Raw genomic sequence first — 56240 nt, forward strand, 5'->3', positions numbered from 1 at the left:
AAATTCTCCCTCCCACAAGGAGGGATTTTTCTTTGCAATCCCACACCCTGAGCAAATCATGCCCCAAGCATGCGTCTCCACCCCAACAACGCGGGCAGGGTCGCAGGTTCGAGTCCTTCAGGGCCTGCCAATTTGTTTTCTCGCCTTTGAGCTCAACAAAAAAGGAGCCCCCATCAAAGGACTCCTCTTGAAAATTGATGCCGTTCAAACCACCAGAATCACATGAACTGGCAGTTGTCGTAAACACTGATTTGACTGGTTTTGGCGTGGCCTGTGCGGGCACCGTTGGGGGTCACCCCTTCAATCATGCCCACGAAGTTGCCCACAGCTTTGCTGGGATCAGGCAAGGTGACTTGCTTTTCCGTGAGGTTGGCAAATGGGGTTCTGACAATGCCCGCTTTGGTGACAGTGAACAGGGCCCGGTACCAGTTGTTTTCAAATTTGGCATTTTCATCTGCGTTGCTGACCGTGTATTTGCTGAAAGTGTTGTAGCGTTCAGATCCACTGATCCAGAAAACCGCTTCTTTCAAAGAACCTGTGGCATTGACGCCAAGCAGAACCTGGGTTCCATTGGGATCATTGTCACATGCCACATAGGTCTTCACGGCACCATTCATGAAATAGGTGTCGGTTGCAATGGTGGGATTGGACAGTGCAAGATTCAAGTCGCTGGAGAGGGTACATGCTGCCAATGTCATGGGTAAAACCACAATCAGGATCTTTTTCATGTTGTCTATTTTTCATGATTTGTTGTCATAGGGGGTGAAAATGCCATGACCTTCAAATTGATGGATGTTTGCAGTCAACTGAGAAAAATAAAAGACATTCTTGAATGATCCTTCAGGCTGAGTTCAGACCAAATCATCACCTTCAAACATTGTAAGAGGCATCACTGCTTCAGATGAACCTCTTCACCGGTTCATGTCTTCCATTTTTTTGAGGATCAAGGGAATGGTCACAATCTCAAAGACGCCTGCCAGAATCAGAAAGCCGCCAAAAACCACATCGCCAGAGAGCACGATCAGCAACCCAATCACCATGATGATGGCGGCGCCACCAATCAGGATGGTTTTCATGGTGTTTTTGTTGTTCATGCTTCCAGTGTAGGGCAAACGCAATCAAGCTGTCTGAGGACAAGCGAGCAGTCAGTCTTTGCGGTCAAATTGCCCGAGAAAAAACGCCCGATAAATGAATTCTTTGGAAGGCACTTGACGGAGTTCGTAGGCTGCAAACAAATCGCTCTGGTCGTAGGGAATCCGCTTGTGGGTCACATGGTATATACCGTTCTGGATGTCCAGCAAGGTGTAATTGGCCACAGGTTCGGTGTGGCAGCCCAGAGATCCCGGATTGAGGTAACGGGCTTTGCCCTGCATGTCTGAAAAAGGATGGTGATGCCCATACAGCAAGATGTCGGGGTGGTGATGGTCCAAGACCTCTTTGAAGAGGTCATCCAGCACCTCTGGGGTGGGATCTTTGATGAATTTTTTGAACATGGGGTTTCCCAAGCCGTCTTTTTCAAGACGCAAAGGATAGTGAATCAGGCTGATTCGAATGCCTTCTTGCACCTCATGCCTCTGGTATTCCCATCGGGACATGATGGCTTTGAAAGAAGACCCGAGCTGTTTGTGGGCCCATCTGGTGTGCAGGTATTCGCCCACACTCATCCACATGGGGCGTTTCTCCAGACCGAGGGCATACCACTGGTCGTGGTTGCCCATGATGAAACGCACATCAGGAACAGAAAGGAGAAGTTCCACGGTTTCTCTGGGGTAAGGTCCGATGCCGATCACATCTCCAAGGCAGTAAATGCGCTGGCAACCCTCTTTTTGAATGTCAGAAAAAACCGCCTGCAGTGCAGGAAGGTTGGCGTGAACATCCGTAACGAAAGCAAGTTTCATGTGTTGACCGATCTTCCCCAGCTTAACATTTGTGGTGGCACCGTCGTCTGCCTTCCTGTGGGCCGGGTCACCCGATGATATAACAGGCTCATGTGGATCACCTCTTTGAAATTTCAGCACCTGACCATCGAGTGGTTCGTGACCGGACCTTTGCAGGAAAATGCCTATCTGCTGCACGACGCATCCCAGAACGCTTATCTGATTGATCCCGGTGCAGATGCCCCCGAGATCTTGAAAGCCATTCAGGACCGAAATTTGAAGCTGCAGGGGATTTTGCTCACCCATGCCCACTTTGACCACATTGGCGCAGTGCAGCCCATCAGAGAAGCTTTGAAGGTGAAAGTGCACCTCCATGACGCAGACCTGACCCTTTATGAAAATGCTTCCCTGTCTGCTGCCCGCTGGAACCTGCAAATCGAGCAACCTTCTCCTCCAGATGCCCGATTGAATCATGGCGATGTCATTGAAGCAGGGGCCATTCAACTGCAGGTGCGTTTTGTGCCCGGCCATGCACCGGGGCATGTGGTGTTTGTCGGAGATGGTTTTGTGCTGGCCGGAGACACCCTGTTTAAGGGCAGCATTGGACGGACCGACTTGCCGGGTGGCAATCACCTCTTGCTGCTGGAAAAAATCCGTTCTGAACTGCTGACCTTGCCGGATGAAACGGTGGTGCTCTCTGGTCACGGAGACAAAACCACCATCGGCGTGGAACGCTTCAGGAATCCCTTTCTGTCCTGAGTTGCACCTCCTGTACAGGTGCTGACACAGCCTTGACGTTCAGAGGAAGAATACAAAGAGATGACAAACATTGTGCTGATTGAAGATGAACGGACCGTGCGGGATGTGGTGCAATTCCACCTGGAGCGTGCAGGGCTCAGCGTGACCAGCTTCAGTGAGCCCAACCCTGCCTGGAATTCCCTTGCCAGAGCAGACCTTTTGATTCTCGATTGGATGCTGCCTCAGGAGGCCGGGATCAGTGTGCTTCGCCGGATCCGCCAGAGCCCTGAACTCAAGCACCTCCCGGTCCTGATGCTGACTGCCCGCGCGTCTGAAGTGGACCGCGTGGAGGGTCTGGAGTCTGGAGCAGACGATTACCTGACCAAACCTTTCTCGGCAGCAGAACTGGTGGCACGGGTTCGGGCCATTCTGCGCCGACTGAGCCCACAACAAACCGGAGGAAAACTGCTCAATGCAGGCCTGACCATCGATCTGGATGCCGCAGAGGTGACTCTGGAAGGCCAACGTCTGGAACTCACCCGACGGGAGTTTGATTTGCTGGCGTTTCTGGCCCAGAATCCGGGTCGGGTGTACTCCCGCAGCGATTTGCTGGACAAGGTGTGGGGTCCTGACTTTCTGGGTGGTGAACGCACCGTGGACCAGCACATCACGCAGCTTCGGTCACACCTGAAAGAAGATTTGCATGAGCCAAGGTTCATTGAGACGGTGCGTGGCAAGGGATACCGCATGCGTCAACACAACGGCAATTGATGCCAGGCGGTTGTGATGCAAAATGGTTGTGATGCACAGCGTTCTGGATGAACTTCCGCAGGCCATCATCCTGCATGACCACGGGCGGGTCAGCTTTCTGAACCGCATGGCCCGTGAACTCTGGCATGTGGAAAACTTCACCGCCAGAGGCCGGCCCATCATTGAGGTGTTGCGCCGCCACACGCTGGATGAACTGGTGCGCAAAGGGGGCGAGCTTGAATTGATGATTGGCGGTCGGGAATTGCTGTGTAAAAGCGTTCCGGGGGCCCTGATCTGTGAAGACGTCACCGAAAAGAATCAGTCCCAGAGAGAGTTGCGGGAAGTGATGGCCGTTTTGTCGCACGAGTTTCGCACTCCGGTGGCAGGGATCATGGGTGTGCTGGAAGCTTTGCAGTACGACCTGCCTGCCGAGATGCGCGAGAATTTCGTCTCTCAGGGCCTCTTGGAGGTCCGGCGTCTGGCCCGTCTGGTGGAAGACATGACCGTGGGGTTTCGGGTGAGCACGCTCAGGGACATCCAGTTCAGGGATGTGACCTCCAGAGCAGAGCGCCTTTTGCAACCTGAGCTGGAAAAAACCGGCGTGACCCTCAAGGTGGAAGGCGAGGACGTGCACCTGCACGCCGATGCGGACAAGTTGCTGCAGGTGGTGCTGAACCTTGCAGAGAATGCCATCCGTTACGGTCCCAATCCAGGGGTGATTGTGCTCAAAGCCGCTCTGGAGCACGGTCAGGTGTGGATTGGGGTGCTGGATGAAGGCCGGAAACTGCCTGACTACGAAGTGATTTTCAAGCCACACCAGCGAGGCCCGAGCGCCAAAGGGTATGGCAGTGGAATGGGGCTTTACATCATCCGCTCGATTGCAGAATCTTGGGGTGGGGTGGCCGAAGGGCGGCATGTGCCGCAAAAGGGCAATGAGTTCAGGGTGTCTGTACCGCTTTGAGGTAACGGCACCTGTGTTTTGAACCCCGTATAATTGGGGCAGTGGAGGGTGTATGCGCGATTCGTTTGAAGCCCAATTGCAGCAGGTGGTCACCGGAACCTTAACCATGCTGGCCAAAGTGAGGGTGATGCTCACACAGGCCCAGGATGTGCTGGTGGACCGCCAGACCGACCTTCTCAGTGTGGTCACCGCCGCCGACCGTGAAATCGACCAGTTGGAAACCCAGATTGAGGAGCAGTGCCTGAAGCTGATTGCCCTGCAATCGCCTGTGGCCCGCGATTTGCGTCTGGTAGGCACGTTCATGAAAAACCTTTCGGACATCGAGCGCATGGGGGATTATGCCGTGCACGTTGCAGAAGATGGTGCTTTGCTGGCGCAAGAACCGCCCCTGAAAAAGTACGTGAACCTTGCCCAGATGATTTCCCGACTGGACCAGATGCTGGAACTCATCCAGAAAGCCATCCAGAACCGCGACATCAGCATTTCCCAGCAGGTGCTGGAAATGGACAACGAAGTCGATGAACTGTACGAGCAAACCCAGAGGGAACTGGTCACCTACATGATCGAGGACCCCAGAACCATCACCAAAGCCATGACCCTGATGCGGGTGGGGCGTTCTCTGGAGCGTTTCGGCGACCACATCGAAAACATTGCCGAACGCCTGGAGTTCTGGGTGACCGGTCAGAGGCACGAATCTTCCAACCATGCCTGATCGGGCATTCACTGGGTTGATCCATAAAATGAGAGGATTCAGACGAATCCTCTCATTTCACAAAAGCAGTTCCAGAGAGACCACTTCTGCTGCTTCTGTCAAATGCTTTCAAGTGTTTGCGCTGGTGTGTGGGCTGTCCACCAGCGCATTTGCTTTGCAGGTGACCGGTTTGCAACCTTGGGCCGGTGATGCCCAGCATGTCTCGCTGGATCCCATCCAAGCACAACAGGAGGTTTTCGCTGGACGGGCAGATGTGGCTCTGGTGCGCACCCCAATCCGGCCTCCCAGAGGGGTGGGCAAGGTGTTGTATTTCCCTGTGGGTGTTTTTCCTGTGGTGGTGGCGTACAACCTGCCCGTGGACCTGAGTCTTTCTTTGCAGCAGGTGTGTGACATTTATGCAGGGCGCATCCTGTTGTGGTCCGAATTGAACAGGGATTTCCCCAAAATCCCCATCCTGAGCATCGTGCGCCTTGAACCCAATTCAGCCAGTTGGGTGCTGGCCCAGAGTTGCATGCACATCCATCCCCGTTTTCAGAAAATCGGTTTAAAGGCCAACTGGCAAGCCGAAAGCACCCTGAGGGTCAAGACCGTGCTTGAGCAGCAAAAAGCCATGCTGCAAACCGGCACCTTCAGCGTTTTTGTGCCTGAAAATGTCCCAGAGGGGATGCGTGTGGCCCGCCTGAAAAACTGGGATCTGGACCTGACCCCACAGGCTCTGGCTTATGGGTATCAGGCCAACCCAGATGAGGAGCCTTTTCCAGGTCCTTTTGTTTCCCTCCCTCCGGTCAATGACATCCAGAGTTACCCTCTGAGAGGCGTCGTCTGGGCAGTGGTGATGCAGGATCAGGCGTACCGTGGGCGCAGCAAAGAACAGGCCCGCGAGGTCAAGGGCCTGTTGCAAGCCCTGAGCACCACCCCAGCACCCAATCAGGCCCCTTTGCCCCAGGGGTGGGTGTCTTTTCCGCGTCTGTATTACCGTGGAACCCCATTTTGGTGAAAGTCAGGGCACCTGCAAGACCACTTTTCCCATGGCTTGCCGGTTTTCCAGCAGCAGGTGGGCTTCTCTGGCCTGTAAAAGCCCCACCACATGACCCACCACAGGTTTGAGCCTGCCCTGTTTCACAAATTGCAAAACCTGAAAGAGGTCTGCTTTGGAGCCCATGGTGGACCCCAGAATGCTGAGTTGCTTGAAGAAAACCCAGTTGAGGGGGGTGATGGCTTCATGCCCACTGGTGGCCCCACAGGTGACCAACCGACCACCCCATTTGAGGCTTCTCAGGCTCTGTTGCCAGTTGTCTGCTCCAGTGTGATCGAAGACCACATCGGCCATCTCGCCCCCTGTGAGGGTTTTGACCGCCTGCACCTGATCGGTGCTGGAGTCGATCACCTCATCTGCCCCGAGTTGCAGCGCCAGCACTTTTTTTTCAGGTGTGCTCGCCACGGCAATCACTCTGGCACCCACAATTTTGCACATTTGGATCAAATTGACGCTGACTCCACTGGTGGCTGCCAGCACCAGAGCGGTTTCAAACGGTTTGAGTTGAGCCCGGTCAAACACCATCTGGTACGCAGTCAAAGCAGACAGGGGCAGTGCAGCAGCTTCAATGGGATTCAGGCCCTCTGGCATGGGCAGGATGTTGGCTCTGGGGACCGCGATGTACTGGGCATATCCTCCGGTGCGGTGCTCTCCAAGGATCTGGTATTTGCGGCAGAGGTTGTCGTGACCGGACAGACACCGCTCGCAGTGCCCACAGGACACCCCCGGATTGAGCAGCACCGGTTGACCCTCCTGCAGGTCTGAAACCCCTTCTCCCAGAGCAGCAATTTCTCCGGCAATGTCAGAGCCCAGCAGGTGTGGGAGGGGCAGTTTGGGACTGGCCACCCCTTTGCGCACCCACACATCCAGATGGTTGAGGGCCACCGCCTGAATCCGCACCAGCACTTCATGGGACGCGGGTTTGGGAACAGGCAACCAAAGGGGTTGCAGGGCTTCTGGTCCTCCTCTGGCGGTCAGGGCCACGGCTTGCATTGAGGTGGGCATTTGAGGCATGCAAAAGTTCTCCTTGGGTGGTGTGCTTCTGACACCAGAGGGTTTCTCAGGGCATGGATTTGTTTTTGTAATCCAGCACACCTGAATTCAGGTTTAAAGCATTCGAAAAACCCGGTTTCTCTGGTGTTTTTGAGGTTCAGTGTGTCTCAATTCTGTCATAATCTGGATACAGGTTTCCTTCAATTCACTCCCGTCTTCTCCTGAGACGTTCAAAGTTTTCCGTTCCAGAGCACCTGTGGTGGTCTGATGCTGGGGAGAACTGTACAGTCCACACCAAAGTCGCTATACTTGGTTCAATCGTATACTTGGTACAAAAAGTTCAGCGCGAGGTTTCTCATGACCCAAAAACCCTGGTTTGCCCACTACGAAAAGGGCGTGCCACCAGAGGTGGACATTCCGCCCATCCTGTTGCACGACCTCCTCATCCAGTCTGCCCAGAAATACCCCAAACGGGTGGCCGTTCACTTCATTGGCTTCACCCTCACCTACGAGCAACTGCTCGATCAGGCCAAACGCTTTGCCCACACCCTGCAACAATGGGGGGTGAAAAAAGGCGATCGGGTGGCCATCATGCTGCCCAACAGCCCACAGCAAATCGTGGCTTTCTTCGGGGCCAGTCTGGCCGGGGCCATTGTGGTCAACACCAGTCCCCTGTATGTGGCCCGGGAGTTGCAGCACCAACTGGAAGACAGTGGCGCAGAAACCTTGGTGATCCTGAACACCTTCTTCCCGAGGTATCAGGAAATTGAAAACCACGTGAAGGTCAAACGGGTCATCGTGACCAGCATTGCCGATGCCCTCCCCTTCCCGAAAAACATGATCTACCCGATGCTGGAAAAGAAAAAGAAAGCCTGGGTGGAGGTCAAACCCACAGAGAAAGTCCGCAAGTACCCTGATGTGGTCAAACACCACGCCCAGGGCTTGCAGACCACCGATGTCAAATCCGAGGACATTGCCCTTCTGCAATACACCGGAGGCACCACCGGAACCCCCAAAGGGGCCATGCTGACCCACCGCAATCTGGTGGCCAACTGCATGCAGGCCAAAGCCTGGCTGCCGGACCTGCAAGAAGGCAAAGAAGTGTCTCTGGGGGCCATTCCTTACTTCCATGTTTACGGAATGACCGCCAGCATGAACCTTTCGATTGCCATTGGGGCCACCATCACCCTGATCCCCAACCCCAGAGACATCCCGATGATCCTCAAGACCATCGACAAGATGAAGCCCAGCCTGTTCCCCGGTGTGCCCACCCTGTACAACGCCATCAACAACCACCCGGACACGCCCAAGCACGACCTGACCAGCATCAAAGCCTGCATCTCGGGCAGTGCAGCCCTGCCTGTGGAAACTGCACGCACCTTCCAGCGCATCACCAACGGGGCCAATCTGGTGGAAGGGTACGGCCTGACCGAAACCAGTCCGGTCACCCACGTGAACCCGGTTTATGGAGAACACCGTGAAGGCTCCATCGGGGTGCCCCTCCCGAGCATCGATGCCCGTGTGGCCGATGAAAACGGCAAAGAATTGCCTCCAGGCGAGATTGGCGAACTGATCGTCTCGGGTCCCAACATCATGCTGGGGTACTGGGAACGGCCTGTCGAAAGCAAACACGTACTGAAAGAGGTGGACGGCAAAACCTGGCTGTTCACCGGCGACATGGCCACCATGGATCCAGACGGCTATTTCCGCATTGTGGACCGCAAAAAAGACGTGATCATCACCGGCGGATTCAATGTGTACCCCAGAGAAGTGGAAGAGGTGCTCTACAGCCACCCGGACATTCAGGAAGCCGCAGTGGTCGGTGTCCCGGATGCTTACCGTGGAGAAGCCGTCAAAGCCGTTGTGGTGCTCAAACCCGGCAAGACCGTCAGTGCAGAAGAACTCAAGCAATACTGCCGCAAAGACCTCAGCCCCTACAAAGTGCCCAGAGAGATTGAGTTCCGAACCGAACTGCCCAAAACAGCGGTTGGGAAAATCCTCAGAAGGGCTCTGGTGGAAAGCAAAGAAGCCAAACAAGGCGCATAAACATTCAAGTCAAGACTTCAGGTTTGCCCCTTCAAGACTGTGCTGGAAAGTCAATGGGGCAAACCCTGTTTTGGTGGGCAGAAACACAACTTGCATGCCTTACAAGAAAGGTCTACCATGATGCATAGCAGTCAGGAATTGATCAGAACTGTTGGCGCCACCCGATCAAGGCGTGTTAGGCTGTAGGTGTTAGACTCCCATCTCGAGGCAGCGACGCATGAAAAGCTACAAGATCCTAGTTGCAGACGACGAAACCAGCATTCGCACCATGCTTGAGATGATCTTGTCCGCTGACGGCCACGAAGTGGTCAGTGTCAGTGATGGTCGTGAGACCCTGGAATATCTCAAGAACAACACCCCCGACGCCATTCTTCTCGACGTGCGCATGCCAGACATCAGTGGTCTGGAAATTTGCAGCCGGGTGAAGCGCGTTGCGCGGCTCAAGACGGTTCCGGTGATCCTCCTCACCGCCATGGACGATCAACAAACCCAGAGGGAAGCCAAATTGGCCCGAGCAGATGGCATCATCTACAAACCCCTCAGTGGCAAAAACCTGCGAACCCGGGTCCGCAGCATCATCGAAGGCACCGGACAGGGCTTTGATCCCGAACCCTGAAACCTGTCTTTTGAACCACCAGAGCCCCCAGCAAGGGGCTTTTTTCTTGTGTGGTCCTCCTCCTCACATGCTTTCACACGGCACATGCTTTAATGGTGTCGTGAGTTTTGACCCCTCAAGGAGACCGGAATGAAATTTTTCCGCGCCCTGTTTACATTGATGTTCAGTCTGGTGCTGGTCGGTGCGGGTCTGGCCAGCCCTTTCGTGGTGCACTGGCTGCGCACCCTCCCCGATTACCGTGAACTGGATTCCCTGACCCTCGGGAGCACCACCAAGGTGTATGCCCGAGATGGCAGTCTGGTGGGCATCCTGAGCCCGACCATGAGCAACGGGGGGCACATCAACCGCACCCTTGTGGACCTCAATCAGGTGAGTCCATACATGCAAGCTGCCGTGATCACCGCCGAAGACATCCGTTTTTTCGAGCACTATGGGGTGGATGCACTGGGCATTCTGCGTGGCATCTACAAAACCGTTCGCGGAGAGCGTGTGGAGGGGGGATCCACCCTGACCAACCAGGTGGTCAAAAACACCCTGCTTTCTGACCTCAAAGACATCCGCACAGGACCCGGAGGCATCCAGCGCAAGATTCAGGAATGGATCCTCAGCATTCAGGTGGAACGCTCTTTCACCAAAGAAGAGGTGCTGAACCATTACCTGAACGTGATCTACTGGGGCCGCGGAGGTCCTGTGGACATTCTGGGTGTGCATGCCGCTGCCAAAGCTTACCTCGGGAAACTGCCCAGAGACCTCACGCTGGCGGAAAGCGTGTATCTGGCCCGCTTGATTCCTTCGCCGGGCCGTTACAACGACTATGCAGGCATGCGAGGCCTCATGAAAAGCCTGCTCGCCGACATGGCAGAAAAAGGCTGGATCACCCCGCAGGAAGCCGATGCTGCTTGGAGAGAAAAACTCCAACCCAACGGCTGGAAAGTCAAATACGACGACAAAGGCAAGGTGCTGGAAGCCCGATTGGTCAATGAAAAGGCCAAACACTTGCCTTCCGTGGTCACCGAACGTGCCCCCCACTTTTTGCAACAAGTGGAGCGTGAACTGATCGCCAAATTTGGACGGGAAAAAGTGTATGGCTCGGGTGGCCTGAACGTCTACACCACCCTCGACCCCCGAGCACAGGACAGTGCAGAGAAAGCCAGCATGAATGCGCAATTGCCACCGGGAGCCACGCTGGGCATGGTGATTCTGGACCCCTACAACGGAGAAGTGCTGGCCATGGTGGGACAGAAATTGCGTCCCGGTCAGGTGCCAGCCGAATGGAACAATGCTGCACAAGGGGCCAGACAGGTGGGCTCCAGCATCAAACCCCTGCTGTACACCACCGGAGTGGAGCAAGGGTTTGCCCAAGACCACACCGAATTTGACGAGCCCACCGACTTTGGCAACTACAAGCCACAAAACTTCGGGGCCAAATACGCTTACCGGGACCTGACCTTGCGCTGGTCTCTGGACAACAGTTTGAACATTCCCACCCTCAAACTGGCCAAAAAAGTGGGCCTCAACAATTTCATGAGCAAACTGCGCACCATGGACCTGAATGCCCCAGACGATGTGGGCCTCAGTCTGGCCATCGGCACACTGGAGACCAGCCCCCTGAAAATGGCGGCAGCATACGCTCCCTTTGTGAACGGAGGCACCTGGTACCGCCCGAGCTACATCCGCCGGGTGGAAGCCCAGAACGGCCAGACCCTGTTTGACAGTTGGCGCGACCGTCCTGAAAAACGTCGGGTGTTCAGCCCACAGGTGGCTTATGTGGGTCTGGACATGCTGCTCGGGGTGGTCAATGACCTGAAACCCGAGCAGGGCAATCTGGCTTTCAAAGCCAAAATTCCGGGCTGGCAGGTGGGTGGCAAAACCGGAACCACCAACGAGCAAAAAGACCTGTGGTTTGTGGGCGTGACCCCTGAAGCCGTGGGCGCCGTGTGGGTCGGCCGACAAGAGGGTGGGGGCATGCCCGCCAATTACTACTCTGGGACCGTCAATCCTCCCATCTGGCAGAGCATGATGGCTGGTTATCTGGCCGGAAAACCGCCCACCAGCTTTGCAGTCCCTGATGGCATCACTTACCAGAATGTGAACGGGTTCAAAGCAGCTTTTGTCACCGAAAGGACCACCCGTGCGGTCCGTCCGGACACCGAACCCCAAGCTCCCGTTTACACCGCCGTGGAAAGCCTCCCCGAGGATTTCAGCACCAGCATGGTGGCCATTGATGTGCGCACCGGCAAACTGGCCGATGAGTTCACCCCTCCCGAGTCTGTCAAAATGCGCCGGGTGTATGGGGATGTGACGGGGTTCTTGCAATGAACTGGAAACAGGCTCTGGCGGTGGGAGTGTGCATGCTGGGCATGGCTCTGGGAAGCCCCAAACTGGGCAATCCCATGCCTGAGCTTTCTTTGCCCAGCCCTTTGCCAGAGCGTTATCTGGTGGCCCTGTACAGCCATGATTGCGGAGACATCTCAGACCTCTGGAAAGAGGTGCTGTCTTTCAAACTGCCGGTGCTGGCCGTCAATGCAGAAGGCATTCTGACGCCAGCCCCCAAAGAAACCCTGTTTTTGCAGGGGAACACCGCCACAAACCTGTCCAGATCCCTGAAAGTCACGGTTTACCCCACCTTGCTGCTCATTGAAGAGGGTCAGATTGTGGGCCTCTGGGAGCCCAACGGGACAGGCATCTCTGAAGCCCTCGGCTTGAAATCCGTAGAATAGGGAACGCATGTCAGAACCCACCACCAGTCTTGGCGTGGCCCTGTTCGGAGGGCTGGTTTCCTTTTTGTCTCCCTGTGTGCTTCCCCTGCTCCCCTCTTATCTGGGGGTTCTGGGAGGCGGACAATCCCCTTTCAAACGTGCGCTCGGGTTTGTGCTGGGCTTCTCTCTGGTGTTCATCATGCTGGGGGCCGGAGCCAGCCTCATCGGGCAATTTTTGATTGCCAACAAGCTCTGGTTGAATTACCTGAGCGGTTCCCTGATCCTGTTTTTTGGTCTGGTGATGCTGGGCCTCATCAAAATTCCAGCCCTGATGGGCGACTACCGCATGGGCATGGGTCAGGCCAGTGAATACGGACCTGTGGTGCTTGGTGCGGCTTTTGCGCTGGGTTGGAGCCCTTGCATCGGTCCTGTGCTGGGAGGCATCCTGACCCTCGCTGCACAGGGCGGAAGCCTGCAAACCGGGGTGCTGCTGCTCAGCGTTTATGCTCTGGGACTGGCCATTCCTTTCCTGATTGCAGCTTTGTTCTGGCAAAAACTGAATTTGCGTCACCTCAACAAGTACACCCCGATCATCGAAAAAGTGGGTGGAGGGGTGCTCGTGGTGCTGGGAATCCTGATCCTGACTGGAAAATTCACCGAACTGAGTCGCTTTTTCCTGAACATCATGCCCGATTGGATGGTGAAGTTATTGTAGCGGTGCAGACCCTCAATCTGGCCCGCCGATTTGGCCGGTCATGGGTGCTCAGGGACATCACATTGACCGTTGAAGAAGGCCAGACGGTGGTGCTCTTCGGAGAAAACGGTGCTGGAAAGACCACCCTGCTTCGGGTCCTTTGTGGCATCCTCACCCCACACAAAGGAGAAGGGCGCATCTTTGGCTATGACCTGAAAGACCGCCAGAGCGTGCGTGAACATGCTTTTTTTCTGAGCAACGATCAGGGCCTGTACATGGACCTGTCGGTGCTGGAGAACCTCGATTTCACCCGTCAAATGTACAAAGTTCAGGCCAACCTTCCGGCCTTGTTGGAACGGGTGGGCTTGGAAAAGGCAGGCCAAAAAAGGGCCAGAGAACTCAGCTCTGGAATGCGAAAAAGGGCTTTGCTGGCCCGCATGTTGATTGCCCCCAGTCCCCTCCTGTTGATCGATGAACCCTTTGCCAATCTGGATGAGGCCGGAAAACAATTTGTGCTGGACATCCTCAAAGAAGCCCAGCAACAAGGCAAAACCCTGATTTTCACCAGCCATGAACCTGCACTGGCTTTGCAACTCACCGATGTACAACACACCCTGCAAGGAGGGGTTTTTCAATGAGAGAAGCCCTGTTGATTGCCCTGAAAGACTTGCGTCTGGAAGGCCGCAGCAAAGACATCCTGACCACCACCGCTTTTTTCTCGGCTCTGGTGGTGCTGATCATGGGCTTTGCTCTGGGTCCTGACACCGGCAAGCTCAAAGAGTCTGCGCCAGGCGTGCTGTGGGCAGCCATCGCTTTTGCCAGTGTGCTGGCTGCACAACGGGCTTTCGGAAGTGAGCAAGAATCTGGAGCACTGGAAAGCCTGCTGATGTACCCCACCACCCACGAATGGGTGTTTGTGGGGAAACTGCTGGCCAATTACGTTTTGATGCTGTTGCTGGCAGGCATCACCGTGCTGACCACCAGCATCATCTACAACCTGAGCTACACCAGCATCGGTTTGCTGGTCCTCACCTTGATACTCGGGGTGCTCGGGTTTTCGATCATCAGTGTGTTTTATGCGGCCATCACCGTCAATTTGCGGGCCAAAGAAGCCCTGTTGCCAGTTCTGATGTTTCCCATCACCATCCCTGTGGTGATCGGCGCGGTGGCTGCCACCAAGATCCTCACCCAGAACGGCAATCTGGAAGACCTCTCCAGTTGGCTGCAGTTGCTTGCTGCTTTCGATGTGGTCTCGCTGATTGTGGCTGCGGTGGCTTTCCCGCATGCTCTGGAAAACTGACCATTTGTTACAAAAACCTGAGTTTTTTCATGCTGAGCAGGTAGCATAGAAGCAGACTGTAAGACGCCACACGGCCCACGGGACATTCCGGAAAAGGCCGGGACAAATGACGCCAGCAATCCACTACCCTTGGAGATAGAGCCATGAAGGACAAAGTGACCCCCATCCTCGGAATTTTAACCCTGCTCAGCTTCGCTGCCGGGCTGTTCTATGCCTTTACTGCGCCGCCAGACATCCATCAAAAAGAACTGGTGCGCATCTTCTACCTCCACATGCCGGTGGCCCTGATGTCTTATGTGGCCTATTTTGTGGCCATGGGGTACAGCCTTGCTTACCTGATCACCAAGAACCGCAAGTTTGACCGCCTTGCCTATTCCAGTGCAGAAGTGGGTGTGTTGTTCACCGCCCTGACCCTGATTGGAGGAAGCCTCTGGGCCAAACCCACCTGGGGCACCTACTGGACCTGGGACCCGAGGCTCACCACCACTGCCATTGGTTTCCTGATCTACGTGGGCTACTTCATCATCCGGGGCCTGATCGAAGACCCGGACCGCCGGGCCAGAGTGGGCGCGGTGATTGGCATTGTGGGCACCCTGTACGTTCCCATCAACTACATGAGCGTGTACTGGTGGCGCAGCATCCACCAGACCCCCACCTTAAAGCTGCTGGGCGATCTTGAATTCTCCGCCGACCCCCGCATGGGGGTGGCCCTGATGTGCATGTTCGTGGCCTTTGTGATTGGCTTCGTGTACTTTGTGCGCTTCCGGGCTGTGGTGGCAGACCGCATCGAAGCGAAAGAAGATCGCCTGATGGAACAGAGCTTCCAGGAAGGACGGATCTGATGTACCAGACTTTTGTGACCATCGTTTACCTCTCCACGTTTCTTTCCCTGATCGGGTATGTGGTGTACTGGTACCTGCGCCTGAAACAAACGGAGCGTGACCAATGACCACCCTTCCCCAGGCCAGAAAGCGCAAAAAGAACCCTGCAGGTTACATCGTCGCTCTGGTGGTGCTGCTCGGGGTGGTGGCTTATGTGGTGTTTGGCAATGCGGGGAACAGTCTGGTTTATTTTGTGACGCCAGCCGAATACACCATGAAAGCCAGTGAATACACGGGCAAAACCCTACGCATGGGGGGTCTGGTGGTCGAGCCTGACTACAATCCCCAGACCCTTGAGTTGAAATTCACCATGCTCGACTCCGATGGGGTGACCAAAATTCCAGTGCAGTACAAAGGTGCCCTGCCTGATCTGTTCAAAGCCAATCAGGGTGTGGTGGTGGAAGGCCAGATGCACGATGGCACCTTTCATGGCACCACCTTGCTGGTCAAACACAGCGAAGAGTACCGTGCCCCCCACAGTGGGGACGGCACCGATTACAAAAAGCTGATTGAGGGCACCCAATGACCGAATTTCTGGGTCTGGGCTTCACCAACCTTGGCGCTTACGGCACCCTTGCGTTGCTGTTTGCTCTGGGTTTTGTGGTCTTCGGGATGGTCGCCAGCATTGTGGGTGGCCTCCGGCATGACCCGAGGTTCATCGAGAGTGGCAGACGCAGCGCGTGGGCCGTGTTCCTGTTCGTGACCATCGCCATTGGGGTGCTGGTGTATGCCATTTTCATCGATGACTTCACAGTGCGTTATGTGTACCGCCACTCCATGAGTGTGTCTCCCACCTGGGTGAAATTTGTGACCCTGTGGGCCGCTCTGGAAGGCAGCGTCTTGCTGTGGGCATGGGTGCTGGCCCTGTATGCCTTTCTGGTGTCTTTAAGTGTCAGAAACGATGCTTTGCGTCCATGGGTGATGGCCACCATGTTCTTTTCCTTGCTGTTCTTTGTGGGCATCAACCTGACAGTGGCCAGCCCATTCACCCCCAACGTGAACGGAGCCAATGAAGGTCTGGGACCCAATCCTCTGCTGCAAAACCACTGGATGATGGCGGTGCACCCGGTTCTGTTGTACCTCGGGTTTGTGGGCCTGAGTGTGCCTTTCGCGTATGCGATTGCTGCACTGGTCACCCGCAAACTGGGTGAATCATGGATCACCCAGACCCGCAGTTGGCTCCTCAGCGCATGGATGTTCCTGACCGCAGCCATCGTGGCCGGCGGATGGTGGTCCTATGAAATTCTGGGCTGGGGCGGTTACTGGGCATGGGATGCTGTGGAAAACGCCTCTCTGGTGCCGTGGTTGCTGTCCACGGCTTTCTTGCACAGCATCCAGATTCAGGAACGCCGCCGCATGCTGAAAACCTGGAACGTGTACCTGATCATCGGAGCGTATGCAACCACCGTGCTGGGCACCTTTCTGACCCGCTCTGGGGTGGTGGAAAGTGTGCACGCCTTCGGCAGTGGACCGGTCGGACCGGTGTTTTTTGGCTTCTTTGCTGCCCTGATGCTGATGGGCATTGTGCTGGCCACCGTGCGAGCACCCCTGATCCGGGATGACCACACCATCGAACGGCCCATTTCCAGAGAAGGTTCCTTTCTGGCAGGCAACATCGTGTTTCTGGCTTTCGCCGTGATGGTGTTGCTGGGCACCCTGTTTCCGGTGCTTGTGGAAGCCTTGCGCAATGTTCGCACCAGCGTAGGACCACCTTTTTTCAACCAATTTGCCATTCCAATGGGACTGCTCTTGCTGTTCCTGATGGGCATTGGCCCCATGTTGCCATGGCAGCGCCAGAAAAACGAGAACCTCTGGAAAGCCATGCAGGTGCCTTTTGGGGCAGGAATTGGGGCAGGCGTTCTGGCTTTCGTGTTCGGTATTCGGGACATCAACGTGATCCTGACCGTCGCCCTGGGCGCTTACAATCTGGCCGGACTCTGGAAACTGACTTACCGGGCAGCGCAGGACCGCGGTGGCCTCCACAAAACCTTTGAACTCTTCAAGGTCCACCCGAGGCGTTATGGGGCTTACGTGGCCCACGTTGGCATGGTGGTGATGGCCCTTGGCATCGCCTTCTCTGGGGCCTACAAACGCGAACTGGAACTCACCTTGCAAGTGAATCAGCCTCAACAGGTGATGGGCAAAACCGCTGTGCTGAAAGACATCACCATCCGGGAGTTTCCCTTCAAACGTTCCGTTGAGGCCCACGTGGTGCTGGGCAAAGAAGACACCTACGCCAAGCTGAACACTTATGTGAACCAGCCTCAACAGCCCGTGGCGATGCCCTTTGTGAAGTACCATCCCACTGCAGACACTTACGTGACCCTGCTGGCCTACAAGCAGGATGAAAACTGGGCCACCGTGCGGGTCATTGAGACCCCTCTGGTTTCATGGATCTGGATTGGCACCCTGATCATCGTGCTGGGCAGCTTTGTGAGCCTGCAAGCCCCAGTGGGCAGCGTACAGCCCAGAGTGGCCCGCAAAGAGGTGACCGCATGAAACGCTGGATCGGACCTCTGATCGTGGTGCTGGTGGTGGCCTTGCTGGGTTATGGCCTCCTCAATGAAGACAGCACCCCCAAAAGCCCTCTGGAAGGCAAAGCTGCCCCAGAATTCAACCTGAAAAGCATGGATGGGGAAACCTACCAACTGGCCAGCCTGAAAGGCAAACCGGTGGTCATCAACTTCTGGGCTTCGTGGTGTTTGCCCTGCCGTGTGGAAGCCCCAGTGTTCCGCAACTTGATTGACAAGAGCGGAGATCAGGTGCATTACCTCGGGATTTCTTTCAACGACAACGAAAAGAACGCAAGGGAATTCCTGAAAGAGTTTGACCTGAACATCCCAACCCTGCTGGATCCCCAGTCCAAAGTGGCCATTGATTATGGCATCGGACAGATTCCGGTGACACTGGTGCTGGATCAGGACGGCAAGATTGTGTACCGCCACCTCGGAGAAGTGGACCAGCCCACCATGCAAGGGGTGCTGAACAAACTGGGTGTGAAACTGTGAAGAAGGTGCTGGTGTGCTTGCTGTTCTGGGTGGCACCTCTGGCCCTTGCAGAAGCCCCTTCCCAGAACGTGGTGAACGTCACGGACAACGTGCAGCTGAATCCAGAGCAAGAAAAACTGGCCCGTGAAATCGCTGGCGAAATCAAATGCCCGGTGTGCAAAGGGGAATCGGTGCTGACCAGTTCGAATGACCTGTCCCGTCAGATTTACCTGGACATCAAAAATCAGGTCAAAAACGGCAGCACCGCAGATCAAGTCACCGGTTACATGGTGGCCCGTTATGGCGAGACCATTTTGTTGAATCCGCCACGCAAGGGCATCAACTGGTTGCTCTGGATCACTCCGGTTCTGGTGTTGCTGGGTGCAGGATGGGGGCTTTCGGAGTACCTCAAAAACGCCTCCCGCACCCCTGAAGTCTCTCAAGAAGATCTGGAACGGGTCAACCGTTACCTGAAAGAGAAAAAATCATGATGTACCTGATTCTCGCTCTGGCGGTGGTGATGCTGGTTGCGGTTCTGCTGCCCACCAGTCGAAAAGCCGTGGCCACCGTCGAAGACACCCAGCGTTCAGACCTGCAAGAAGAGCGTGATTTGCTGGTTTCCGAACTGCGTGACCTGAGCGTCCAGAGCCTCCCTGACACCGAACGGGAACGGACTGAACTGGTGTTCAAAGCCCGGTTGGCCCGGGTGCTCAAAGCGCTGGATGAATTGCCTCCTGCACCCTCTGGCACTGCACTGAGCCGTCCAGCACATTTGCCTGCCTTGTTGCTCACTCTGGGATGCGCTTCTTTGATGATCGTGGGTGGGTTCACCTTTTTTCAGAGTTGGCGTTACAAAGGCATCAATGAGGGGGAAGCCAAACAACTTCAAAACGTTCTGAAACTGCCTGCCCTGCAAACCCGTGCCAGCACCACCAAGAACCCCGAGGACATCCGTGCCTATGCCCGTGCAGCTTTTGACGCTGGAAAATTCCAGCAATCTGCACAGGCGTACGCAGACCTTTTGAACCAGACCAAGAACACCAGAGACCCTGAAGCCCTCCGGCGGATGGGGGTTTACCTGTCCACCACCGAGCAGTACAAACAACAAGCACTCGGGTTGGTGCAGAGTGCTGTAGAACAGGACCCCAAAGAAGCAGAAGGTTACCTGCTGCTGGGGTACACCCACATGAACAACGGCAATGGTCAGGAAGCCCTCGATGCTTTCTTGAAGTTCCGTGACCTGAAACCCATGAGTCTGGAGGCAGACGAGCAAATTGCAGAATTGCGTGCAGCTCTGGGCAACAATGCCACGGGTGCAGAACTGTTCGCCCAGAACTGTGCAGCCTGCCACGGCCCAGAAGGCAAGGGCAAAACCGCCCCGAGCATCCTGAGCAGTGCAGCCATGAACGACACAGAGACCCTCAAGACCCTCATCCAAAAAGGGGCTGGAGCCATGCCTGCTTTCCCGAGCATCAAAGGAGAGGCGCTTGAGGCTCTGGTCAAGCACGTGCAAAGCCTGAAACCATGACCGAAAAAGTCAACCGTCGAAAATTGCTGGAATACTGGTGGGTCCTCCCTGTGGCTGGCACCTTCGGGGCCTTTGGGGGCATGTTCTGGTATGCCTCTCGGGTCACCTTTGGCAAGAAACATCCGGGTCCTCCGGCGTTCAAAGCGGGCGAAGTCAAATTCATTGCAGAAACCGCCAGCCTGAAAGAGGATTTTGCCACAGCAGAATTCACCTACTCGGGGGTTCCCTGTCTTCTGATGCGGATTCCCCAGAGCACCCTTGGCAGCATTGAAGCAGGTGGAGTGCATTATGCCGCCTTCTCACGGATTTGCACCCATCTGGGCTGTCCTGTACAGCCCCTGAGGGACAAAGAAGCCACTGCCCTGACTTTCAATTACCGCATGGACCATCCGATGCTCGGGTGTCACTGCCATTACAGCATCTTCGATCCCCTCAAAGACGGCCAGAGTGTGTTCGGAAAAGCCCTGCATCCTTTGCCAAGGGTGCAACTCAGTCTGAAGGGGAATCGGATTTTTGCCTCTGGTCTTGAGCCGGCCCCCCCTGTGGGCGGGTGAGGAGCACCACCGCCACCAGAATCAGCAAACAGGCCAGAATGCTCTGGAGGGTGATGGTCTCCCCTCCCAGAAAGTGCCCTACCATCAGGGCCACAATCGGGTTCACGTAGGCGTAACTCATGGCCAGAGGGGTGCTCACGGTTCGCACCAGATACATGAATGCGTTGTAGGCGATGATCGAGCCAAACACCACCAGATACCAGAACGCCACCCATGCCTGTGAAGGGACATGGGTGATTTTTTCACCGAGCAACAGACCCACCAGAGCACTGGCCATTCCGCCAAAAAAGATTTGCAGTGCGGTGTTCATGATGCCCTCAGGCATGCGGATTTGCTTGCTCCAGACCGTCCCGAAAGACCAGCTCATGGGCGCGATGATCAGGGCCAGCATCGCCAGAGGGGCGGCAGAAAGGTCTTTGCCTGAATTGAGCACCACAATGCCCACCACCCCCAGCAACAATCCCACCCATTCGGTGCCTCTGGGTGCGCGTCCCCACAGGGCACTCCAGACGGCAGCCCAAACTGGAGAAACACCCACAGCAATGGCTGCCACTGCACTGGACACATCCTGTTCGGCATAGAGCACCATGCCGTGCCCCACCACAGTCAGCAAAATGCCCACCATGGCAGCATTGAGGGTTTGCTGGCGGTCTGGCCATGCCACCTTGCGAAGCTTCAGAAACAGGAGCAAGATCAGGCCTGCAGCCATGTAGCGCAAGCCTCCCTGCAAGAAAGGGGGAAATCCAGTGAGCGCCACCCGCATTCCAAAATAGGTGGACCCCCAGATCAGGTAAACGGCAATCAGTGACCAGAGCACACTCGGGGACATGTTCTGACCAGCCTAAACCTTTGATTGTGCACAAAGCAAGCGAGTGTGGTGTTTGTTCAACTCAAATGCAAAACCCAAAGATGAACCAACCCTAAAGGTTCTTCTGTCTTGAAACCATGAAAGCAAGAAACCTGCTTCCCGAGCCTGTTTCTGGTGGTTTTTTCTGTGCAGGATTCAGAGGTCTTCTCACGTTTGTCAGCGAAACCGCAGCAATTTTCTCAGAGAGAACCGGAGAATGGGTTTCAGACATGCGAAAAGTTCTTGCCCTCACCACATTGATTGCTGTTCCTTCCATCGCCATTGCCCAGAGTCAGGACACCCTTCAGGAGATCCGCATTGTGGGTGTTTCTGAATCCCAGGCTGCCACCATCAAAAGCAGATTGCCGATTTATCAGGGCTCCAAAGTGACCGATGTGAAACCCGAAGCCATCAAAGCGGCCATTGGGCGGCTCGGGATTTATCAAGTGCTGGAGGTCAAAGTCGAGAATGAAACCCGCGGCCCGGTGCTCTTGATTCAGGTCAAAGAGAACCCCAAAATCGCAGACATCTTGGTGACTGGAGCAGCCATTGATGCCAGCACCTTTCAAAACACGCTCAAGGAACAGTATGGTCTTGCCAAAGGAAGCGTCCTGAACACCGCACAGCTTGAAGTGGCCCGTGTGCGTTTCAGACAGGCTTTGCGTGAGCAGGGCCTTCCTTTCCTGCCAGAGGTCACCACCACCCTCAAAGAAGGCGAACAGGGAACCGTGGTGACGTTCACCGTTCAGGAAGCCGTTCCTGTGAAGCAGGTGGTGTTCAAAGGGGTCAGCAAAATCCCTCAAACCGAAGCACAGGCCGCTTTTGCTGCTCTGGTGGAGGGGGGCACCTTCAGCTCTGCCACCTACGAAGAAAGCTTGCGGAAACTGTCTGCCGCCTACCAGGAGGCAGGATACCTTGGCAGCGGAGCCAACCTGCAAACCGCAGTGCTCAACAACGGCATCCTGACCATTGAAGTGGTTGAACTGACCGTGGGCACCATCGACACCAGCCTGATCGAAGGCGTGCCCACCCTGACCATCAAGGAAGGGGATGTGTTCCGTCCAGCAGATTTCGCTGCTGATCTGCAAAAAATCAGTGAAACGCTCGGGAAAACCGTGACCCTCCAATACCAGCAAAACCCCTCCGATCCTCGCAAGGTGGATGTGCAACTGGTGGTCACCAGCATTCCAGCCGGCAAAGTGTCCAGCATCGTCATTGAAGGAAACACCGTTCTGACCGACGAAGAGTTGGCCTCTGGACTGCAAAACAAGATTGGACAGACCTTCAGCCTGCCTCTGGCCCAAGAAGATGTGCTGGCCCTTCAGCGCCTGTACCGCGCCAGAGGTTATGAGATTGTGCTGCCCAAAGACCCTGTGGATTTTGATGGCAAAACCTTGACCTTCAAAATTCAGGAAGTGACCATCAGTGGCTATGACATCCGCTGGGAAGGCACACCACGCACCAACGAAGATTTGATTCGTTCTCAATTGCCTGCAGTGGGCAGTCCTTTGAATGCCGACACCTTCAGGAAATACCTGGGCAGGTTGGTGCAAGGCGGGATCATCAAAGCCCTCAATGTGCAACCTGTCACCACCGACGACCCGAGCAAAGTCAAATTGGCCCTGACCCTGCAAGACGTTCCCAGCCTGAATGTCAGTCCGGGCCTCACTTACGCACCCGGCGAAGGCTTTGCTGGAGACCTGCAAATCTCCGATTCCAACCTGTTCGGCCTCGGGCACCAGTTGAGCGCCAGCCTGAACTTCGCACCAAACGATGCCCGCCAGATTGTGGGGGGCTCCATCTCTTACGGCCTGCCTTACCTCGGGACACCAGAGCAACCCCTGAGCGGAAAATTCACACTGGCCAGCAATGTTCTGCCCAACCTGCCCATCAAACAGGGCACCGAAGACACCGGACGGCAGTACACCGAGCGCACCAATCAGGCCATTGTGGAAGCCAACACCCCCCTGAACGACAATGTGGCGGTCAGTGCAGGCATCAAGGGCGAACTCAAACAGTTTTATCTGGAACCGGGACAGCAAGGCAGCTTGCCAGACAACGATCCTGCGGTTTCTGCCAACCTTCCACAACAAGGCTGGTCGGTGCAACTTTTCTCTGGTCTGAATGCCGATTACACCGACAATGGCCGTTTCCCCACCGAAGGCTTCAGGGCTTCCTTGAATGGCAGTTACGGTTTTGGGCAGGAAAAATCACGTCTGAATTGGGGCAAAATCTCTGGTGGATTGCGTGGCTATGTGGACCTGACCGATGGCACCACCCCCAACGTGGTCTTTGCAGGCCGGGTGGATGCAGGGACCATCATCGGAACCGCTCCAGAGTCTGCCCTGTTCCGGGTGGGAGGCAGCCAGTTCGATGACAGCTTCAGCCTGAAAGGCTTTGATGACAACAGTTTCTCTGGCACCAACTTCTTCACAGCAGGCCTTGAAGCCCGAGCAGACTTTGGACTGAAAGCCAGCTTTGTGCAGGGGGTGTATGCACTGGGCTTTGTGGATGCTGGGGATGCCTGGACCAACAACGACTTCAACCTGAATGTGGGTTACGGACTTGGCGTGCAGGCCGATCTGGGCACCGAAGGGTTTATCGTTCCACTCCGCATGGATTATGCCTTCTCAAACCTGTACCCACAGGGCAAATTTTCCATCAAACTGGGCTTTTTGTTCTGAAGTTGAGCTTCTCTGGCCAGAGGAAAACCCTCTGGCCATCTTCATTTCTCAGCAGTGACCATCAACAAAAAAACACCCCCTGAGCCATTCAGAACCTGTGCTCTGGCAGGCATTCTGAACCCTCACCATTTGGGATTTCATGGGATCTTCTCACTGTGAACTGTGAACTTTCAACTCGGATGAGGTGGCAACAAAAACACAACCTCTGGTGGTCCCACATCATGAAGCTGTGTCACCTGAAGGGTAGCGCTTTACAGGGTCCCTCAAGCAGCTTTCAAGCGTTTATCCCCTTAACAAAAGCACACAGGCGTCCAGCATTTCAAAAACTGCAGGTATAATGGACCCATGCCGCTTTCCCGGGTCATTCCTCTCAAACGCGCTGCACACGCTTATCTGGTGCAAGATGGGCACCTCTTGCTGGTCACCGAACGCATGGACGACGGTTCCATTTTCTGGGGCCTCCCCGGCGGAAAAGCCCGAGATGGTGAATCTCTGGCCGATGCTGCCATCCGTCAGGTCAAAGAAGAGACCGGCCTGGATCTGTACGATCTGGAGTTTGTGTCTCTCCTGGAAGGCGAAATGCTGTCCATGACCAAACATGCCCACTATGCCAACTTCGCCCGTTTCACTGGAAAATTCCGTGGGGAATTGCGTCCCATGGACCCGGAAGTGCTTTCTGCAGAGTGGATTCCCTTCGAGCAGGTGATGCAACTGGTGCGCTTCGGGCCTCCACCAGAGTGCGAAGAACGGAACCCCTTGATCTGGGTCCCCACACAGGATTTCCTCTCTGGGAAATCCAAGGCCTACTACCCGATTTAAAGCATTTGACAGAAGCACAGGAGACTGTCTCTCAGGTGGAGATTTTTGAAGCAGGAGGATTCGTTTGAATCCTCCTGCTTCACTGATCAACGCAACCAACAGATCCCACCCTTGCTCCACTTGTTCAAAACCATCCCTCAAGTCGGAGGGACAGTCTTGAGCAACAGGAAAGACAGGGAGATTACTTGATTTTCTGCCTTCCGGAGATCGCCCGTCCGAGGGTGACCTCGTCGGCGTATTCCAGCGCACCCCCCACCGGCAGACCGTAAGCAATGCGGCTCAAGGTGGCTCTGGTTGGAGCGAGTTGCCGTTGCAAGTACATGCTGGTGGCTTCTCCCTCTACGGTGGTGCTGGTGGCCAGAATCACTTCGTGGTCCGGGGTGACCCGGGTCAGCAGTTGCTTGATGTACAGCTTGTCCGGTCCCACACCATGCATGGGGCTGATGGCTCCGTGCAGCACGTGGTAAAGGCCACGGTACTCACCAGAGCGTTCAATGGCGAGCACATCGCCGGGATCTTCCACCACGCAAATCTGGTTTTGCATCCGTCCAGCATCGCTGCAGACCTCACAGAGTTCTTTGTCAGTGACATTGAAGCACTGGGGACACAGGTGCAATTCCTCTTTGGCACTCAGAAGGAGTCTGGCAATCCGCTCGATGTCCTCCTGAGGCTGTTCAAACAGATAAAACGCCAGTTTCTGGGCGCTTTTGGGCCCAATGCCCGGCCATCTGGACAGCTCGCGGATCAGTTGAAGCAGACTGGCAGGATACTTCATCTCACATCAATCCGCCAAGGAAGCCCATGCTGCGCTGGGTTTCTTGCTGTTGCAGCGCATCGGCTTTCTCCTGGGCGTCTTTGAAGGCCACCAGCAGCAAATCTTCGAGGGCTTCCACATCCTCGGGGTCCACGGCCTGAGGGTTGATTTTGAGGCTTTGCAGTTTGCCCTGTCCGTTGAGCACCACTTCAACCATGCCACTGGCACTGCCGGTCACGGTCATGCCTGCGAGTTGGTCCTGAATTTTCTGTGCAGCCACCTGTGCTTGCTGCATTTGCTTCATGAGTTTCCGCATGTCCATAAAGGCCATTTTATAACGTTTTGACCCCTGGGAATGGGGGGTTTGTGAGGATTTCAGGTCCAGGGTGTGATACCCAGGAGGGCTCCCCCATTCGAAAAAACAGCAGGCCCGAAGCCTGCTGCACGGTCAGCATTCAGAAATCAGAGGGCAGAACCGGGATACTTCACACGCTTGGTGCGGCGGTAAACCTGTGCAGGTCTGCCCACCCCATTGCGGCGTTCTCCGGCAGCTTCCAAGAGGCCCTGAGACAGGATGCGCTTGCGGAAATTGCGCTTGTCGAGCTTCTGGTTGAGGATGGCCTCGTAAACCTCTTGCAACTCAGGGAGGGTGAAATGCTCGGGCAAGAATTCAAAAGCCAGATTGGCGTACTCCAGACGGGTCTGCAAGCGGCGGATGGCTCTGGAGAGGATGTCGGCGTGGTCAAAGGCCAGAGGGGGGGGATCGTGTGCCACAAACCATGCTGCACCCACGGTGCTTCCACCTGCATGAACGGCAGGGGTGCCGTGTGGGAGCACCGCCATGTGGGCCACCGAGACAATGCGACCACGGGGGTCACGTCCCGGATTTCCGAAAGTATAAAGTTGTTCAAGATGGTTGGGAGAGAGCGCCACGCTGGTCTCTTCACGGAGTTCCCGCAGGGCGGCTGCTGCAAGGGTTTCTTCGTGCTGAACAAAACCCCCGGGAAGCGCCCACGACTGGGAGTGGGGTTCCAGACCACGACGGACCAGCAGAATGTGCAACTGGCCCTTGTGCATGGCAAAGGCCACCACATCTACTGCCAGACCCACTTGAGCAGCAAAAGGAGGCAATGTTAGTGTATACATCACACTTAAATATATGGCTTTTGGTCGCACAAGTCAATGAATTCATGTCAAAAGTCATCTACACCAGATTGCTTGTGAGCAAAATAACTTATGGGGTAAATTTTTTGAGATGTTGTCACAAACCATTTGGATCTTTGCAAAATTTTAGTTATCCATCAACCAACAAACGATTGCAAGGGACTTTTGTTGCTCAGGATTCGAAAGCACCTACACAAATCCAGATCTAGACAGCTTGAGAATCAGACCATTTTCAAACGGACTTCTTCAAACGGTCTCTGGATTTTGCAAAAACCACCCATTTTCCAGAAAAGCACCTTGCTGGTTTTGCCAAACTTCTGGATGGTTGCATCCTGACTGACAGAGCAAAAAACCCTGGATTTCAGACCAGCTACAGCCGGTTTTAATCCGTTGTGCGTAGGCGAATTCTGCCTGTGTGGTGTAAAATAAACTTTGATGTTCCTACCCAGAATGTCCACGATCCCCGAGAACGGGGCGTGCTGGAGGTGGTTGTAATTTCTAAAGAGCACAAGATCAATGAGCAGATTCGGGTTCGGCAAGTCCGTTTGATTGATGACGAGGGCGGCCAAGTTGGCATCATCGATACCAGGGAAGCCCTGCGTGTCGCCCAGGAAAAAGGCCTGGATCTGGTGATGGTGGGCGCTGCTGCTGTACCCCCGGTCTGTAAACTCATGGATTACGGGCGTTTTCGTTACGAGCAACAGCAGAACGAAAAAGAAAACCGCCGCCGTGCACGCACCCAGGAAGTCAAGTCCATCAAATTCCGCATTAAAATTGATGAAAACGACTTCAACACCAAAACCAACCATGTTCGTCGCTTTCTGGAAGAGGGCAACAAGGTCAAAGTCACCATCATGTTCCGTGGTCGCGAACGCACCCACCCCGAATTGGGTGAGCGCATCCTTGAACGTGTGGCAGAAGCCATCAAGGACATCGGTACCCCTGAAGGCGCTCCTTCCATTGCAGGCATGGACATGAACATGATTGTTGCTCCTGCTCCGGGCAAGATCAAAAAGAAAGATTCTGACAAAGACCCTGAAAAAGATTCAGAAACGGTTGCTTCAGAAGCCTGAATTGCGGTTCTGCCCATCCTCCCAAGAGGGAGGATTTTTTTTGCCCCGATCCTCGAAGCTGACCCACACATGAGAAATACCTGAAGGCAAATGAACATGCTCCCGAGCACTGTCCTGTTAACATTCAAAGTATGAAACCTTCTGTTTTGACCTTGATCCTGCCTGTCCTGCTGGCTTCCTGCACAGTCACCACCCAGACCACTGCACCTGCCAAACCCCAGAATGCAGTGTCCCAATCTAAACCCTCTCCCTCGGTGAATCTGGGAGACTATGCACTCCCTGAAGGGGCCAGCAACGTCAAAGTCAAAAGCAACAATGTGGAGTTTCGGATCTCTGGAAAATCTCTGGATGACATCTTTGTCCATTATGACCAGCAATTCAAACGCAGAGGATGGCTGCGTGTGGGTCTTGAAGAACGTCCGAACCGTGTTGAAGCCACATACAAATACGAAAACAACCTGGTCAAACTGCTGGTCAAGCGTGAAGGAAACAGTGGCAAATACGAGATTGAACTCGAAGATTGAAGCCAAAAGTTCAATCGTGCCATCAAACAACTGATTCAGTCAGAAAAACAGAACATGTGCAAGCGCCTCCCTCCAGGCCCTCGCACATGTTCTTTGCATTGGATTCATTGAACAAAATGAAAAACTTCATACAAATGGACATCACAATCAGGATTGATTTCAGCGGTTGAAATTTAAAATCTATATCATTGTTGATGTGAAAATTCCATACACAACCAATGGACACCAAAACATTCAAAGAGATTTAAACCCGATACCATTGCCAACTTGAAAATTTTAAACCCGACCCTGCCATTGATTTCGATACATACCATTGTGCTGTCCATCTTTCTGGTCCACCCCAGGAGTGTGCGGTTCAGGGCTGTTCCAGAGCATCAAGTTCCAAATTCTTCCATTGACCCATTGCATTTTGCAGGGTGAAGGTCTCATCCCTCAAACCCCACAGGAGAACATCCCTTCTTCTCCTGTTCAAAGGATAGAAAACCACTGGAGAATCAAGAGAGAATTTTCATCTTACAAATTTTTCACTCATTCACAATTCATATACAATTCGCAGACAGTTCTGATTTGGTCCTTTAAACTGGAAAGAACATGACAGGATTTGTCGCTGCCCAACCCAGCATTCCCAAACCCCTGCCAAACGAAGTCAAACGCAAGCACTTGCTCAAACAGATGCGCAAAGCCGAAGATGCCCGTCTGGTTGCTTTGCTTGCACCTTCTGGATACGGCAAAACCACCCTTCTGGCGCAATATGCCCGTTCGTCCAGAAAAAAGACCCTGTGGATCACGGCCTCCCCTGAAATGCAAGATCCTGTCTGGTTGGGTCAGGTGCTCTACCACAGGCTTGCACCAGAACTGCAACTTCCACCGGTGAGTTGGGAAGACATGCATCCCCAAGCTCTGGGCAGTCTGGCTCGACTGATGGTTCAAGGGCTCAGTGATTCCAGAGAACACATCCACATCCTGATGGATCAGGCAGAACACCTTTCAGAAGCCTCTGGAAAATGGCTGACCGATGTGATCTTGCAGCTTCCAGAAGGCCACCAGTTCATGCTGGCCGGTTATGACAGCGTGCCTTTGCCTTGGGGCCTGTGGACCACCCGGCCTGACATTGTGGTGATGGGCACCCAGCAATTGGCCTTTGAACCAGAAGAATCCCAACAACACCTGAGCAAACTCAAGAAAAGTTGGGATGAGGACCTGCACCAGCAAAGCGCTGGATGGCCTCTGGGCCTGACCCTGCAAGGCACCGGGCAAACCACAGGGCTCAACATTCAGGACTGGATTGAACACCGTTTGCTGGAATTGCCAGATGATTTGCTGCACATCTTGCCTGCTCTGGTGAAGCATCCCATCTGGACCGACCCCATGCCACTGAACCAAGGAGCACCCTTGCCCAAAGGTTGGCTGAAACCCTTGCTGGAAAAAGGTCTCCCTCTCACCCGCCTTGGACGAGGAGAATACCAGCCCCACACCTTGCTGATGGAAACCCTGGACCGTCTTTTGCAACAACATCCCGAAGAACATCGGCGTGTGCATCTGGAAATGGCACACACCGCCGAAAAACAAAACCTCTGGAGAACCGCTTTCGATCACCATCTGAAGGCAAAACATCCTGAAGGTGCCTTGCAGTGCATCCGCAAACTGATCCCCGAGTTGTATCAGCGTGTGGAGTTTTCCACGGTGGTGACATTGTTGCGAAAATTTCCTCTGCAAGACCTTCCCAGAGACCTGCAAGCTTCTCTGGCTGTGGCCCTTCTGGAAAATGGACAGACTTCAGAAAGCCACCAGCTGGCCCAGGATCTGTTGGCCAGTGGATTCATGAGCAGCGACCTGTGTCTGGCCTGCGGAACCCATGCATACCGACAGGGGCAAAAAAAGGAATATCTGGACTGGAGCCTGAAGGCCCTTGAACTCAGCCAAACCCCTCTGGAAAGATTGAGAAGCCACCGGATGCGCGTTTCTGCTTTGCTGTACAACCAGCAACATGTTGCTGCCCTTGAAGCAGGCAAACTCTACTTGCAAGAAGCCCAAAGCAACCATCAACCTTTTTCAGTCGCCAAGGCCCTTTTGATGCTGGCCAATGTTTACAGCGACATGGGCAGCTTTGTGGAAGGTGAACAGGCTTATCTTGCAGCTTTGAAGATGTGCCAGCAACACCACTTTGAAGCCAGCAAGGCCGAAATTTACTACAACCTCTCATTGACCTTGCTGGACGACAATCGGCCACAGGAAGCCCTGACTTGTTTGACTGAAGCCCTCGGGCTTCCAGAACACCTGATGAAACACTGGTATCCCCTGCTGATTGGCATGCGTGGCACCATTCTGGCCCAATTGCACCTGTTCACAGAGGCCATCCTTGATTTTGAAAAAGCAGCAGAACTCTGTCCCAACTATGGTTGGGGCACCTACACCCTGATGTATCTCTCGGCTGCAGCAGATGCCGCCTGCCTCGCGGGCAAGCAAACCCAAGCAAGAGCATTGATTGAACAGGCACGGTTGCAACTTGCTGCCTCTGAAGACAATGGCTTACACACGTTGGCATTCAGTGAGGGGTTGCTGGCCTGGAGCAAAAACCAGCACTTTGAAGCAGAACAACACCTGCAAAAAGCCGATGCCCGTTCTCTGGGGTTGTGGAACTGGGCATTGATTCCCTTGATTCAAGCAGATCTCGCTTGCAAGCAGGGCAGTTTGACCCGAGATCACCTTGAGCGTTCTTTCCAGAGGCTGGAAGTGCTGGGAAACGATGGCCCTCTGGAATTTCTGGCCCGTTACCTTCCAGACCTGTATCAATCTTGCATTTCCAGAGGGTGGTACAAAGAACGGATGGGGCAGGCCCTCTCTGTGGGTCAAAAACCTCTGGAGATGCCACCCCATCCATGGATTTTGAAAGTGCAGGGCTTTGGATCGTTTGTGGCATCAGGCTCCGCAGGACCCTTGGAATGTGCCTTGCGAAAGAATGAGGAACTGTTGATGTTTCTGGCCATCCATGGTCCTTGCAGCCGGGACGACCTGATTGATGCACTCTGGAATGGTGAAAACACCCGCAAGAACATTGACCACTTCAAGGTGTTGGTGCGAAAACTGCGTTCGGAACTGACGCAAGCCCTGAACACCCCTTTTGATCCTTTGCCTTTTCAAGGGCAATATCAACTTCATCCCTCCTTGGAAGTGGAGTGTGCTGTTCGCAGGTTCCTGCAAACCCCTGAATCCACAGCGCCTGCACTCAGAGAGCACATTCTCCTGTATCAGGGGGAGTTCTTTCCAAGATTGGACACCCACTGGGCCGATGAACTGCGAGAGCAGTGCCGTGAATTGCTGGTGCATCACACCCTGCTGTATGCACGTCTGGCAACCGATCCACAAGAGGTTTCACAAGTGGTTCAGCATGCTTTAAACCATTGCCCTGCCGAAGAACACCTGTATCTGGGTTTGCTGGACGTTTACCAGCAAACCGGCAACAACCCTGCTTACCAGATTCTGCACCAACGCTACCAGAACATGCTGAAGCAGGAATACCTGAACGGTTGAACCTCAGCCAGGAAGGCGGTTGAGGGTGTAAATTCTGGGGAAATGACCTCCGTGGTACACCCGATCTTCGCGCACCACGGACCAACGGCTCTGGTCTTTGAGCAGGCGGTCCATCAGTTTGATTTCATGGGAAATCAACACCATCCGTGCGCCAACAGCAGCAATGCGGGTCATCTCACGGAAAAACTCTGGATAGAGGGAGAGGTTGGCGGTGTTGCTGCCAATGTTGTCTCCCCAGGGCAGGTCACACAGGATCACATCCACACTCTGGTCTGGCAGATCCAGATGGGTGGCATCAGACAGGTAGGCTTCGGATTTCAGACCTGCAGCTTGCAGATTAGCCTGAGCAAACCCCACATGCTCATGGTCCAGATCACAGCCAGAGACTTTGGCCCCTCCATACATCAATCCAGTCTCAATCATCAGGGTGCCAGAGCCGCACATGGGGTTGAACACCACATCGTGTTTTTCAATGTGGGCCAACTGAACCATCGCTGCTGCCACTGTGGCATTCAAGCCACCTTCCATGTTGGCCACACGCCACGCACGTGCAGACAGAGGACGAGGAGACAGGCGGATCAGCACTTCCCATGCCTCTCCTGATTTCAGGACACGCAACACCATTTCCCCATCTTCAGGGTCATGTTTGAGTTTGCTCTGGGTCTGGATCTCCTCTGCCAGACGCTTGAACACACTGGAATCACTGCCTGCTGCTGCAAAGCGGAAAGACTGGAATGTGCCCAACTTTCGGGTGTCCTGAACAATGGAAAGCAAACGGGTGAGGTGTTGATGCCCGAGCAAGGCTTTGGGACGCGGCACCTCAAAACGCTCAATGCGTGAGACGGCAACCACGGTGCGGAGGTCCAGCAGGGGCCTCGGGTTGCCCGGAAAAGCAATCCGCACATGGTCTTTCCCTTTGCCGAGGATGCGGGCATTCAGGGCTTTCAATTCATGAAGCACGAAGGGGGTCAATCCTTCGAGGTGGTCCAAATGGTAGGTCTGCATTTTTAGAAGCTTACTTCAACAGGGAGGAGGGCTGCAAAACCTGATGTTCCTGCAGGGCAACAAAAAGCCTCTGGAGCAGCTCAAGGAACATCGGATCTGGATCGCGCTGAAACCGTGCCCACATCAGCAAAAAGTTGTTGAGGATGCCAGTCCGGTATCCCTGCCAGAGCTCTGCCTGGGTCAGTCCGATGCCATGCTGGTGCATCACCTGCAGGTACTGTTCAAGGAGGTCTTTTTCCAGATGCTGGCGTTCAAACCAGTTGAAACGGATCACCAGAAAATGGGCCAGATCAAACCCAAACGGAGAAATGCTGGTGTGTTCATAATCAATCAAATACAGGCGCGCGGGGTTGAGTCGGTCCACGAGCACCTGACCAAAATGAAAATCCCCATGACACAAGGTGATTCTGCCTGCATCTGCGTAAAGCTGCTCCAGAGTGCCCTTTGCCTGCAATTGTTCAGCGACATGCAAGAGTTCAGAAGGCAGTTCTTTTTGCTGGATGGCTTTTTCCAGGGTTCCCCTGTGTTTGTTCAACAAAACAGGCAACTGGTCTCCCCACGGACCTGAAGGGTGGTCTTTGAGGGCAGGATGAAGCATCCACTGGGCATGGAATTCGGCCAGCAAGCGCACCACCTGTCCCACACGTTGAAAGCGTTCAGGCTCTGGAAGGTCGGTCCACATTTTGCAGCGGTCTTGCAGGCTTTCCAGCACCAGATGGGCTTTGCAGGTCTGGTCATTGTGCTGGAGGTCCAGCAGAGGGGCATGGGGAATGTTCACCAGAGGGGCAAACCCTTTGAGGTAGGTGGCTTCATTCAGAAACCGGCGGTAACGTCTGGCATCGAAATCATCTGCAATGCGGTACTTGACGAACACCGGACGGGAAGTGCTGCCCTGATGCACCTCCACAAAAGCATAATCGGCATGTTCACCTTCACCGAGCCTCTGGATGTTCAGGTGGGTGACCTCTGGAAAAAGCTTTTTCAGGGCGGGCTTGAGCATGAAGGGATAAGCCACAGGCTCGGGATGGCCCAGCAGGCTTTTTGCTGCTGCCACCATCACCCCGAGCCTGCCTGCAAACGTGCTCAGGTGACCACCAACCATGTGACCCATGAAGCGCTGCCCAGCATGAAAAGCCCTGCATAAACAGCACAACCGATGCTCAGGCACCCTCTGCGGCGGTGATGGCGGTGACGGCGATGCCTGCGGTGTGAATGGGAACCGATGAGGGAACCAATTGAGAATGATCCAACCGAAAAACTGCTCATGTTGCCTCCTGTATGGCTTTCTGTATGACGTTCAACTCTGGTTCAAAATACGCAAGATGCAAGGCGAAGGTTTCTTGATTTTATCTCCAAGTCAAAAGCCAGCTGTGACCGTTTCGTTTGCTTTTGTGTCTTTTGCATCTGGTACAGCAGAAACACTTATTCCATCCGAAAGCATGCTGAGAAGTCATACAGCACACCTCAAAGATTACGAAACACAGTTGCATTTTCGTAACAAAGGTGTTAATTTGTGAAATGCACTTCCAATCCAAAGCTGTGGGAACCCCCTCCCACAGCAAGGTTTCTGATCCTCCAACTGGATTTTGGGTCTTTCTGGTCCCAGAACAGATGGACAGAAAACCCGTGCAAGGAGCCCCATGAAAAAATCCCTTTTGCTGCTGCTGGGTGCCACTCTGGTGTCCTGCAATACCCTCTCCATTTCCCCTGCAGAAACCCAGACCACCCCAGAGTCCACAGAAGTGGGACAACAACTCACCTTTGTGCACCCCGGACTGCTTCTGAATGCTGCCCGTCTGGAGCGCTTGAAAACCCAGGTGAACAGCACCACCAGCAACATCACCCAGCAGGGCTGGACCAAAGTCACCTCCGATTCCAGAGCCTCCAGTGGTTACACCCCACACCCTTACAGCACCGTGCATGTGCTGGACTCGGGCAGCACCGATGAAGAAAGGGACTTCAAAGACGATCCTCAGGCCGCCTACCTGAATGCCCTGCAATGGGTGGTGACCGGAAAAAGCGCCCACAAAGACGCCTCCATCCGCATCATGCGGGCATGGGCACAGAAATTCCAGAGCATCGTGAACGTCAACACCGACAAACCCAAGCAGGTGGATCTGGAAGCCGCATGGGTCCTGCCCATGTGGGTCAATGCTGCCGAAATCATCCGGTATCACAACAACGGAGCCGCCGGATGGTCCAGCACCGACATCCAGCAATTTGATGCCTTTGTGAACAAACTCTACAACTACGCATGGAAAGCCACCATCGACACCAGCACCAAAAACAACTGGACGGTCTCTGGTGCTTACGCCATGATGTCCGCTGGCGTTTACCTGAACGACACCACCAAATATCAGGAAGGCATGCGCATCATCAAAGAAACCATGCCCAAAGTGGTCTACGCCTCGGGTGAAATTTACGAACTGAAATCCAGAGACTGCTACCACCCCCAGTACTCCCTGACCGGACTGGTGCAAGCCGCCAACGTGGCATGGGTGCAGAACGACAACAGCATCTACAACCTGACGTTTGATGGCCAGACCACCCCCAGACTGGTGCTCGGGATGGAGTACATCGCCAAATCCATCCTGAGTGGCAGTGGCGTCCGAAACTGCTCTCCCAGCGGGGCAGACGACTACATCCGTGAAGGCTACGGAGACATTGCCCTGAACCGCTATGGCACCACGGTTTTGCCCAACTTCTACAAAGCCGTGTTGAAAGCCCGCCCAGAGGACGGATCGGACCAGTTCCTCGGGTGGACGACCGCAACGTTTGGCAAGTATTGAGAACCCATCAACCTGTAGGGGCGCAGCGTGCTGCGCCCTCTTGCTTGCCACACCATGTTTTTTGACAAATTCACCACTCTCCTGTATCCTTATAAGGCTGAAGTGAAGCCGGGACCACTGCGGAAACGCGACCGAGCTTCCAGGTTTACCCCGAGGGGAAAACCTCAGAGAGGACACCACATGCCCAAGCAAAAGACCAAAAAGGCTGCTGTGCGTCGCATCAAAGTGACTGCGACCGGCAAAGTGATGGCGTTCAAGAGTGGCAAACGCCACCAGAACACCGGCAAGTCTGGCCGTGACATCGCCAAAAAAGGCGCAGGTTTCGTTCTGGCCAAGAGTGAATGGGCCCGCATGAAGCTCATGTTCCCCGGAGGTCGCAACTAATGCCACGCGCCAAAACTGGTATCATCCGCCGCCGTCGTCACAAGAAGGTTCTGAAACGCGCCAAAGGCTTCTGGGGTTCACGCTCCAAGCAGTACAAGAACGCCTTCCAGACCCTGCTGAACGCAGCCACCTACGAATACCGCGACCGTCGCAACAAAAAGCGCGACTTCCGTCGCCTGTGGATTCAGCGCATCAACGCTGCTGCCCGCCTGAACGACATCAGCTACTCCACCCTGATGTTCGGTCTGAAAAAAGCTGGCATCGCTCTGGACCGCAAAGTCCTCGCTGACATTGCTGCCCGCGAGCCCCAAGTGTTCGCCAACCTGGTGACCACTGCCAAGAACGCTCTCGCCAGCGCTTAAAAGCAACAAAAATCCACATCCTCCTGAAATTCAGGAGGATGTTTTGTTTGGTTTGATGTTCAATCCAGAGCAAGGGCAGAAAGATCTTTCCCCAGCACCTGACACAACCCTTTGACCACCAGAGCATGATCTTCCCTCTGGGGCACACCGGACACCGTCACCACAGCGACCATTTCACCACTGTGCAGGCAGATGGGAAAGGCCCCTCCGTGGGTGGCATAATCTGCATCTGGCAAACCATGGGCATCTGTGACGTTGGTGTTGTCCTGCTTGAGGGTGAGGCCCACAAAATAAGAACTGGTCCTGAAGTGCTTCACCACATTGGATTTCCGGCGGACCCAGCTCAGGTTGTCTGGCGTGGTGCCCGGCAAAGCGGCAAAAAACAGGGGCATCCCATCCAGACGGGTGATGTCGATGACCACCCCTTTCCCTTTCTGAACCGCAATCTGGCGGATCGCCTGCCCGAGTTCCCATGCGGTGTGGAAATCAAAGTGCTCAAATTTGAGGGTGGTTTCCTGCTCACGGATTTTTTGAAGATCCTCTTGATGGGTCATGGTTTCCTTTCCAGTGCAATGCGCTGTCCTGAGCGCGAAGAGGCTTCACCGACCTCCAGCAGGTCCATCACCCAGGTGGCTTCCTCTGGCGTGACGGGGTTGGGATGTCCCTGCAAAATGGCTGCAGCCACCTTTTCATAGTAGGTCTGGTAACTGCCCCTCTGGTTTTCTATTTCAAGGGAGATGGGAGCACCTTCAGGTTGGGTATACAAAACGCCCTTTTCAGGATCCAAGCCCCAGTTTTCATCGCCGGGCCGTCCTCCGGCCTTCAAGGTCGGTTCCTGGGTGTCCAGACCGTATTTCAGGTAACTGCCCGCCGTTCCATGCACCACAAAACGGGGATTGGGCGCAGCCACCAGCATGGAACCATGCAACACCACTTTGAGGCGGTCATAACCCAGCACCACATGGAAGAAATCCGGGGCCTGTCCAGCATCACGGAGCACAGCAATGTCTGCCTGAACGGTCTCAGGCCAGCCAAAAAGCTGCAACACCTGATCCAGCACATGTGGCCCGAGGTCGTACCACAGACCACTGCCGGGCAGGTTTTGCTCCCTCCAGCGGTTCACCACCACCGGCCGGAAACGGTCAAAATGCGATTCAAAATGCACCACCCGCCCGAGTTGCCCCTCTGCAATCAGCTTCTTGAGGGTCAGGAAATCGGCATCCCACCTGCGGTTGTGAAACACCGAAAGGATCAGGTTTGATTTGGAGGCCAGCATGGTCAGTTCTCTGGCCTCTTCTGCCGTCAGGGTGAAAGGCTTGTCCACCACCACATGCTTTCCAGCCAGCAAAGCCGCTCTGGCAAGGCTGAAATGGGTGGTGTTGGGTGTGGCAATCACCACCATTCCAATGTCTGGATGCGAGATGGCCTCCAGAGGGTCTGAAAACACCTGCACAGCAGGAAAGTCTGCATGGACTTTCTCGGGCTGACTGGAGGAAACCACATGCAATTTAAGGCTCTGGACGCTGTCGATCAGAGGAGCATGGAAGGTCTTGGAGGCGAAACCGTAACCAAGCAGGGCGACGTTCAGGGGCTGGGTCATAAGATGGTTATATCGCAGAAGGACGAAGGCAGAAGGCAGAAGGCTCTTTGAGGGCTCAGCAGGTGTCCCCCGATTGCCGAGGGCCGAGGGCATCTTGTAGCACATGGAAAGGAACCTGTAGGGGCGAGGCGTGCCTCGCCCTGCATGCTAAAGCTTTTGGGCGAGGCACGCCTCGCCCCTACATCTGCCTTCTGCCTTGGCTGTCTTTGCCCTCGGCAAACATGCCCTTCTCTATACCTCCCCTCCCCTTTCGCCACACCCGAGCCCCACAAAACCGTTATCCTGTAGTGATTTCTGAAAGCCACCTGCTTTCAGAGGCATGGAGGACAGAATGTTTCACCAGAGGCTCTTGGAGCGCACCCAGAAACTCAACACCAGACTGTGTCTGGGCCTTGATCCGAGGCTTTCCGCACACGGCAGTTTTGAACAGATGAAGCAGCAAACACTGGCTGTGCTAGAGGGGGCTGCCCCTCATGCTGCCTGCGTGAAGCCACAAGCCGCTTTTTATGAGGCCATGGGTTTGCCCGGCATCGAATTCATGGTGGAGTTGATGCGACTGGCGCGCAATCTGGATTTGCCTGTGCTGCTGGATGCCAAACGCGGCGACATCGGCAGCACCGCTGAAGCTTACGCTCAGGCATGGATGACCGGAGAACACGCTGGAAATGCCCTGACGGTCAATCCTTACCTCGGGTTTGAAACCTTGCAACCGTTCATCGATGCAGGGCGCAAAAATGGAGGTGGGGTGTTTGTGCTGGTCAAGACCTCCAATCCCGGCTCTCACGACCTGCAAGACCTTGCCACAGCAGATGGCCTGCTGGCAGAGGTGGTGGCCAAAGCCCTGGACCGTCTGGGTGCAGAAGAAGGAGAGGGACTGAGCAGCGTGGGTGCAGTGGTGGGGGCCACCCATCCTGCAGAGCTGAAAAAATTCCGTGATCTGATGCCCAGAGCCACCCTGTTGTTGCCCGGCCTCGGGGCGCAGGGTGCAAAAGCCGAAGACCTTGCAGATGCCTTCAATTCAGAGGGTGTGGGGGCAGTGGTCAGCGCGTCCAGAGGCATCCAGTATGCCAGCACAGACCTCAGTGTGGAGGCTGCCGTGCAAGCTGCCATTGGGTTCAAAGATCAACTGAATCAGGCGGTTCAGCGCTAAGAGCCATCCCACAAGTTGGAAAAGCCTCGACTCAGTCGAGGCTTTTCCAATGGATCACACGGACACGGTTCAGCTGAAATCAGTTGACAGAAGTGTAATCGTCAAGCAGGCCGTCAATCAGCTCTTTGCCTGCAGCAATCAGGTACTGTGCCAGTCCATCATTGCTGCTGGTGTAACCAAAAAGAGAGTCCCACCAGACCACCACAGGGTAGGAATAAACATCATTTTTGTCCAGGCTGGCATACACTTTGTTGTCACTGACAGTCAGGGTGGCCAGCCATGCACGGGGATTGCCATTGGTGGCCTGAACGGTGAAATCCACAGCCCATTTCCCACAGGGCTTGTCACCCATTTCTTTGAAAGGCACTTTGCCTGCTTTGGCCGTTTTGACGAAGTAATCGTACAGGCTCTGGGCCACTTTCTGGGAGGTGTTGCCCAGAGCACCCACCTGTGCAGAAAAAGAGTTGTTGTCGATGCACAACTCGACGGCTTCAAGGTTGTACTCTGGGCCATTTTGTTGAGCAAGGGCAGGACCAGCAAGCAAAAGGGATGTTGCAGCAATCAAAGCATGTTTTTTCACGTTGACCCTCCTCGGGTTTCATCAGTATAGAAATCAAGCGGATGTTTGCATGTGATGAATCCGCATGCACCGGGTTCAAGTCATCATGCACCACATCCAGGTCATCTGGGGTCTGGGACATGGCCCTGACCTGATGCCGACCTCTCCGAATTCCAGTTTCCAGAGCAGGCTGACCCTGTTCCACAATTTCAGTTAAAATAGAATGGTCCATTCTGATTCTGCTTTGCGTGAAAACATGAAACACACCCCATCCAAAACCCTCCTCCCCAAACTGCCCAAAAACCTCTTGCCAGAAACCCCTGATCTGGAACCCGAGAGCACCTACAGCGGTCTGAAAATTGAGCTGGACACCTCGGGCACTGAAATTTATGGTCTGACCTTTCAGGGGGTGCATTTTGAAGACAGCAACTTCAGTGGCACCCGCTGGGAGTGGCTCAGGTTGCAAGATGTTTTGCTGGAACACTGCAATCTGGCTGGTCTGAACTGGCTGGAAGCGGGTTTCACGAGGGTCAAATTTCAAGATTGCCGCTTGCTGGGAGCCCAGTTTGTGGGCCTGCAAGCCGCCCACCTGACCTTGCAGAATTGCGATGCAAGGCTTTCTTTCTGGCAGGGAAACTTCAAACAGGCCCATTTCAAAGACTGCAACTTTGAAGATGCGCGTTTCGACACAGCAGACTTGCAAAAAGCCGTTTTCAGGGACTGCAACCTGACCCGAGCCAACCTCAGGGAATGCAAATTGCAGGAAACCGACTTCAGAGGAAGCGTATTGGCCGGTTTCAAAGTGCAGGTGCAAAACCTGCAAGGGGCGATCATCGAAACACAGCAACTTCCTGAGCTTGCCCATTTGCTCGGGATTCAGATTCAGGAAGGCATTGCAGGGGAATAAAACAAAAAATTCGGCTTTTCGCCGATTGATGTCTATCATTATAGGACAGTATGCAGTATTCGTCAAGTCTATCCATGGCATGTGAAGCTTCAAGGCCCATCAGAGCGGATCAAAACCATCCTGTACCACCCAAACAGTGTTTCACCTGAAATGAGGTCTCCATGCCAGAATTTCCCAACATCACCCCAGAGCAACTGCAAGCCATTCTGGACAGGCACCACCTGTCTGGAGAAACCGTCACGGCTTTGCCTCAGGTGGGTTTTTTCAATCGGGTGTTTCAGGTGGGCACAGAGCGGATCCTGCGCATTCCCAGAATGGCACCTCCTTTTGTCGATGCCCTGAACAAGGAAAGGGTGGCGGTTCCAGCACTGGTTGAAGCCGGGGTGCACACACCAGAACTGCTGGCTTTTGATGCTGCTCTGGACCTGTTGCCTGTGCCTTATGGGATTTACAGGCGTGTGGAAGGCCAGAACCTGGAATCTCTGGGGTTGCCCGTTCAGCAAACCCAAAACCTCTGGCAAAAGGTGGCCCTCGAACTGGTCAAGGTGCACCATCTGCCTGACCCGTCCAGAGTGCAAAATTTGCAACTGGAAGACCTTGGCACACCTGAAGCGTGGATTGCAGATTTTGCACAGGAAGGCCATTTCACACTGGAAGAAGCGCGCTGGCTTGAAAGCTGGGTGTCACGCCTGAAACCTTACCTGCTGGACCCTGCATACCACACTTTTCGACATGGGGACATGCAGGGCACCAATGTGATGGTCCATCAGGGAGATTTTGCTGCCCTGATCGACTGGGGAGGGTGTGGATGGGGAGATCCGGTCCACGATCTGGTGGGGGTGCCTCTGGCCGCCTCACAGGTCATGCTGGACACTTACCGCAAAGTGCAGTCTTTTCCAGACGATGAAACCGCAGAAGCCCGCATCCTGCTGCTGAACCTCCAACACCTGTGCTTTCTGGTGCGCAGGCCCGCCACCCCAGAGGTGAGTTGGGCGGAAAGGCCCCTCAGCAGGTGGCTGGACATGGTGCGCCATTTGCCCCAACTGGCAGAAGGCCGCTGGAAAAAGTTCCTTTAGAGCCGGTCTACCTTCTGTGCAGCCTGCACATCCAGTTCTGTGATGCCACCTGCATCGTGGGTGACATAAACCACCGTGACTTTTTTCCAGCCAATGGTCAGTGCATCAGGATGGTGGTTCATTTTTTCGGCCAGCAGGGCCACTTTCATGGCAAAAGCCACCCCATCTGTATAGCTGCCAAAGGTGTAGGTTTTGAGGATGCCTGCACTCTGGGCCTCCCAGCCGTCAAGTTGAGCAAGGGCCTGTGAAAGCTGTTCTTCGGTGAGCGGGTTGCGGTTCATGCTTTTTCCTCCTCTGGTCTTCTTGGTGGGACGGGTGCCACAAACCCCATGAACAGCAAGAGCACACCCACCCCGAGAAAGCTGATCACTCTGGCCCACGTGTCGCTGCCCGAGAGGTCCAGCACAAAGAGTTTGAACACCACAAACACCAGTATGCCCGCTCCGATGGTCCACAAATCGCGATCTGCCTTGCGATTGGCATGAACGGTGAACGTCAGGGCCACCGCACTCCAGAAGATCGAAAGCACCGTCTGGGTGTTGTTGTGCCCCAGAATGTCAATCCAGTTCCATGGAGCCCCAAAATAAGCATGCATGAACCGGACCACCACAGCACTGACCCCGAGCAGGCCCATCACAATCAGGGCATTTCGGCGGATTCTGCGGCTCTGGGGCTGCATTTCCCATGGCAACCTGTCATGCAAAAGGGTCAGGAACAGGGCCAGTTGTGCCACTTCCAGAATGTTCAGGAGGGGCAGATAGGTTTGGGCAGGGGGTTGCATCAACAACAACAAAAACACCCCGGTCTGGAGGACCTGCAAAGGCAGCATCAAGCCATCACGGTACAGGCGTGGGAACTTTATGGTGAATGGCAGGCGTTCCCAGAGCAGCAGATGTCCCCAGTAAAACAGCAAAGGAACCAGCACCCAGACATAGTTCCCGAGGTCAATCTGTTGCAGCAAAGCCTGTCCGACCACCATCAGACGAAAAAACAACAACCAGGAGGTGAGCAGGTACAGCAGCTTTTGCACCTTTTCAGAGGTCGGCACCTGAGCAAGGAAAAGGTACTGCACCACGAAAAACCCTCCCCATCCCAGCAAGGCAGGCCAGGTGAGGGATTCATCCCATCCGAGCAAAGCAAGGAAAGCCGTCCAGATGGCCCAGAGTGGCAACCCGAAAGCAAACTGTGACAGCAAAGCCACCTGAAACCTCTGGCCCAGTTGTTGCAGTACCAACAGTGTCACATTGAGGCTGAACAGCACCAGCAAAGCAGAAAAACGCTCTGGCCAGAGCCATTCTGCACCGCTTGCTCCAGTCAGGATCCAGAAGGTGGCCCCTGTCAGGAGAAGGCCACGCGCAAGTCCCATTTGCTGGTTTTGATGCAGGAAAATGCCTGTTCCCAGCAAAGCCAGACTGACCCAGAGCAAACTGGTCAACACCCCTGCACTCTGTCCCTGAATCAGCCATGCCAGCAACAAAGCAGCCAGAGCCAGATACAGCAGCACCCCTCCCCAGACTTTGTGGATCTGGTTGCCTGCACGGGTGCCAAACACCGTGAGCAGCACCCCATTGAAAGCCCAGATGACACTGGTGGCCAGAGCGGTGGTCAGCAAGGGAACCGAAAGGGCCGCAAACCCAATGGCCAGCATCTGGTAGGTGTCTTGCAGGGCTCTGGGGGTGTTTTTGTTGCGTACGTAAAGGGAAAGCCCGTACTGCACACCCGCCACCACCAGACTGCTGAGGGCTGTGCTGGTGCGGTCCCCTGCCATCAAACCTGCCTGCTGGATCAGGGACAGCACTGGAACCGAGAGCATCAGGATGTGGTCGGCACGGCCTGACCGTCTGCGCAAAGCGTGCACCAGAGGGGTCACGGTGTACATCACAAAAAACAGGATCAGGAAAGGCTGAGCAATCGGGTAAGCCTCTGGCCGATAAGCCAGCACACCCCAGAGTGCACCAAACAGAAAGGTGAACAGGTAACCCAGCACGTTCAGGGAACGCCAGAGCTTCACAAAGGAAAGCCACACGATGCCTGCATTCAACAAGGCGTAATATGTGAACACCTGCACCATCAACTCTGGTGGCAGTTCAAAAGACCCGGACCGCATGAGGATGGGGGCCAGAAAACCGCCCACCACACTGAGCACCGCCAGCACCTGTGCATTTTGCCTGAGGGCCAGAAAGCCGCCCAGCAAGCCCACCAGCAACCAGATCAGAAGCCCTGCAGTGAAAGGCAGGATGTTGTAGAGCACGCTGGAGGCATACACCATGAAATACAAAATGCCCAGTGCGCCTCCCTGCAAGGCCACACTGAACCCTTTGCGGGTGCGCCGGACCTGCCATCCCCAGCCAAACAGCACGCCCGCGCAACTGGCAGCGATCCCCAGTTTCAGTGGCACCGAAAGGTCTTCACTGACGGTGAGTTTCAGCAAGAACCCCATCCCGAACAGCACCAGCATCACACCCCAACGGACCAGTGCCCGTTCACCTGTGAAGTACCTCAAGAGCCCGTCCAGAGGACCTTTTTCCACAACAGGTTTGGTCTGCGCAGCAGGTGGGATTTTTGCTTTTGAAGGAAAAGGAGGTGGGGCAGGGACTCTGGGCTGTGTTGTTTGCTCTGGTGCAGTCGGTTTTTCCCCAGCAGGCTCTGGTGACTTTTGCAACAACGTTTCAGCAGCAGACACTGGAGGGGAGGAGGTCTGCTGCTGAAGCGGATCAAGGTGTTGTTTCAAACGACGCAATTCTGTTTTCAAAAGGTCCATCTGGTCCTGTTGTTCACGCATGCGGCGACCCAGCATCCCGTGCACAATGATGGCTGGCAAAGCCCAGAACAACAGGGCCATCAAAATGTAAAACAGCCATTCCATGCTTCAGTGTGGCACATCTGGTCCGAAACAAAATTCATCTTGTGTTGTGAGTGGAGGTTTCAAAGGTTTTGAATGCCACCGAACAGGCGCTGGACCTGTCCGGTGGGTGCTGCACCAGGATGTTTTGGAAATGGATGGAAGTCAGCGCAGATCGTTGATGCTGGCGCCGTAATTGATGTGGAAAGGCAGGCCATCCACAATCAGCGCAGGCACAGATTTCACTCCGGCCTGCTCGGCTTCGGAGAGGCGGTGCTTCTGTTCACCGAGGTGGACCACTTCAACATCGTACTTCTGGGGGTCCAGAGCACCCACGAATTGTTGTTCGGCTTCAACGCACACGGGGCAACCAGCATGATAAAAAACGGTTTTTTGCATGTTCATCTCCTTGCTTGTGTTTTTGTATCGACTCGATACCATTTTAAAGTAAAGGGCCATGCGAAATTTGTCAAGATGGTTTTGAGTCGCTACCATGGGGTATGTCCATGATCCCTGTTTTCATCGAACGTCTGGGGGTGCTGCTCAGGCAAAACAGCCGCACCCATCCAGCAGGCTTGCATCCCATCCACTTCGAGGTGATGCATTACCTGAACCTCTGCAACCGCTTCAGCAACACACCGCAGGCCATTGGAGAATATCTGGGCATCACCAAAGGAACCCTTTCCCAGAGCCTCAAAGTGCTGGAAAGCAAAGGGCTGGTGACCCGCCAACCCGATGCCCATGACCGGCGGGTATGGCATTTTGAGCTGACCACCACCGGAGCAACCTTGCTGGCTGAGCATTTGCAAAACACCTTCCAGTTGCTGGAGGGTTTCGAGCCAGCAGAATCTGTGCAGATCGAACAAACCCTGAATTTGCTGCTGGAAAGACTCGTTTCCAGACAGGGCGGAAAACCCTTTGGGGTGTGCAAAACCTGCAAATACCACCAGAGAAAAGAAGAACGCTGGTGTGCTCTGTTGAACCTGCCTCTGGAGCAGGATGCTTCGGAAAAAATCTGTCGTGAGCACACTCCGGCAGAGATTTGAACTGTTTGCTTGTGGTCACGGCCCAATTCATAGCTTGACATTTTCCCCATCCGTGGATTAATACTTAGGAGTCCTAATCAAAGGAGGGGACAGATGGGAATTGAAGCGCTTTTCGTGGCGCCGACTCTCGTTCAGAATAGATGCAGATGCAAAACGAACCACCCGACCCCATCCTGCAACTCAAAGTCGTCACAGGTCTGTCCAAACTGAGCCAGGTGATGAAAACCCAGGCCTGGAAAGGTGCCACTCCCCAGAGGTTGACCCCCACACAAGGTCAAATTCTGAGGCGGTTGCACACGGCCAAGAGGGGCTTGCCCCTTTCGCAACTGGCCACAGACCTCGGCATCACAGCGGCCACCGCCAGTGATGCGGTCAGCATGCTGGTCAAAAAACAGCTGGTGGTCAAAACCCGTGATCCACAGGATGGTCGGCAATTGCAAATCACCCTCAGTCCCACCGGGATTCAGGAAGCCGAAAAAGCACTGGAATGGACAGATTTCCTTTCGCAAGCAGTAGGCACACTCGATGCAGCGGAACAGGGCGTCTTGCTCCAAACCCTGATGCGCCTCATTCAGGTGCTGCAACACAACGGACAGATTGCTCCCGTTCACATGTGTTTCAACTGTGCCTTTTTCCGGCCCAACACCTATGCAGATCCGCAGGCACCCCACCATTGCCAGTTCATCGGAGCAGCCTTGAAGGTTCAGGAATTGCAACTCGATTGCCCGGACCACCAGAAGTTGCCTGTTCTGAGCGAGTAAACCGCTTGCTGCTTTAAAATCCCCCATCCCCATGGACCCAACCGTGCCTGCACATCAGGCATGGAAGTCAAATGTTGTCCAAAAACACTGCTGCCTGATGCTTGGGCAGAAGGTGTTTTGACATGCCCCAAGGAGAAAAACATGAAACGCAACTTGATTCTTGCTGGTTTGCTGTCCCTTTCCGTCGCTTTTGCAGATCCCATTGCCTCCAGTGCCCACAACACGGACAAACACGAATTTGATCTGGTGAACACCAGAGTCACCCTGCAAGGCACCCAACTGGTGTTCCAGATTCAGGTCAGTGAAAAAGCCGGCAAACTGAGGCCCACCCCCTCTGGAAAACTGGCAGGCAGCAACGTGTACAGCTACGTCTGGCCCACCAATCTGGATTCTGCAGTGGTCGGGTTTGAAAGTGGACAGGGCGTGCTGGCTCTGGCCGCCACCAGCCACCCCGACTTTGACGACACCCCCCTCTTCGATGAAAGCGGTGACGGAGACCCCAAAAACGATGGCACACTCTGGCACAGCCACTGGGTGGTCCTGACCCCGGATGACGTTTGCGGAAAAGGCAGCCTGAAAGTCAAAGACATTCCTGCAGGCACCAACCCCAAGCTTCCTGCCACCTGGCCAGGTCTGCCGATCCTGATTGACAGCCCCGGTTTTGAGCCCACCTTCACCAGCAACACCGTGTCCATCAAAGTGCCCCTGAAAGAACTCGGGTTCAAATCCGACTTCCAGTTTGATGGGGTCACAGCGGGTTTGCGCGTCAATGCAGACCTCCACAACCCCCTGCTGTGCGTGGTGGATGTGTGGGATGTGGCTTCAGGCAACCTGAGCCTCTCTGGCAAAGTCAAAGCCGGAAAGTGAAGGGGCCGCTGGCATGGCTGAATTGACCTCCCTGATCACGGCCACACCAGAGGAAGGCCGCCTGCTGGCCATCCAGTTGGCACGCAAGTCCATCGTGGCCATTCAACCCGATGGAGACACCCGCAAGTCTTTGCGGCAGGCATATGCCACGGACACCATGCAACTGATGATGGCCGCCCAGATTGTGGCTCTGGAGTTCCAGACCATTGCTCTGGCGAACAACCACTGGAAGAAAACCGACTGAAAATTCCCATCCATGTGCTAAGGGGAATCCCTGAGAATTTTTCGCTGATGGCCTAGCGGACACTCAGGGATTCCCCTGATTACGTATGATGCCAATCCGAAAAAAGCCTTCCCAGTCAAAGATTTATTTTCATTAAGAGTCTTAAGATTGTCACGAAATTGTGTTTGACAATACTGGATTTATCTTATACCATCCATTAGGAGTACTAACTAATTGACATCCGGTATTCACCTATTGCACTGTCACCCCCGAGCTTTCTCAAGAAAGGTCAGGCGGATGTCATTTGCGCGGTGCTCAAGGAGAGTATGATGCAAGGAAGCACAAAACATTGGCTCCAGGGAATCGGTACCACCTCATTGTTGACTGCATTATTGGCGTGCAACACGGTCTCCCCCTCCACCCAAAGTCCCATCTCTGAACAGGGCATTGCTGCACAGACCACCGCCCAGTTCACCCCCACGGCTGCCCAAGAGGGTTACTTTTCTCCTGTGGTCAAGTGGCCTCTGGTCGCCGTGCACATGGGCCTGCTGCCCAACGGCAACGTGATCAGCTGGAGCACCAGTGATGACACCGGCGACAACATCTTTGATCCTCCCAGCAGTGGTGAACACGACCTGACTTTCGTGGACGTGTGGAACCCCACCACCAACACACACACCCGCTACGACAACCAGACCGGGACCGAACTGTTCTGCGCAGGTCACACCCTGCTGCCCAACGGACAGGTGCTGGCCGCCGGAGGTCACGATGGTCTCGGACCTGTGGACTTCTACGGACGTCCTGACACCAACATGTTCAACCCTTACACCAACACCTGGACCCGCAAACAGGACATGGCTTTCACCCGCTGGTACCCCACCCTCACGGTGCTGCCCAACAAAGAAGTGCTGTCCACAGGTGGTGTGAACGACGGCGCAGCCGCAGACCTCCCCGAGATCTGGAACAACACCACCCAGAGCTGGCGCACCCTAACCACCGCATCCACCAACGTGTTCGGCGGCAAATTCGAGCACCTGTACCCCTGGATGCACGTCAACAGCGAAGGGCAAGTGTTCAACTCGGGTCCGGGTGTCTTGATGGGCAAACTGAACACCTCGGGCACCGGAAGCTGGACGGTGATTGGTCAACGCGACAACTACGACCGTTACCACGGCAGCAGCGTGATGTTCCAGCCGGACCGCATTCTGGTCACCGGTGGGGTCACCAACAAAACCCCCAACACCAGCGGAAACTACGACGGCACCACCAACGAATCCCTCCTGATTGATGCACGCACCGGAGCCAAGGCCCCCGCCGCCAACATGCTCTTTGCCCGCAGCCACCATCAGGCCACCTTGCTGCCCAACGGACAGATTTTTGTGAACGGCGGAAACAGCAGTGGCAAACAGTGGGACGATTCCACCCCTGTGCTCGCAAGCGAAATTTACAATCCCAGAACCAACACCTGGACCAGAGCAGCCTCTGCAACAGTCAGCCGCAACTACCACAGCACTGCCCTGTTGCTGCCTGACGGACGGGTGCTCACCGCGGGGGGCGGCATCGGTGCCGGAGAAGACCACAACCACCGCGACGCAGAAATTTACCATCCCCCTTACCTGTTCAACACCGATGGCACGCTGGCCGCACGCCCCAAAATCAGCTCTGCCCCGAGCCGCCTCGGGTACAACCAGCTTTTCGGTGTGAGCACCCCCAATGTGGTCTCCAGAGTGACCCTCGTCCGCTTCGGTTTTGTGACCCACTCGTTCAACCTGGACCAGCGTTTCATGGACCTCAAGTTCCAGCAAAGCTCCACAGGTCAGCTGTATGTGGCCTCCCCTGCCAACAGCAAAATTGCCCCTCCCGGCTCTTACATGCTGTTCATCCTGAACAGCAAAGGCGTGCCTTCGGTCGCCAAGATCATCAACATCCAGTGAGCTTCATCCTGCCCATCAAGACACCATTGGTCTGAAACGGCACCTGAACTTTTTTCTTTTTTCACTGCACCATCCATCCTCTTTTTAACGGAGAACATCATGCAAGACATTTGGGTCATCCAGCACATCCGCCAGGAAACCCCTGGCACCCTCGCAGAACTGCTGTCTGCACGCGGTTTCAAACTGCGCACCTTTCACCCTTATCTGGGAGACAGCGTCCCCACCCACCCCGAGAACATTGCCGGTCTGGTGGTCATGGGCGGCCCGATGGGCGTTTACGACAGCGAGGAACACCCCAACCTGCTGCAAGAAATGCAGCTCATTCAAAATGCCCATCAGGCACAGATTCCGGTCATCGGGGTATGCCTTGGCAGCCAACTGATTGCAGCAAGTCTCGGGGCCGAAGTGCGTCCCAGCGGTTACAAAGAAATCGGCTGGTACAACGTCAAACGCCAGAGCAGCACCGACAGACTGTTCGGTTCACTGCCCGAGCAATTCATGGGTTTCCACTGGCACGGCGACATTTTCGACCTGCCAGAGGGTGCAGAGCTGCTGGCTTCCAGCGCCCTGACCGCCCATCAGGCTTACCGTGTGGGTGAAAGCACCTACGGATTGCTTTTCCACATGGAAGTCACCCCCCAGATCGTGCAGGACATGGTGCAGGTGTTCCAGCCTGAACTGGAACAGGAAGGACTCTCGGGTGCCGAGATCCTCAACCAGACCAAAACCCTGCTGCCCGAACTGCGCAATCTGGCCCGTCAGGTGTTCGGGGCATGGATCGATCTGGTGGAAGCCAGACAACCCCTTGCCAGAGCCTGCCCCCTGCCCCTCCCCTGTGACTTGATGGCCTGACCATCCCCTTTGATGGCTGCCACAATGGGCTTCCCTCCTGTTGTGGCAGAGGCCCACCAGCGTTCACTTTCCCTTTTGCAGCACGAGGACAACTGACGCTGCAAACCGTGAACTCTGGACTTCCCATCCCTTCCAACATTCATTGCTTGTCTCTCTCATCTCAAGATCCATGCAGGTGAAGGCCCAATGGCCCTTTGCCTGACATCTGGAGGTCATTTATGTGTGGAATTGCCGGTCTTTTTATAGGTTGTGCCATGGAAGCAGTCTGCCCCAAACGCCTTCTCGCTCAGGACCTCACCAGCACCCCCGAGCAGGAACCCTACAAAAGCAAATTCGGTGACTGGTACGAGCGTTCCACCGTGCGCGCCGCACCCCGCCGCATGGTTTTGAAAGACGAGCAGGGCCTGTTCTTCTCTCCAGACTTCATTCCGATCATGAAACACCCACTGATTCAGGAGCAGAGCGAAACGGTTCAGCGACACATCATGGTGCAGCAACTGTACCGTTACCTCGACTTCACCGCCAAACTGGAGCATGTGGTGGTGAACCGGGTAGCCATGTCCATCGCCAACGGTTATCTGGATTTCAATTTGCCCCGCCAGATGGTCTTTGACGCCTACAAAATTTACTGCGACGAAGCCTACCACGCCCTGTTCTCTGCTGACCTTTTGATGCAGGTCGAAGACATCACCGGCATCCGTGCCGTGACCCAGCAGTTGCAGCCTTTCTTCATCCGCAGACTGCATGAATTGCAACACCAGTACAGCGAAAGCAACCTGCAAGAACTGATGGAGATCTTCTTTGTGATCATCTCCGAGACCCTGATCTCGGGCTTTTTGTCGGACATCCCCACCGCCAAGGATGTGAAACCCTCCATCCGTGCAGTGGTGCGTGACCACGCCATCGATGAAGGCAAGCACCACGTCTACTTCGCAGACCTGTTGCGCCGCGTGTGGCCTCAACTGGACAAGCGCTACAAGAAAGAAGTCGCCAAGCAACTGCCCAACCTGATTTACGCCTTCCTGACCCCCGACATCGATTCCATCCGCAAAGAGTTGACCTCTTACGACATGCCCCGAGACCACGTGGAGCAGGTCATCGCGGAAACCTACACCAAAGAGATTGTGTCCAGTCACATCGCCAACTCCATCTCTTCTTTGACCCGTTACCTGCGTGAACTGGGCATTCTGGATGACCCCGAGGTGCAAGACCGCTTCTTTGAAGCGGGCCTCTTGACCAGCAACGATCTGGTCCTCGGATAAACCCCCTTTGAACCTTTCCCTGTGCTGTACATCAGTGCAGCACAGGTTTTTTGATGTCAGGAGAACACATGAAACACACGACTTGGCAGGAATTCATGGCAGAAGCCCTCGGCTCACTGGTGCTCAACATGTTCGGACTCGGGGTGATGGCGATGGTGATCCTGTTTGGCAGCACCCCTCTGGTGCCCGGAGAAGTGGTCAAAGGCGGATACACCAACATCGTGCTGGGCTGGGGACTGGCCGTCACCATGGGGGTTTTTGTGTCTGCCCAGATCAGCGGAGCCCACCTGAACCCCGCAGTGACCCTTGCTCTGGCGGTCACCCGGCGTTTTTCATGGGCCAAAGTGCCCCATTATGTGGTGGCCCAGTTTGTGGGGGCTTTTGTGGCTGCGGCTCTGGTGTTCACGGTGTACCACGCCCAGTGGATCAAAGTGGACCCCGAGCTTGCCCACACCGCAGGCGTCCTGAGCACCTTCCCTGCCGTGTCTGGTTTCTGGCCGGGCTTCATTGACCAGTTGGTGGGAACCGCCCTTTTGATGGTGATGGTTCTGGCCATCGGAGACCACCTGAAAACCCCAAGCAGCAAAATTTTTGCTCCAGTGGTGCTGGGTTTGCTGGTGGTGGCCATCGGTGCCTCTTTCGGTGGGATGCACGGCTTTGCAGTGAACCCTGCCCGTGACCTTGCACCCAGACTGTTTTCCTTGCTGGCCGGATTCCAGAACACTGGACTGAACAGCACCCTCTGGCTTGTTCCAGTGGTGGGACCTCTGGCGGGGGCACTGGTCGGCGCATGGATTTACGATTTCAGCATTGGCAAAGCCATGAACCAGAGCACCCCCGAGCAGCAACCTGTGGGTGCAGTGGTGCAAGAAGCCTCCTGAGTCACAAAGAAAGCCACTCTGGCCCTGATCTGTGATGGATCAGGGTCAACTTGTTTCTGGTTTTCTCCGATCCACATCCCCCCATCACTTTGCGGTATCCTCTTTTTTATGGTTGTGACCCGAATTGCTCCAAGCCCCACCGGTGACCCGCACGTGGGAACCGCCTATCAGGCACTGTTTGATTACATCTGGGCCAAGAAAAACGGCGGCAAGTTCATTGTCCGCATTGAAGACACCGACCGCAGCCGTTACAATGCCGAATCCGAGCGCCGGATTCTGGAAATGTTCCGCTGGCTGGGCATCCCCTACGACGAAGCCCCCGACATCGGTGGTCCGAATGCCCCTTACCGCCAGAGCGAGCGTCTGGAAAACTACCACCAGTACGCGCAGCAACTGCTGGAAAAGGGTTGGGCATACTACGCCTTTGAGACCCCTGAAGAATTGCAGGCCATCCGTGAAGACCTGCGTTCCAGAAACATCAATCTGGGCTACGATGGTCGGGCCAGAAAAATCCCTCTGGAGGAGGCCCGTCAGCGTGTGGCTGCCGGAGAACGGCACGTCATCCGCCTGAAAAGCCCCAGAGAAGGCAGCACCCTCTTGCGCGATGAACTGCGTGGGGCCATCAGCTTTGACAATGCTGGCGTGGAAGATGCCGTCTTGATCAAAGGGGACGGTTTCCCCACCTACCACCTTGCCGTGGTGGTGGACGATCACCTGATGGGCGTCACAGACGTGATTCGCGGTGAAGAGTGGATTCCTTCTGCGCCCATTCACGTCTTGCTGTATCAGGCATTTGGCTGGCAGGAACCCCGCTGGATTCACATGCCCCTCTTGCAGAACCCGGACAAAACCAAGCTGTCCAAACGCAAAGGCAACACCTCTGTGGAGTGGTACCGCAAAGAAGGCATCCAGCCCGAGGCGCTTCTCAACTATCTGGGCATGATGGGCTTCTCGATGCCGGACGGACGGGAAATTTTCAGTTTGCAGGACCTCACCGAAGCCTTTTCCTTTGACCGGATCAGTCTGGGTGGATCGGTGTTCGGATGGGACAAACTGAAATGGCTCAACGCCCAGTACATCCGCGAAGTGCTGCCTTTCGAAACGGTGGCGGATCGCCTGCATGCCCACCTGCAAGAACACGGTCATGAAGTTCCCAACGATGGTTTCTTCAAGGGCGTGGTCAAATTGATGCTGCCCCGCATTGAAGTGTTCAGTGAATTCTGGGAGAAAACCCCTTACTTCTGGTCTGACGATCATGCCGTCAACGAGAAAGCCCAGAACAACATCAACAGCGGTCAGGACGTTTTGAAAGCCCTGCTGCCCAAACTCGAAAGTCTGGAAGACTTCTCCCACGAATCCACCCACGACCTGTTCAAAGCCCATGCTGAAGAAGCTGGACTGAAACTCGGCAAGGTCATGCCTCCGGTGCGTGCTGCCGTGGCCGGAACCATGGAAAGCCCGGACATGGGGGAAATGCTGCGCCTGCTCGGGAAAGAGCGTGTGGTGGCCCGCATCCGCAAAGCCATCCAGTAAAAAACAGCCTGCTGGCCTCACCTTTGCTCTGGCAGGGTGGGGTTTTTTTGTGCTTTAAAGATGTGGGAGCAATGCAAAGTTGCTGTTCCGGCAATGCCAACAAAGAGAGCCCTCAGCCGTCAGCAATCAGCCGTCAGCCAGAAGGAAGGTTTTCTTGCTGCCTTTTGAGCTGAAAATCTGATGGGCTTTCCTTTTGTATCTTTGTGTCTGGCTGTTGAAAGCAACAGCCTCTGGATGAGCTTTTTGCTGACGGCTGAGGGCTGAACGCTGACCGCTTTCTCAGTGGATGGGTCAAACCTCGGACGTTGGGGTAACCCTGCATCAGTCCGCCTGGCACAAGACAAACCCCAAAAACCCTTTTAAACTGAAAACATGTCGGATCAAAATTTGATTTACAGCAAAACATTCAAACTGGACACCCTGGAACACCCGGACCATGCCCATGAATTGAGCCTGCAAATTCAGGAATCCATCCGGCTTTCCTTGCAAGAGGCCCAGAGGAATTTCAACCTTTCCCTGTCCCAGCTGGAACAGGCACCCGAGGAACTGACTGCTGCTTTTGCCTCTGGTGGAGCAGAGTTTCAAATTGTGGGACAGTACTGCCAGAACCGCTCCCTGCACGAAGGGCCTTACTGGTCTTACCGCCTGTCCATGGAAAGCATGTTTCCAGAGTTGGAAAAACAGCTTTCCAGCGTCAAAGGGATGGCGGGTGTTCTGGTGGTTGGAGGGGCCATCGGTGGAGCCATTTTGCTGGTGTTTTTGATGTATTTGCTGGGTGCGGTTGCAGGGTTTTTCATCCTTTCCCTGCAAATGACGTTTCTGTTTGTGGTGGGTGGAATGACCGTGGGAGGCTGGGTCGGCAAACGCATTGAACAGTGGATGGTGGTGATGGCTTACAGGCAACACCTCACTTCAGAGATGATCGAGAAAAAAGAGCAACTGGAAGCCTTTCTGAGGGTCCGTTTTGATCAGGCCACCTCTGGCTTCCAGCGTGTTTGAGTGTTGGGTTGATGGATTTTGGGGTGGATCAGCCGTTCTTGACGTGCAGTTCTTTGATGCCCCGGATCACAAAACCGCCCTCATAGGAAATGGGGGCTTCAGGGTCAAGCAGTTGCAACTCTGGCATGTGTTTCAAGAGAGCCTTGATGGACACCTGCAATTCCAGGCGGGCCAGAGGCGCACCCAGACAGTAATGGATGCCCAGCCCAAAAGTCAGGTGGGGGTTCTGTTCCCGTGTGATCACCAGGTCATCCGGGCGGTCAAATTTCTGTGGATCACGGTTTCCTGAGGCGTACAGCAGGCATACCTCCTGCCCCTGTTTGAGTTGCACTCCAGCAAATTCCATGTCCTGCAAGACATAACGTTCAAACATCGGGAGGGGTGTATCGTAGCGCAGCATCTCTTCGATGGCGGTTTTGAAGAGGGGCGTGGTGGCCCCGTCCTTCTGGGCCTCCTCCCTGAGCAAATGGAACTGCTCGGGGTGGCGCATCAGGGCGAGGATGCCTGCGGTGCTGCCGTTCACGGTGGCTTCGTGGCCTGCGTTCAGCAAGAGAATGCAGGTGGCGATCAGTTCGTCTTCGGTGAGCCTGTCGCCGGATTCTTCCACCTGCACCAGAGCGGTGATCAGGTCTTCGCCGGGGTTGATTCGTCGGTCTTCTGCCAGTTCTTTGAGGAACGCTGAAAATTCGAGCGTGGCATTGTTCGCCTCGATTTGCTGCTGTTCGCTGTACCCGAGTTCATAGAGTTTCACGATGGCGGAGGACCATGGGCGCAGCTTGTGGCGGTGCTCCTCTGGAACGCCCAGCAGTTCGGCAATGACCGTCACAGGCAGGGGTTCAGAGAACTCGGAAACATAATCGAAACTGGCTTTTTTCTTGAGTCCTTCAATGGTGCGGGCAACAATTTCTTCGATGCGCTCGGTGAGGGCTTCCACCCGTCTGGGGGTGAAAGCTTTGGACACCAGAGCCCTCAGGCGGGTGTGGTCTGGAGGTTCGCGGTCCAGCAGGTGGGTGCTGTTGAAAGCTTCAAAGTCTTTCTGTCGAGGATCCACCGGCGGCCACCCGAGTTCATCTCTGGAGAGGATGTGCAGGATGCTGCGTCCAAACTGGCGGTCCCGCAAGATGCTCGAAATGTGGTCATATCGCGCAAAGAAGTGTTTGCCCCAGACAGGATCATGGAAAACAGGCATTTCCTGTCTCAGACGGGACAATTCAGAATAGGGGTTGCGCACGAACTCTGGGTCATTGAGCTTCAGGTGGTACTCGGGGACGGACATTGCAGCATCATAACCCGAACTTTCCAGCGATGTTCAAGCCCTCCCTTCAGAAAAACACCCCAACACACAGCAGATTTCAGTCTGGCTTCAGGTGATGTTTTTTGTTCTCTCATGGAACAAAGATTATTGTTTAGTAAACTCAATTGTCTATACAACAGTTGATT

At 54.8% G+C, this 56240-nt stretch carries 60 protein-coding genes; 43 read left to right on the top strand and 17 right to left on the bottom strand.

Features of this window, described 5'->3' with window-relative positions:
* Positions 1 to 226: hypothetical protein (locus Q371_RS27765; protein WP_034341782.1), on the top strand; the 226-nt coding region annotated here is incomplete at its 5' end.
* Here Q371_RS27765 and Q371_RS14640 read toward each other — a convergent pair.
* The 3 genes from Q371_RS14640 to Q371_RS14650 form a co-directional block, all read right to left on the bottom strand.
* The gene (locus Q371_RS14640) at positions 219 to 728 is read right to left on the bottom strand and encodes a hypothetical protein (protein WP_034341783.1); all 510 of its coding nucleotides are present in this window, start codon (positions 726 to 728) and stop codon (positions 219 to 221) included. The genes Q371_RS27765 and Q371_RS14640 overlap by 8 nt on opposite strands.
* A gap of 183 nt (positions 729 to 911) precedes the next feature.
* Complete coding sequence (locus tag Q371_RS14645) at positions 912 to 1094, bottom strand: hypothetical protein (protein WP_034341784.1); 183 nt, start codon at positions 1092 to 1094, stop codon at positions 912 to 914.
* Positions 1095 to 1145: 51 nt separating this feature from the next.
* Complete coding sequence (locus tag Q371_RS14650) at positions 1146 to 1898, bottom strand: metallophosphoesterase family protein (protein WP_034341785.1); 753 nt, start codon at positions 1896 to 1898, stop codon at positions 1146 to 1148.
* Between the two features lie 90 nt (positions 1899 to 1988).
* On the opposite strand from Q371_RS14650, the gene Q371_RS14655 reads away from it, so the two are divergent.
* From Q371_RS14655 to Q371_RS14675, 5 genes are all read left to right on the top strand, one after another.
* Positions 1989 to 2636, top strand: coding sequence for an MBL fold metallo-hydrolase (locus Q371_RS14655; protein ID WP_034341786.1), 648 nt, complete (start codon positions 1989 to 1991; stop codon positions 2634 to 2636).
* 60 nt (positions 2637 to 2696) lie between these two features.
* Positions 2697 to 3386 carry a winged helix-turn-helix domain-containing protein gene (locus tag Q371_RS14660; protein WP_034341787.1) on the top strand — a complete coding sequence of 230 codons (690 nt, stop codon included), beginning with the start codon at positions 2697 to 2699 and terminating at the stop codon, positions 3384 to 3386.
* 31 nt (positions 3387 to 3417) lie between these two features.
* Positions 3418 to 4326 carry a sensor histidine kinase gene (locus Q371_RS14665; protein ID WP_034341833.1) on the top strand — a complete coding sequence of 303 codons (909 nt, stop codon included), beginning with the start codon at positions 3418 to 3420 and terminating at the stop codon, positions 4324 to 4326.
* 52 nt (positions 4327 to 4378) lie between these two features.
* On the top strand, positions 4379 to 5038 hold the full coding sequence (gene phoU, locus Q371_RS14670) for a phosphate signaling complex protein PhoU (RefSeq protein ID WP_034341788.1): 660 nt from the start codon (positions 4379 to 4381) through the stop codon (positions 5036 to 5038).
* Between the two features lie 112 nt (positions 5039 to 5150).
* Positions 5151 to 6035, top strand: coding sequence for a substrate-binding domain-containing protein (locus tag Q371_RS14675; protein ID WP_169743861.1), 885 nt, complete (start codon positions 5151 to 5153; stop codon positions 6033 to 6035).
* Between the two features lie 3 nt (positions 6036 to 6038).
* Here the strand turns inward: Q371_RS14675 and Q371_RS14680 are convergent, their stop codons facing one another.
* A complete protein-coding gene (locus Q371_RS14680) occupies positions 6039 to 7088 on the bottom strand; it encodes a zinc-binding dehydrogenase (RefSeq protein ID WP_245618354.1) in 1050 nt (349 codons plus the stop codon).
* Between the two features lie 336 nt (positions 7089 to 7424).
* Between Q371_RS14680 and Q371_RS14685 the strand changes: the two genes are divergently transcribed.
* From Q371_RS14685 to Q371_RS14750, 14 genes are all read left to right on the top strand, one after another.
* On the top strand, positions 7425 to 9113 hold the full coding sequence (locus tag Q371_RS14685) for a long-chain-fatty-acid--CoA ligase (protein WP_034341790.1): 1689 nt from the start codon (positions 7425 to 7427) through the stop codon (positions 9111 to 9113).
* Positions 9114 to 9330: 217 nt separating this feature from the next.
* Positions 9331 to 9729: a response regulator gene (locus Q371_RS14690; RefSeq protein ID WP_034341791.1), complete on the top strand. Its 399-nt coding sequence runs from the start codon at positions 9331 to 9333 to the stop codon at positions 9727 to 9729.
* 129 nt (positions 9730 to 9858) lie between these two features.
* Complete coding sequence (locus Q371_RS14695) at positions 9859 to 12048, top strand: transglycosylase domain-containing protein (RefSeq protein WP_051964481.1); 2190 nt, start codon at positions 9859 to 9861, stop codon at positions 12046 to 12048.
* Entirely contained in the window at positions 12045 to 12449 is a 405-nt protein-coding gene (locus Q371_RS14700; RefSeq protein WP_034341792.1) for a hypothetical protein, read from the top strand. The genes Q371_RS14695 and Q371_RS14700 overlap by 4 nt, the downstream gene beginning before the upstream one ends.
* Before the next feature lie 7 nt (positions 12450 to 12456).
* On the top strand, positions 12457 to 13143 hold the full coding sequence (locus tag Q371_RS14705) for a cytochrome c biogenesis CcdA family protein (protein WP_034341793.1): 687 nt from the start codon (positions 12457 to 12459) through the stop codon (positions 13141 to 13143).
* Positions 13122 to 13760: a heme ABC exporter ATP-binding protein CcmA gene (gene ccmA, locus Q371_RS14710; RefSeq protein WP_034341794.1), complete on the top strand. Its 639-nt coding sequence runs from the start codon at positions 13122 to 13124 to the stop codon at positions 13758 to 13760. The genes Q371_RS14705 and ccmA overlap by 22 nt, the downstream gene beginning before the upstream one ends.
* Positions 13757 to 14422, top strand: a complete 666-nt coding sequence (locus Q371_RS14715; protein WP_034341795.1) for a heme exporter protein CcmB — start codon at positions 13757 to 13759, stop codon at positions 14420 to 14422. Before ccmA ends, Q371_RS14715 begins: the two co-directional genes overlap by 4 nt.
* A 143-nt stretch (positions 14423 to 14565) precedes the next feature.
* Positions 14566 to 15264: a cytochrome c biogenesis protein CcsA gene (gene ccsA, locus Q371_RS14720; protein WP_034341796.1), complete on the top strand. Its 699-nt coding sequence runs from the start codon at positions 14566 to 14568 to the stop codon at positions 15262 to 15264.
* A gap of 103 nt (positions 15265 to 15367) precedes the next feature.
* On the top strand, positions 15368 to 15829 hold the full coding sequence (gene ccmE / locus Q371_RS14725; protein ID WP_034341797.1) for a cytochrome c maturation protein CcmE: 462 nt from the start codon (positions 15368 to 15370) through the stop codon (positions 15827 to 15829).
* Positions 15826 to 17802 (top strand): heme lyase CcmF/NrfE family subunit, encoded by a 1977-nt coding sequence (locus Q371_RS14730; protein WP_034341798.1) that lies wholly within the window; start codon positions 15826 to 15828, stop codon positions 17800 to 17802. The genes ccmE and Q371_RS14730 overlap by 4 nt, the downstream gene beginning before the upstream one ends.
* The gene (locus tag Q371_RS14735) at positions 17799 to 18311 is read left to right on the top strand and encodes a TlpA family protein disulfide reductase (RefSeq protein WP_034341799.1); all 513 of its coding nucleotides are present in this window, start codon (positions 17799 to 17801) and stop codon (positions 18309 to 18311) included. Before Q371_RS14730 ends, Q371_RS14735 begins: the two co-directional genes overlap by 4 nt.
* Positions 18308 to 18781 carry a cytochrome c-type biogenesis protein gene (locus Q371_RS14740; protein ID WP_051964484.1) on the top strand — a complete coding sequence of 158 codons (474 nt, stop codon included), beginning with the start codon at positions 18308 to 18310 and terminating at the stop codon, positions 18779 to 18781. The genes Q371_RS14735 and Q371_RS14740 overlap by 4 nt, the downstream gene beginning before the upstream one ends.
* The gene (locus tag Q371_RS14745; protein WP_034341800.1) at positions 18778 to 19818 is read left to right on the top strand and encodes a c-type cytochrome; all 1041 of its coding nucleotides are present in this window, start codon (positions 18778 to 18780) and stop codon (positions 19816 to 19818) included. Before Q371_RS14740 ends, Q371_RS14745 begins: the two co-directional genes overlap by 4 nt.
* The gene (locus Q371_RS14750) at positions 19815 to 20372 is read left to right on the top strand and encodes a Rieske 2Fe-2S domain-containing protein (RefSeq protein WP_034341801.1); all 558 of its coding nucleotides are present in this window, start codon (positions 19815 to 19817) and stop codon (positions 20370 to 20372) included. Before Q371_RS14745 ends, Q371_RS14750 begins: the two co-directional genes overlap by 4 nt.
* Here the strand turns inward: Q371_RS14750 and yedA are convergent.
* Positions 20308 to 21201 (bottom strand): drug/metabolite exporter YedA, encoded by an 894-nt coding sequence (gene yedA / locus Q371_RS14755; RefSeq protein WP_051964486.1) that lies wholly within the window; start codon positions 21199 to 21201, stop codon positions 20308 to 20310. The genes Q371_RS14750 and yedA overlap by 65 nt on opposite strands.
* Positions 21202 to 21449: 248 nt before the next feature.
* Between yedA and Q371_RS14760 the strand changes: the two genes are divergently transcribed.
* Together Q371_RS14760 and Q371_RS14765 are read left to right on the top strand one after the other, a co-directional pair.
* Positions 21450 to 23903: a BamA/OMP85 family outer membrane protein gene (locus Q371_RS14760; protein WP_169743862.1), complete on the top strand. Its 2454-nt coding sequence runs from the start codon at positions 21450 to 21452 to the stop codon at positions 23901 to 23903.
* Positions 23904 to 24248: 345 nt separating this feature from the next.
* Complete coding sequence (locus Q371_RS14765; protein WP_034341803.1) at positions 24249 to 24722, top strand: NUDIX hydrolase; 474 nt, start codon at positions 24249 to 24251, stop codon at positions 24720 to 24722.
* A gap of 181 nt (positions 24723 to 24903) precedes the next feature.
* Here the strand turns inward: Q371_RS14765 and recR are convergent, their stop codons facing one another.
* The 3 genes from recR to Q371_RS14780 all read right to left on the bottom strand — a co-directional run bounded on the left by recR (position 24904) and on the right by Q371_RS14780 (position 26622).
* Entirely contained in the window at positions 24904 to 25497 is a 594-nt protein-coding gene (gene recR, locus Q371_RS14770; RefSeq protein WP_034341804.1) for a recombination mediator RecR, read from the bottom strand.
* A 1-nt stretch (position 25498) separates the two neighbouring features.
* A complete protein-coding gene (locus tag Q371_RS14775) occupies positions 25499 to 25798 on the bottom strand; it encodes a YbaB/EbfC family nucleoid-associated protein (RefSeq protein WP_034341805.1) in 300 nt (99 codons plus the stop codon).
* Positions 25799 to 25938: 140 nt separating this feature from the next.
* On the bottom strand, positions 25939 to 26622 hold the full coding sequence (locus tag Q371_RS14780; RefSeq protein WP_034341806.1) for an NUDIX hydrolase: 684 nt from the start codon (positions 26620 to 26622) through the stop codon (positions 25939 to 25941).
* Between the two features lie 503 nt (positions 26623 to 27125).
* Here Q371_RS14780 and infC point away from each other — a divergent pair.
* The 3 genes from infC to Q371_RS14795 all read left to right on the top strand — a co-directional run bounded on the left by infC (position 27126) and on the right by Q371_RS14795 (position 31768).
* Entirely contained in the window at positions 27126 to 27713 is a 588-nt protein-coding gene (infC, locus tag Q371_RS14785; protein WP_034341838.1) for a translation initiation factor IF-3, read from the top strand.
* Between the two features lie 131 nt (positions 27714 to 27844).
* Positions 27845 to 28237 carry a hypothetical protein gene (locus tag Q371_RS14790; RefSeq protein ID WP_034341807.1) on the top strand — a complete coding sequence of 131 codons (393 nt, stop codon included), beginning with the start codon at positions 27845 to 27847 and terminating at the stop codon, positions 28235 to 28237.
* A 591-nt stretch (positions 28238 to 28828) separates the two neighbouring features.
* Positions 28829 to 31768, top strand: coding sequence for an AfsR/SARP family transcriptional regulator (locus Q371_RS14795; RefSeq protein WP_034341808.1), 2940 nt, complete (start codon positions 28829 to 28831; stop codon positions 31766 to 31768).
* A gap of 3 nt (positions 31769 to 31771) precedes the next feature.
* Here Q371_RS14795 and Q371_RS14800 read toward each other — a convergent pair whose 3' ends face one another.
* Together Q371_RS14800 and Q371_RS14805 are read right to left on the bottom strand one after the other, a co-directional pair.
* Positions 31772 to 32773 carry a methyltransferase domain-containing protein gene (locus tag Q371_RS14800; protein ID WP_034341809.1) on the bottom strand — a complete coding sequence of 334 codons (1002 nt, stop codon included), beginning with the start codon at positions 32771 to 32773 and terminating at the stop codon, positions 31772 to 31774.
* 10 nt (positions 32774 to 32783) lie between these two features.
* Positions 32784 to 33884: a phosphotransferase family protein gene (locus Q371_RS14805; RefSeq protein ID WP_034341810.1), complete on the bottom strand. Its 1101-nt coding sequence runs from the start codon at positions 33882 to 33884 to the stop codon at positions 32784 to 32786.
* A 211-nt stretch (positions 33885 to 34095) separates the two neighbouring features.
* Between Q371_RS14805 and Q371_RS27085 the strand changes: the two genes are divergently transcribed.
* From Q371_RS27085 to rplT, 4 genes are all read left to right on the top strand, one after another.
* A complete protein-coding gene (locus Q371_RS27085; protein ID WP_157442725.1) occupies positions 34096 to 34290 on the top strand; it encodes a hypothetical protein in 195 nt (64 codons plus the stop codon).
* 123 nt (positions 34291 to 34413) lie between these two features.
* Positions 34414 to 35562, top strand: coding sequence for an alginate lyase family protein (locus tag Q371_RS14810; RefSeq protein WP_034341811.1), 1149 nt, complete (start codon positions 34414 to 34416; stop codon positions 35560 to 35562).
* 180 nt (positions 35563 to 35742) lie between these two features.
* Complete coding sequence (rpmI, locus tag Q371_RS14815) at positions 35743 to 35946, top strand: 50S ribosomal protein L35 (RefSeq protein ID WP_034341812.1); 204 nt, start codon at positions 35743 to 35745, stop codon at positions 35944 to 35946.
* Positions 35946 to 36308, top strand: coding sequence for a 50S ribosomal protein L20 (rplT, locus tag Q371_RS14820; RefSeq protein ID WP_034341813.1), 363 nt, complete (start codon positions 35946 to 35948; stop codon positions 36306 to 36308). The genes rpmI and rplT overlap by 1 nt, the downstream gene beginning before the upstream one ends.
* 59 nt (positions 36309 to 36367) lie before the next feature.
* Here the strand turns inward: rplT and Q371_RS14825 are convergent, their stop codons facing one another.
* Positions 36368 to 36862 (bottom strand): heme-degrading domain-containing protein, encoded by a 495-nt coding sequence (locus Q371_RS14825; protein WP_034341814.1) that lies wholly within the window; start codon positions 36860 to 36862, stop codon positions 36368 to 36370.
* Complete coding sequence (locus Q371_RS14830; protein WP_034341815.1) at positions 36859 to 37908, bottom strand: oxidoreductase; 1050 nt, start codon at positions 37906 to 37908, stop codon at positions 36859 to 36861. The genes Q371_RS14825 and Q371_RS14830 overlap by 4 nt, the downstream gene beginning before the upstream one ends.
* A gap of 331 nt (positions 37909 to 38239) precedes the next feature.
* On the opposite strand from Q371_RS14830, the gene pyrF reads away from it, so the two are divergent.
* Complete coding sequence (gene pyrF / locus Q371_RS14835; protein ID WP_157442726.1) at positions 38240 to 39058, top strand: orotidine-5'-phosphate decarboxylase; 819 nt, start codon at positions 38240 to 38242, stop codon at positions 39056 to 39058.
* 79 nt (positions 39059 to 39137) lie between these two features.
* Here the strand turns inward: pyrF and Q371_RS14840 are convergent, their stop codons facing one another.
* The gene (locus Q371_RS14840) at positions 39138 to 39638 is read right to left on the bottom strand and encodes a hypothetical protein (RefSeq protein WP_034341817.1); all 501 of its coding nucleotides are present in this window, start codon (positions 39636 to 39638) and stop codon (positions 39138 to 39140) included.
* Positions 39639 to 39702: 64 nt separating this feature from the next.
* On the opposite strand from Q371_RS14840, the gene Q371_RS28090 reads away from it, so the two are divergent.
* The 3 genes from Q371_RS28090 to Q371_RS14850 all read left to right on the top strand — a co-directional run bounded on the left by Q371_RS28090 (position 39703) and on the right by Q371_RS14850 (position 41600).
* Entirely contained in the window at positions 39703 to 39834 is a 132-nt protein-coding gene (locus Q371_RS28090; protein WP_281174319.1) for a hypothetical protein, read from the top strand.
* 39 nt (positions 39835 to 39873) lie between these two features.
* The gene (locus tag Q371_RS14845) at positions 39874 to 40524 is read left to right on the top strand and encodes a pentapeptide repeat-containing protein (RefSeq protein WP_169743863.1); all 651 of its coding nucleotides are present in this window, start codon (positions 39874 to 39876) and stop codon (positions 40522 to 40524) included.
* A gap of 161 nt (positions 40525 to 40685) precedes the next feature.
* Positions 40686 to 41600 carry a phosphotransferase family protein gene (locus Q371_RS14850; RefSeq protein ID WP_034341819.1) on the top strand — a complete coding sequence of 305 codons (915 nt, stop codon included), beginning with the start codon at positions 40686 to 40688 and terminating at the stop codon, positions 41598 to 41600.
* Here Q371_RS14850 and Q371_RS14855 read toward each other — a convergent pair.
* The 3 genes from Q371_RS14855 to Q371_RS14865 all read right to left on the bottom strand — a co-directional run bounded on the left by Q371_RS14855 (position 41597) and on the right by Q371_RS14865 (position 44841).
* Positions 41597 to 41881 (bottom strand): 4a-hydroxytetrahydrobiopterin dehydratase, encoded by a 285-nt coding sequence (locus Q371_RS14855; protein WP_034341820.1) that lies wholly within the window; start codon positions 41879 to 41881, stop codon positions 41597 to 41599. The genes Q371_RS14850 and Q371_RS14855 overlap by 4 nt on opposite strands.
* Positions 41878 to 44466 carry a DUF2339 domain-containing protein gene (locus Q371_RS14860; RefSeq protein WP_034341821.1) on the bottom strand — a complete coding sequence of 863 codons (2589 nt, stop codon included), beginning with the start codon at positions 44464 to 44466 and terminating at the stop codon, positions 41878 to 41880. The genes Q371_RS14855 and Q371_RS14860 overlap by 4 nt, the downstream gene beginning before the upstream one ends.
* 141 nt (positions 44467 to 44607) lie before the next feature.
* On the bottom strand, positions 44608 to 44841 hold the full coding sequence (locus tag Q371_RS14865) for a thioredoxin family protein (RefSeq protein WP_034341822.1): 234 nt from the start codon (positions 44839 to 44841) through the stop codon (positions 44608 to 44610).
* Between the two features lie 107 nt (positions 44842 to 44948).
* Here Q371_RS14865 and Q371_RS14870 point away from each other — a divergent pair, with 107 nt between their 5' ends.
* From Q371_RS14870 to Q371_RS14915, 10 genes are all read left to right on the top strand, one after another.
* Positions 44949 to 45488 (top strand): MarR family winged helix-turn-helix transcriptional regulator, encoded by a 540-nt coding sequence (locus Q371_RS14870; RefSeq protein WP_051964488.1) that lies wholly within the window; start codon positions 44949 to 44951, stop codon positions 45486 to 45488.
* Positions 45489 to 45634: 146 nt separating this feature from the next.
* Positions 45635 to 46249: a MarR family winged helix-turn-helix transcriptional regulator gene (locus tag Q371_RS14875; RefSeq protein WP_051964506.1), complete on the top strand. Its 615-nt coding sequence runs from the start codon at positions 45635 to 45637 to the stop codon at positions 46247 to 46249.
* A gap of 141 nt (positions 46250 to 46390) precedes the next feature.
* Positions 46391 to 47116, top strand: coding sequence for a hypothetical protein (locus Q371_RS14880; RefSeq protein ID WP_034341825.1), 726 nt, complete (start codon positions 46391 to 46393; stop codon positions 47114 to 47116).
* Between the two features lie 13 nt (positions 47117 to 47129).
* Positions 47130 to 47360, top strand: a complete 231-nt coding sequence (locus tag Q371_RS14885; protein WP_034341826.1) for a hexameric tyrosine-coordinated heme protein — start codon at positions 47130 to 47132, stop codon at positions 47358 to 47360.
* Positions 47361 to 47719: 359 nt separating this feature from the next.
* Entirely contained in the window at positions 47720 to 49273 is a 1554-nt protein-coding gene (locus Q371_RS14890; RefSeq protein WP_169743864.1) for a galactose oxidase-like domain-containing protein, read from the top strand.
* Positions 49274 to 49372: 99 nt separating this feature from the next.
* Positions 49373 to 50125, top strand: coding sequence for a type 1 glutamine amidotransferase (locus Q371_RS14895; RefSeq protein ID WP_051964492.1), 753 nt, complete (start codon positions 49373 to 49375; stop codon positions 50123 to 50125).
* 254 nt (positions 50126 to 50379) lie between these two features.
* Complete coding sequence (locus Q371_RS14900) at positions 50380 to 51387, top strand: diiron oxygenase (RefSeq protein WP_051964494.1); 1008 nt, start codon at positions 50380 to 50382, stop codon at positions 51385 to 51387.
* Positions 51388 to 51455: 68 nt separating this feature from the next.
* The gene (locus Q371_RS14905) at positions 51456 to 52268 is read left to right on the top strand and encodes an MIP/aquaporin family protein (RefSeq protein ID WP_051964496.1); all 813 of its coding nucleotides are present in this window, start codon (positions 51456 to 51458) and stop codon (positions 52266 to 52268) included.
* A gap of 108 nt (positions 52269 to 52376) precedes the next feature.
* On the top strand, positions 52377 to 53801 hold the full coding sequence (gltX, locus tag Q371_RS14910) for a glutamate--tRNA ligase (RefSeq protein WP_034341827.1): 1425 nt from the start codon (positions 52377 to 52379) through the stop codon (positions 53799 to 53801).
* A 372-nt stretch (positions 53802 to 54173) separates the two neighbouring features.
* The gene (locus Q371_RS14915) at positions 54174 to 54800 is read left to right on the top strand and encodes a hypothetical protein (protein WP_034341828.1); all 627 of its coding nucleotides are present in this window, start codon (positions 54174 to 54176) and stop codon (positions 54798 to 54800) included.
* A gap of 28 nt (positions 54801 to 54828) precedes the next feature.
* Here the strand turns inward: Q371_RS14915 and Q371_RS14920 are convergent, their stop codons facing one another.
* Entirely contained in the window at positions 54829 to 56076 is a 1248-nt protein-coding gene (locus tag Q371_RS14920) for a cytochrome P450 (protein WP_034341829.1), read from the bottom strand.
* Positions 56077 to 56240: the final 164 nt, after the last annotated feature.

This window comes from Deinococcus misasensis DSM 22328, assembly GCF_000745915.1.
Taxonomy (GTDB): domain Bacteria; phylum Deinococcota; class Deinococci; order Deinococcales; family Deinococcaceae; genus Deinococcus_C; species Deinococcus_C misasensis.

Bases quoted from the DNA above. Each gene is read 5' to 3' on its own strand.
- gltX (WP_034341827.1), top strand. From the start codon at position 52,377: ATGGTTGTGACCCGAATTGCTCCAAGCCCCACCGGTGACCCGCACGTG.
- Q371_RS14845 (WP_169743863.1), top strand. From the start codon at position 39,874: ATGAAACACACCCCATCCAAAACCCTCCTCCCCAAACTGCCCAAAAAC.
- Q371_RS14895 (WP_051964492.1), top strand. From the start codon at position 49,373: ATGCAAGACATTTGGGTCATCCAGCACATCCGCCAGGAAACCCCTGGC.
- Q371_RS14850 (WP_034341819.1), top strand. From the start codon at position 40,686: ATGCCAGAATTTCCCAACATCACCCCAGAGCAACTGCAAGCCATTCTG.
- Q371_RS27085 (WP_157442725.1), top strand. From the start codon at position 34,096: ATGCAAGGCGAAGGTTTCTTGATTTTATCTCCAAGTCAAAAGCCAGCT.
- Q371_RS14790 (WP_034341807.1), top strand. From the start codon at position 27,845: ATGAAACCTTCTGTTTTGACCTTGATCCTGCCTGTCCTGCTGGCTTCC.
- ccmE (WP_034341797.1), top strand. From the start codon at position 15,368: ATGACCACCCTTCCCCAGGCCAGAAAGCGCAAAAAGAACCCTGCAGGT.
- Q371_RS14705 (WP_034341793.1), top strand. From the start codon at position 12,457: ATGTCAGAACCCACCACCAGTCTTGGCGTGGCCCTGTTCGGAGGGCTG.
- Q371_RS14690 (WP_034341791.1), top strand. From the start codon at position 9,331: ATGAAAAGCTACAAGATCCTAGTTGCAGACGACGAAACCAGCATTCGC.
- Q371_RS14905 (WP_051964496.1), top strand. From the start codon at position 51,456: ATGAAACACACGACTTGGCAGGAATTCATGGCAGAAGCCCTCGGCTCA.
- Q371_RS14645 (WP_034341784.1), bottom strand. From the start codon at position 1,094: ATGAACAACAAAAACACCATGAAAACCATCCTGATTGGTGGCGCCGCC.
- Q371_RS14640 (WP_034341783.1), bottom strand. From the start codon at position 728: ATGAAAAAGATCCTGATTGTGGTTTTACCCATGACATTGGCAGCATGT.
- Q371_RS14865 (WP_034341822.1), bottom strand. From the start codon at position 44,841: ATGCAAAAAACCGTTTTTTATCATGCTGGTTGCCCCGTGTGCGTTGAA.
- Q371_RS14745 (WP_034341800.1), top strand. From the start codon at position 18,778: ATGATGTACCTGATTCTCGCTCTGGCGGTGGTGATGCTGGTTGCGGTT.
- Q371_RS14765 (WP_034341803.1), top strand. From the start codon at position 24,249: ATGCCGCTTTCCCGGGTCATTCCTCTCAAACGCGCTGCACACGCTTAT.
- Q371_RS14900 (WP_051964494.1), top strand. From the start codon at position 50,380: ATGGAAGCAGTCTGCCCCAAACGCCTTCTCGCTCAGGACCTCACCAGC.
- Q371_RS14810 (WP_034341811.1), top strand. From the start codon at position 34,414: ATGAAAAAATCCCTTTTGCTGCTGCTGGGTGCCACTCTGGTGTCCTGC.
- Q371_RS14695 (WP_051964481.1), top strand. From the start codon at position 9,859: ATGAAATTTTTCCGCGCCCTGTTTACATTGATGTTCAGTCTGGTGCTG.
- Q371_RS14780 (WP_034341806.1), bottom strand. From the start codon at position 26,622: ATGTATACACTAACATTGCCTCCTTTTGCTGCTCAAGTGGGTCTGGCA.
- ccsA (WP_034341796.1), top strand. From the start codon at position 14,566: ATGAAGGACAAAGTGACCCCCATCCTCGGAATTTTAACCCTGCTCAGC.
- Q371_RS14730 (WP_034341798.1), top strand. From the start codon at position 15,826: ATGACCGAATTTCTGGGTCTGGGCTTCACCAACCTTGGCGCTTACGGC.
- Q371_RS14775 (WP_034341805.1), bottom strand. From the start codon at position 25,798: ATGGACATGCGGAAACTCATGAAGCAAATGCAGCAAGCACAGGTGGCT.
- Q371_RS14665 (WP_034341833.1), top strand. From the start codon at position 3,418: ATGCACAGCGTTCTGGATGAACTTCCGCAGGCCATCATCCTGCATGAC.
- rpmI (WP_034341812.1), top strand. From the start codon at position 35,743: ATGCCCAAGCAAAAGACCAAAAAGGCTGCTGTGCGTCGCATCAAAGTG.
- Q371_RS14680 (WP_245618354.1), bottom strand. From the start codon at position 7,088: ATGCCTCAAATGCCCACCTCAATGCAAGCCGTGGCCCTGACCGCCAGA.
- Q371_RS14800 (WP_034341809.1), bottom strand. From the start codon at position 32,773: ATGCAGACCTACCATTTGGACCACCTCGAAGGATTGACCCCCTTCGTG.
- Q371_RS14655 (WP_034341786.1), top strand. From the start codon at position 1,989: ATGTGGATCACCTCTTTGAAATTTCAGCACCTGACCATCGAGTGGTTC.
- pyrF (WP_157442726.1), top strand. From the start codon at position 38,240: ATGTTTCACCAGAGGCTCTTGGAGCGCACCCAGAAACTCAACACCAGA.
- Q371_RS14855 (WP_034341820.1), bottom strand. From the start codon at position 41,881: ATGAACCGCAACCCGCTCACCGAAGAACAGCTTTCACAGGCCCTTGCT.
- Q371_RS14795 (WP_034341808.1), top strand. From the start codon at position 28,829: ATGACAGGATTTGTCGCTGCCCAACCCAGCATTCCCAAACCCCTGCCA.
- Q371_RS14750 (WP_034341801.1), top strand. From the start codon at position 19,815: ATGACCGAAAAAGTCAACCGTCGAAAATTGCTGGAATACTGGTGGGTC.
- Q371_RS14715 (WP_034341795.1), top strand. From the start codon at position 13,757: ATGAGAGAAGCCCTGTTGATTGCCCTGAAAGACTTGCGTCTGGAAGGC.
- Q371_RS14650 (WP_034341785.1), bottom strand. From the start codon at position 1,898: ATGAAACTTGCTTTCGTTACGGATGTTCACGCCAACCTTCCTGCACTG.
- rplT (WP_034341813.1), top strand. From the start codon at position 35,946: ATGCCACGCGCCAAAACTGGTATCATCCGCCGCCGTCGTCACAAGAAG.
- yedA (WP_051964486.1), bottom strand. From the start codon at position 21,201: ATGTCCCCGAGTGTGCTCTGGTCACTGATTGCCGTTTACCTGATCTGG.
- Q371_RS14915 (WP_034341828.1), top strand. From the start codon at position 54,174: ATGTCGGATCAAAATTTGATTTACAGCAAAACATTCAAACTGGACACC.
- Q371_RS14685 (WP_034341790.1), top strand. From the start codon at position 7,425: ATGACCCAAAAACCCTGGTTTGCCCACTACGAAAAGGGCGTGCCACCA.
- Q371_RS14885 (WP_034341826.1), top strand. From the start codon at position 47,130: ATGGCTGAATTGACCTCCCTGATCACGGCCACACCAGAGGAAGGCCGC.
- Q371_RS14870 (WP_051964488.1), top strand. From the start codon at position 44,949: ATGATCCCTGTTTTCATCGAACGTCTGGGGGTGCTGCTCAGGCAAAAC.
- Q371_RS14920 (WP_034341829.1), bottom strand. From the start codon at position 56,076: ATGTCCGTCCCCGAGTACCACCTGAAGCTCAATGACCCAGAGTTCGTG.
- Q371_RS14880 (WP_034341825.1), top strand. From the start codon at position 46,391: ATGAAACGCAACTTGATTCTTGCTGGTTTGCTGTCCCTTTCCGTCGCT.
- Q371_RS14860 (WP_034341821.1), bottom strand. From the start codon at position 44,466: ATGGAATGGCTGTTTTACATTTTGATGGCCCTGTTGTTCTGGGCTTTG.
- Q371_RS14660 (WP_034341787.1), top strand. From the start codon at position 2,697: ATGACAAACATTGTGCTGATTGAAGATGAACGGACCGTGCGGGATGTG.
- Q371_RS14735 (WP_034341799.1), top strand. From the start codon at position 17,799: ATGAAACGCTGGATCGGACCTCTGATCGTGGTGCTGGTGGTGGCCTTG.
- Q371_RS14875 (WP_051964506.1), top strand. From the start codon at position 45,635: ATGCAAAACGAACCACCCGACCCCATCCTGCAACTCAAAGTCGTCACA.
- Q371_RS14825 (WP_034341814.1), bottom strand. From the start codon at position 36,862: ATGACCCATCAAGAGGATCTTCAAAAAATCCGTGAGCAGGAAACCACC.
- Q371_RS14700 (WP_034341792.1), top strand. From the start codon at position 12,045: ATGAACTGGAAACAGGCTCTGGCGGTGGGAGTGTGCATGCTGGGCATG.
- phoU (WP_034341788.1), top strand. From the start codon at position 4,379: ATGCGCGATTCGTTTGAAGCCCAATTGCAGCAGGTGGTCACCGGAACC.
- Q371_RS14805 (WP_034341810.1), bottom strand. From the start codon at position 33,884: ATGGGTCACATGGTTGGTGGTCACCTGAGCACGTTTGCAGGCAGGCTC.
- recR (WP_034341804.1), bottom strand. From the start codon at position 25,497: ATGAAGTATCCTGCCAGTCTGCTTCAACTGATCCGCGAGCTGTCCAGA.
- Q371_RS14830 (WP_034341815.1), bottom strand. From the start codon at position 37,908: ATGACCCAGCCCCTGAACGTCGCCCTGCTTGGTTACGGTTTCGCCTCC.
- Q371_RS28090 (WP_281174319.1), top strand. From the start codon at position 39,703: ATGCACCGGGTTCAAGTCATCATGCACCACATCCAGGTCATCTGGGGT.
- Q371_RS14760 (WP_169743862.1), top strand. From the start codon at position 21,450: ATGCGAAAAGTTCTTGCCCTCACCACATTGATTGCTGTTCCTTCCATC.